General features: G+C 36.4%; 28 protein-coding genes (2 of these 28 only partly in view). 9 read left to right on the top strand and 19 right to left on the bottom strand.

What is annotated here, in order from left to right; genetic code table 11:
- The 9 genes in view from uxuA to ACE94K_RS05785 are tightly spaced (at most 19 nt apart) and all read left to right on the top strand, a layout consistent with a single transcriptional unit that may run on beyond the window.
- Positions 1-788 carry the 3' portion of a mannonate dehydratase gene (gene uxuA / locus ACE94K_RS05825; protein ID WP_378181269.1) on the top strand. The gene continues 397 nt to the left of window position 1, outside the view, so only the last 788 of its 1,185 coding nucleotides appear in the window; its start codon lies beyond the left edge, outside the window; its stop codon occupies positions 786-788.
- A 19-nt stretch (positions 789-807) separates the two neighbouring features.
- A complete protein-coding gene (gene kduI / locus ACE94K_RS05820; protein ID WP_378181266.1) occupies positions 808-1,647 on the top strand; it encodes a 5-dehydro-4-deoxy-D-glucuronate isomerase in 840 nt (279 codons plus the stop codon).
- A gap of 7 nt (positions 1,648-1,654) precedes the next feature.
- Positions 1,655-2,449, top strand: a complete 795-nt coding sequence (locus tag ACE94K_RS05815; RefSeq protein WP_378181263.1) for a gluconate 5-dehydrogenase — start codon at positions 1,655-1,657, stop codon at positions 2,447-2,449.
- The gene (locus ACE94K_RS05810; protein ID WP_378181261.1) at positions 2,449-3,693 is read left to right on the top strand and encodes a DUF4861 domain-containing protein; all 1,245 of its coding nucleotides are present in this window, start codon (positions 2,449-2,451) and stop codon (positions 3,691-3,693) included. The genes ACE94K_RS05815 and ACE94K_RS05810 overlap by 1 nt, the downstream gene beginning before the upstream one ends.
- A gap of 1 nt (position 3,694) precedes the next feature.
- Complete coding sequence (locus ACE94K_RS05805; RefSeq protein WP_378181258.1) at positions 3,695-4,690, top strand: PfkB family carbohydrate kinase; 996 nt, start codon at positions 3,695-3,697, stop codon at positions 4,688-4,690.
- Entirely contained in the window at positions 4,691-5,353 is a 663-nt protein-coding gene (gene eda / locus ACE94K_RS05800) for a bifunctional 4-hydroxy-2-oxoglutarate aldolase/2-dehydro-3-deoxy-phosphogluconate aldolase (RefSeq protein WP_378181255.1), read from the top strand.
- A 7-nt stretch (positions 5,354-5,360) separates the two neighbouring features.
- Entirely contained in the window at positions 5,361-6,341 is a 981-nt protein-coding gene (locus ACE94K_RS05795) for a TRAP transporter substrate-binding protein (RefSeq protein WP_378181252.1), read from the top strand.
- The gene (locus tag ACE94K_RS05790) at positions 6,338-6,799 is read left to right on the top strand and encodes a TRAP transporter small permease (RefSeq protein WP_378181249.1); all 462 of its coding nucleotides are present in this window, start codon (positions 6,338-6,340) and stop codon (positions 6,797-6,799) included. Before ACE94K_RS05795 ends, ACE94K_RS05790 begins: the two co-directional genes overlap by 4 nt.
- Before the next feature lie 11 nt (positions 6,800-6,810).
- Positions 6,811-8,106 (top strand): TRAP transporter large permease, encoded by a 1,296-nt coding sequence (locus ACE94K_RS05785; RefSeq protein WP_378181246.1) that lies wholly within the window; start codon positions 6,811-6,813, stop codon positions 8,104-8,106.
- A 91-nt stretch (positions 8,107-8,197) separates the two neighbouring features.
- On the opposite strand, the gene ACE94K_RS05780 is transcribed toward ACE94K_RS05785, so the two are convergent.
- The 19 genes from ACE94K_RS05780 to ACE94K_RS05690 form a co-directional block, all read right to left on the bottom strand.
- A complete protein-coding gene (locus ACE94K_RS05780; RefSeq protein WP_378181243.1) occupies positions 8,198-9,064 on the bottom strand; it encodes a polysaccharide lyase family 7 protein in 867 nt (288 codons plus the stop codon).
- A 231-nt stretch (positions 9,065-9,295) separates the two neighbouring features.
- Positions 9,296-11,989 carry a T9SS type A sorting domain-containing protein gene (locus ACE94K_RS05775; protein ID WP_378181239.1) on the bottom strand — a complete coding sequence of 898 codons (2,694 nt, stop codon included), beginning with the start codon at positions 11,987-11,989 and terminating at the stop codon, positions 9,296-9,298.
- A gap of 280 nt (positions 11,990-12,269) precedes the next feature.
- Positions 12,270-15,503, bottom strand: a complete 3,234-nt coding sequence (locus tag ACE94K_RS05770) for a G8 domain-containing protein (RefSeq protein WP_378181236.1) — start codon at positions 15,501-15,503, stop codon at positions 12,270-12,272.
- A 207-nt stretch (positions 15,504-15,710) separates the two neighbouring features.
- Entirely contained in the window at positions 15,711-20,591 is a 4,881-nt protein-coding gene (locus ACE94K_RS05765; RefSeq protein ID WP_378181233.1) for a carbohydrate-binding protein, read from the bottom strand.
- A 690-nt stretch (positions 20,592-21,281) separates the two neighbouring features.
- A complete protein-coding gene (locus tag ACE94K_RS05760; RefSeq protein WP_378181230.1) occupies positions 21,282-25,349 on the bottom strand; it encodes an Ig-like domain-containing protein in 4,068 nt (1,355 codons plus the stop codon).
- 30 nt (positions 25,350-25,379) lie between these two features.
- Entirely contained in the window at positions 25,380-28,397 is a 3,018-nt protein-coding gene (locus ACE94K_RS05755; protein ID WP_378181227.1) for an Ig-like domain-containing protein, read from the bottom strand.
- Positions 28,398-28,429: 32 nt separating this feature from the next.
- Entirely contained in the window at positions 28,430-31,390 is a 2,961-nt protein-coding gene (locus tag ACE94K_RS05750; protein WP_378181224.1) for an Ig-like domain-containing protein, read from the bottom strand.
- A gap of 35 nt (positions 31,391-31,425) precedes the next feature.
- Positions 31,426-33,720 (bottom strand): BNR-4 repeat-containing protein, encoded by a 2,295-nt coding sequence (locus tag ACE94K_RS05745; protein ID WP_378181221.1) that lies wholly within the window; start codon positions 33,718-33,720, stop codon positions 31,426-31,428.
- Between the two features lie 172 nt (positions 33,721-33,892).
- Positions 33,893-36,022 (bottom strand): Ig-like domain-containing protein, encoded by a 2,130-nt coding sequence (locus ACE94K_RS05740; protein WP_378181218.1) that lies wholly within the window; start codon positions 36,020-36,022, stop codon positions 33,893-33,895.
- Between the two features lie 85 nt (positions 36,023-36,107).
- Positions 36,108-38,324, bottom strand: coding sequence for a polysaccharide lyase (locus tag ACE94K_RS05735; RefSeq protein WP_378181215.1), 2,217 nt, complete (start codon positions 38,322-38,324; stop codon positions 36,108-36,110).
- Between the two features lie 43 nt (positions 38,325-38,367).
- Positions 38,368-40,236, bottom strand: coding sequence for a polysaccharide lyase (locus ACE94K_RS05730; RefSeq protein WP_378181212.1), 1,869 nt, complete (start codon positions 40,234-40,236; stop codon positions 38,368-38,370).
- A 77-nt stretch (positions 40,237-40,313) separates the two neighbouring features.
- On the bottom strand, positions 40,314-43,637 hold the full coding sequence (locus ACE94K_RS05725) for a cellulase family glycosylhydrolase (RefSeq protein ID WP_378181209.1): 3,324 nt from the start codon (positions 43,635-43,637) through the stop codon (positions 40,314-40,316).
- Positions 43,638-44,232: 595 nt separating this feature from the next.
- Positions 44,233-45,501 (bottom strand): IPT/TIG domain-containing protein, encoded by a 1,269-nt coding sequence (locus ACE94K_RS05720; protein ID WP_378181206.1) that lies wholly within the window; start codon positions 45,499-45,501, stop codon positions 44,233-44,235.
- A 292-nt stretch (positions 45,502-45,793) separates the two neighbouring features.
- The gene (locus ACE94K_RS05715; protein ID WP_378181203.1) at positions 45,794-46,708 is read right to left on the bottom strand and encodes a PorP/SprF family type IX secretion system membrane protein; all 915 of its coding nucleotides are present in this window, start codon (positions 46,706-46,708) and stop codon (positions 45,794-45,796) included.
- Between the two features lie 4 nt (positions 46,709-46,712).
- The gene (locus ACE94K_RS05710; RefSeq protein ID WP_378181200.1) at positions 46,713-53,597 is read right to left on the bottom strand and encodes a BspA family leucine-rich repeat surface protein; all 6,885 of its coding nucleotides are present in this window, start codon (positions 53,595-53,597) and stop codon (positions 46,713-46,715) included.
- Between the two features lie 237 nt (positions 53,598-53,834).
- Complete coding sequence (locus tag ACE94K_RS05705) at positions 53,835-55,457, bottom strand: tetratricopeptide repeat protein (RefSeq protein WP_378181197.1); 1,623 nt, start codon at positions 55,455-55,457, stop codon at positions 53,835-53,837.
- 594 nt (positions 55,458-56,051) lie between these two features.
- Complete coding sequence (locus ACE94K_RS05700) at positions 56,052-56,402, bottom strand: hypothetical protein (RefSeq protein WP_378181194.1); 351 nt, start codon at positions 56,400-56,402, stop codon at positions 56,052-56,054.
- Between the two features lie 75 nt (positions 56,403-56,477).
- Entirely contained in the window at positions 56,478-56,936 is a 459-nt protein-coding gene (locus ACE94K_RS05695) for a hypothetical protein (protein ID WP_378181192.1), read from the bottom strand.
- Between the two features lie 181 nt (positions 56,937-57,117).
- Positions 57,118-57,671: the 3' portion of a DUF4274 domain-containing protein gene (locus tag ACE94K_RS05690; protein WP_378181189.1), read on the bottom strand. The gene runs 4 nt beyond the window's last position; only the last 554 of its 558 coding nucleotides appear in the window; its start codon lies beyond the right edge, outside the window — the gene reads right to left on this strand; the stop codon is at positions 57,118-57,120.

Raw genomic sequence — 57,671 nt, 5'->3', positions numbered from 1 at the left:
CAGAATTTGCGGTATTTGATTTGTTTTTACTAAAAAGACCCGGAGCCAAAAAAGAGTACACCAATTCACAAATAGAAACAGCAGAAGCGTTGGAAAAACAAATGTCTGATGCTCAGAAAAATCTTTTAATCAATAATATCATTGCCGGTTTACCCGGCGCAGAAGCAGGATATTCATTAAAGGATTTCAATTCCATTTTAGATACTTATAAAGATATTGGTCACAAAGAATTAAAGGAAAATTTGTTTTCCTTCCTAAAAGAGATTATTCCAAGTGCTGAAGAAGCAGGAGTTTTGATGTGTATTCATCCTGATGACCCTCCTTATCCTATTCTGGGCCTACCAAGAGTTGTAAGTACCGAACAAGACATTTCAGAATTATATAATGCAGTAGATTCACTTAATAACGGACTTACCTTTTGTACCGGCTCTTTCGGTGTTCGTGCCGATAACGATTTACCGGAAATGATAGAACGTTTAGGAAACCGAATTCATTTTATCCATCTAAGAAGTACCAAAAGAGACGAACTAGGAAATTTTTATGAAGCAAATCACCTAGAAGGCGATGTAGATATGTACGAAGTGATGAAAGCTTTAATCCGAGAACAAAACAAACGGCAAAAATTGGGTCGCACAGACCTAAACATACCTATGCGACCAGATCACGGTCACAAAATGCTGGACGATCAACATAAAAAAACAAATCCCGGTTATTCTGGTATTGGAAGACTTAGAGGCCTAGCCGAATTAAGAGGCTTAGAACTCGGAATTAGAAAATCGCTACAATAAAAAATTAAAAAATACAATTATGGCTACTGTTTACGAATCAAGATATGCATCTCACCCTAAAGCTGTAAAAGCAATGGATACGACAGAATTAAGAGATGAGTTTTTGATAGAAAATCTTATGCAATTAGGGCAAATAAATCTTACATATTCTCATTATGATAGATATATTGCCGGATCTGCAGTACCTGAAGGCACCTTAAAACTAGAACCGATAGACCCTCTAAAAGCAACATACTTTTTAGAACGAAGGGAACTTGGAATTATCAATGTTGGCGGAAAAGGAGAAGTTATCGTAGACGGAACTTCTTATGATCTGGAATATAAAGAAGCTTTATATGTAGGAAAAGGAAACAAAGAGATTCTATTTAAAAGTTCAAGCCCATCAGATCCAGCAAAATTTTACCTTAATTCTGCGCCGGCGCATCATAGCTATCCAACCGTAAAAGTAACCAAAGAAAAAGCGAACAAAATAGAACTAGGTTCTTTAGAGACCTCTAATCATAGAACAGTATTACAATTAATCGTTGGTGGTATTGTAGAGACCTGCCAATTACAAATGGGAATGACCGAATTAAAAAAAGGAAGCGTATGGAATACAATGCCCGCCCATTCTCACGATCGAAGAATGGAAGTCTATTTCTATTTTGAAGTACCTAAAAATCAATCTGTATGCCATTTTATGGGACAAACTCACGAAACCAGACATATCTGGATGCAGAATGAGCAAGCCGTAATTTCTCCTCCCTGGTCCATTCATGCTGGGTCTGGAACATCTAACTATACCTTTATCTGGGGAATGGCAGGTGAGAATCTGGATTATGGTGATATGGACAAATGCGAAATAACCGATCTTAAATAATATTGCTATGTCATTATCGCTATTTGATTTGAAAGGTAAAAATGCATTGATCACCGGTGCTACCCACGGTTTAGGGATGGCAATGGCAAAAGGTCTTGGACTTGCCGGAGCTACTATCATAGTCAATGGTAATTCATCTCAGCAAAAAATTGATCTTGCCGTAGAAACTTATAAAAAGGTAGGCATACAAGCCAAAGGATATAAATTCGATGTGACTAAAGAAAAAGAAGTAATACAAGCTATTCGGCAAATTGAAGATGAAATTGGAACTATCGACATCCTGATCAACAATGCCGGAATCATAAAACGTATTCCTTTAGAAGAAATGGAAGTCGCCGATTTCAAGCAAGTCATTGATGTTGATCTGGTGAGTCCTTTCATTGTTTCGAAACACGTTGTACAAGGGATGATCAAAAGAAAATCAGGAAAGATCATCAATATTTGCTCCATGATGAGCGAATTAGGACGTAATACTGTGGGTGCCTATGCTGCTGCTAAAGGTGGATTAAAAATGCTTACTCAGAATATGGCTACCGAATGGGCTAAACATAATATCCAAGTCAATGGTATTGGCCCTGGATATTTTGCCACAGAACAAACCGCACCTATTCGTGTGGATGGACATCCGTTTAACGAGTTTATCGTGAATCGTACTCCTGCAGCAAAATGGGGAGATCCGGATGAACTGGCCGGTGCTGCTATCTTTTTAGCTTCTAAGGCGAGTGATTTTGTAAATGGTCATATCCTTTATGTAGATGGTGGTATCCTTGCTACCATAGGTAAACCGTCAAACGAAAAATAATGAAAAATTTATTAATTCTTATATCCACAATTTTCTTAATTATCTCAAGCTGTAAAAAGTCCGAAAGGGAAACTATAGCACCTAAATATATTAGTTTCAAGAACACTTTAGATATCAAAAGAACCGATGAAAGTATTGTGCTATCCAGAAATAAAATACTATCGAGATTAGATAGTATTCCTGAGAATAGTGTTCCTGTTTTGAAGGATTCTACCGGAAAAATAATGCCTTTTCAATTCGATGATATTGACAAAGATGGTAATTGGGATGAACTAAGCCTGGTACTGGACCTCAAACCAAATCAAAACTTACAATTAGAAATAACAACTATTGCTACAGAAAGTATTCCTACATTCACTGCAAGAACAAATATCAGATTTGGATTAGGTTCAAATAAAAAAAATGTCAAAGAAGTTCTCGAACTAAAACGTACAGGAGATCCAAGAACTAACGACAGTATTTTTTATCAGATGGAAGGACCTGCCTGGGAAAACGATAAAGTTGGTTTCCGGTTTTACTTTGATCCTCGTAATGGCATTGACATTTTTGGAAAAACTACTTCAGAACTTGTTTTAGATAAAGTAGGACTTGGTGAAGGAAATTATCACGAACTGGATGATTGGGGAATGGATATTCTGAAGGTCGGAAACTCTCTGGGTGCAGGAGCCTTAGCCATAAAAAATGGAGATTCTCTTGTTAGAGTTACCGGAAAAGATCAGGCAGCATTCAAAATTATCGCTGAAGGACCCGTACGATCCATTTTTGAAATGGTTTATAAAGACTCAAAAGTTGGAGAATATAACATTGACATTGTTCATAGGGTAACCATCTGGAAAGGGCAATGGGGATATCAAAGCGATGTCTTTTTTAAAGGTATTACAGATCAACTAAAGTTAGTTAGTGGTATCGTAAATCTAAAACCCAATGAGTCTCATTCAAAAACACTAAAAAACTTTTACTTTTTAGATTCTTATGGTTCGCAATCTGAAAATAATGATGCATTAGGGATGGCAATTATAATACCTAAGAAAGATTTTATCGCTGAGGCAGAAGCCCCAAAAGAAAATGCAGCTATCATACAAACCTATTATACGGTAATGAATGCTTCAGATACACAACCAACCACCTTTTATTTTCTTGCAGGATGGGAACAATCTGATCAGCAATTTAAAACGTACGAGGGTTTTGAAAATATAATTACCAAAAAGATCGAAAGATTATCTAATCCAATATTGATCGAGTAATATGAGTAAAAAAGTTGTCACTTTTGGTGAAGTATTGATGCGTCTTACCACCGCATCAAATGAGCGGTTCGAACAAACCAACAATTATACCGTACATTTTGGTGGAACCGAAGCAAACGTTGCCATCGCTTTGGCACAATGGGATGTTATAACTACTCATATTACTGCATTCCCGGATCACGCCATTGGTAAAGCAGCATACAACTATTTACGAAAACACAGAGTACATACTGAGTACACTAAATTTAATATTGGCAGAATGGGATTGTATTTTTTAGAAAACGGAGTGATGCAACGCTCTTCTAAGATTATTTATGATCGTTTTGACTCTGTTTTCTCTAAGTTAGATCCTGCTGCCTTCGACTGGGATGAAATTTTAAAAGATGTTGACTGGTTTCACTGGACAGGAATAACACCTGCGATTTCGGCATCTACCGCAAAAATATGCTTGGATGCGCTGACCATTGCGCAAGATTTAGGAATCACAGTAAGTGGCGATATCAATTACAGGAGAAACCTCTGGCAATATGGAAAATCACCGTTAGAAATCATGCCAGATCTTATCAATAAAACAAATGTAGTTATCGGTGGATTGACCGATTTCGAAAACTGCTTAGATATTTCTGCGGATAGTTATGAGGAAGGATGTAAAAAAGTACAACACAAATATACCACTGTGCATACCTTATCCAATACCCAAAGAGAAATCATTTCAGCATCACATAACAGACTATCCGCTGTACTTTACAAAAATAAATCTCTGTATACATCGAAAACCTACACCATGGAAAACATTATAGATCGTATTGGTGGTGGAGATGCTTTTATGGCAGGATTGATTTACGGTATGCTACATAAAAATGATCAGGATGCTTTGGAGTTTGCTGTGGCTTCCTCTGTTTTAAAACACGGAATTCCGGGAGATGCAAATTTAGTTTCTGTAGAAGAAGTAGAACAATTGCTTCAGGGCGATAATATAGGACGATTATTACGATAAATGAAACATACTAATCAACATATTATTAGTACTATGGAAGACACGGGATTAATCCCTGTCTTTAATCATCCCGATATTGGTATTGCTCAAGAAGTCGTAGAAGCATCTTATCAAGCAGGTATCAAGGTCTTTGAATTTACGAATAGGGATGAAAAGGCACTCGAAGTCTTCACCAAATTACGTCAATATGGATCTAAATACGATGATTTAATACTTGGTATCGGTACCATTTTTACAGAAACTGAAGTTAAAAAGTTTATGGATGCCGGAGCAGATTTTATTGTTTCTCCGGCCCTAATACCTGAAGTTGCCGATTATTGCACTACAAAAGAAACCTTATGGATTCCGGGATGTGCCACAATTACAGAAGTGTATAATGCCCATCAATTGGGCGCACAACTCATCAAAGCATTTCCCGGTAATGTTCTTGGATCCGATTTTATAAAGGCTGTAAAAACTGTGTTGCCCATGGTAAAAATAATGCCAACAGGTGGTGTAAAACCTACTTTCGAAAATCTAAAACTCTGGTTTGATTCAGGTGTGAGTTGCGTGGGAATGGGGTCACAGCTTTTTCATAAAGATGCTATCAAAAATGGAAACTTTGATAAGTTGACTAATGATATCAAAGAAGCGCTACAACATATTCAAAAAGTAAAAAACTAAATAATCTATGGGGATCAGGAAACTATTATTACTGTTGATAGGATTATTTGTATTAGGGTCTTGTTCTAAAGAAAAGGAAACCAAAATATTGAGACTTGCACATACGCTTGACACCAAACATCCGGTGCACAAAGCCATGGTTATTTTGGGTGAAAAGTTAGAAAAAAAATCGAACGGAACGCTAAAAGTGAAACTCTATCCAAGCGGTCAGTTAGGAGCAGAACGTGAATGTCTGGAATTGCTTCAAATAGGAAGTCTGGATATTACCAAAGTTTCTGCTGCTGTATTAGAAAATTTTATCACAGAGTACAAAGTTTTTAGTATCCCCTATTTATTTAGAGACAGGCAACACGCATTTGAGGTGTTTGACGGCTCTATTGGAGACGAAATGCTGACCAAAGGTGACAAGTATCGATTAAGAGGACTTACCTTTTATGACGCGGGAAGCCGAAGTTTTTACACGAAAGAAAAAGCCATTAAAACTCCGGAAGATTTGAATGGCCTTAAAATAAGAGTTCAAAAAAGTAATATGGCCGTGGCGATGGTAAACTCTTTAGGAGGTTCTCCAACTCCAATTTCCTGGGGAGAACTGTACACCGCTCTACAGCAAGGTGTTGTAGATGGCGCAGAAAATAATCTTCCTAGTTTTTATACTTCTAAGCATTACGAAATCTGTAAGTATTTCAGCCTGGATCAACATACTTCTGTTCCGGATGTACTGTTAATTGGTTTAGATACCTGGGAACGATTATCTAAACAAGAACAAACCTGGCTTAAAGAAGCAGCAAGAGAATCCACCATCGAACAACGTAAATTATGGGCAGACTCTGAAAAAGAATCTTTGGATGCCATAACCGCATCGGGCGTTGAAATCATAACACCAGACAAAACTTTATTCGAAAAACAAACAGAAAGTATTCAAACAATGTTTAAGGAGCAACCCGAGATGTTGGCTCTCATTAAGAATATTAAAGCCACGAATCAATGAGAAAAACAATCGATACATTTTTAGAAAAAGCATTGATCCTCATATTCTCTTTGATGCTACTAAGTGTCATATGGCAGGTATTTTCCAGGTTTTTGTTACAATCGCCCAGTACTATTACTGACGAAATTTCCAGTTTTTCTTTAATCTGGTTAGGACTTTTAGGAGCAGCGTATGCAACCGGTAAGCGCTTACATCTGGCTATAGACCTCATACCATCGCATATAGTAGCAAACAGACAACGATTGTATGATGGCATTGTACACGGTGCTGTATTGATCTTTGGGTTTTTAGTAATGGTGATTGGCGGCGCCAGGTTGTGTTGGCTAACCTTCGTTTTTCAACAAAAATCCGCAACACTGGAGATTCCTTTAGGGTTCATTTATTTGGTCATCCCCGTAAGTGGTTTATTGATTTGCTACTATTCTTTGGAAACCTTACTTCGAAAAAAGAGATTTTAAAAATATACTTTATGAACTACACTGAAGTTTTAATCCTGATCCTCAGCTTTTTGGTATTACTATCCATCCGTGTTCCTGTTGCTTATGCAATCGGACTTTCAGGATTGTTTACCTTAATGGTGGCTATGCCTTTTTTACCCTCGGTAACTACATTGGCTCAACGAATGGCTACTTCTTTAGATAGTTTTACGCTTTCAGCTATACCATTCTTTATATTAGCTGGTCAAATTATGAACAGAGGAGGTATAGCGGTGCGGCTTATCAATTTTGCAAAAGCGATTGTAGGACCTCTTCCTGGAGGTTTAGCTTTTGTAAATATATTTGCTTGTATGCTTTTTGGTGCTATATCTGGTTCTGCAGTTGCTGCGGCCTCAGCGATTGGAGGATTTATGAATCCGATGATGGAAAAAGAAGGGTACGACAAGTCTTTTAGTGCTGCGGTTAATATCACAAGTTCTACCACAGGATTATTGATTCCGCCAAGCAACGTTTTAATTATCTATTCTCTAGCCAGTGGTGGTGTTTCTATTGCCGCTTTGTTTGTCGCAGGGTATATGCCAGGTATCCTCATCGGACTCGCTTTAATGTTAGTCGCTGGGATTTACTCTGTTATTAAAAAGTATCCTACAGAAAAATTGGTCAGCTTCAAAGTGTTTTTCAAAAGGTTTTTAGATGCATTACCAAGCTTATTGTTGTTGGTCGTAGTTATTGGAGGTATCGTAGCAGGGATTTTCACCGCTACAGAAGCTTCTGCGATTGCTGTGATTTACACTTTTGTTTTGGCAATGGTATACAAAGAAATATCATTAAAAAGTATTGGCCCTATTCTTATTGAAACGGTAAAAACCTCATCAATTGTATTATTACTGATTGCTACCTCGATCGCCATGTCTTGGGTAATGTCTTATGAAAATATACCGCAAGAAATTAGCAATGCTTTACTTTCTGTCAGCGAAAATCCAATAGTAATCCTGATTCTTATCAATCTGATTTTACTATTCGTTGGTGTTTTCATGGATATGACTCCGGCGATACTGATCTTTACTCCTATATTTTTACCGATAGTTACGGATTTAGGTATGAATCCTATTCATTTTGGTATTGTGATGATTTTAAATCTTTGTATTGGATTATGCACTCCTCCGGTAGGTTCTGTGCTTTTTGTGGGATGTAGTGTAGCTGAATTAAGTATTCAAAAAGTGATCCGACCTTTAATGCCTTTGTTTTTAATTATGATTCTGGTGTTGGTTTTAATTACCTATATCCCGGAACTTAGTTTATGGTTGCCAAGGATGTTTGATTTATAATAATGATTAAGTAAGCCACAAAAAAGGCTTCCGAAATAGTATTCCGAAAACCTTGATGATATTTTTTTAATTAAAACTTTTAGATTAAATATTAGTTATCGTAATCGACGGTATAAAATCTAACCTTGGCCGTACCATCCTTTTGACCCGATCCACTAGTATTATTCAAAATATAAATTCCGGCCTTAAAATGAGCTGTAGAAGAATCTTCGAGTGTTGGATCATTGTATAAGGTATAAAAGTTACCACTACTATTTTTTGTCTGCACTTTTATCCTATTGTTTCCTGATTGAATTTTAAATTCATAAGCCGTATTCATATTGAACTTTAAACGACTTCCGCTGCTATTAGTTAGAAAACCATCACTATTTAATCTGTCTGCGCCTCTTTTTACGGCATCTCCTCTCATTTTTAAGTAGAATTGATTACTGGAGCTACTTACACGTTGTGCATACAATAACATTAAATCATCGCTTCCTGTATGGATTTGAGCAAAGCCTAATTGCCTGGAATCAGAGAACTGAGTAATGCGAAGTTTTATCTTTAAAGTTCTAGTATTGTTACCATTGGTGTTCCATTCGGTGTTTTGGCGCAACTCTGTACGTGGACCAGTTGTTCCGCAGGAAGTAGTGGGACCTTTTCCGGGAGTAACAAATTCTGCACTGTACTGATCATATACATCAAAATAAGTGCTATGACTATATCCGCTTTGCAAGCTGGAATTAGAAACATTTAGCACTCCATAATTATAGGTTTTTCCGCTACATGATTTGGCATTTTTTTCAATTGGAAGTTGGATTTTCCAGTCAGAATCAGACAATTCCAACTTATCATATGGACTGTCTAATGCTTTAGAGATAGATTCGGTGTGTGTTTCTGTATCTTCTGCAATGATGTGTTGATCATCATTTACACAAGAAATCATTAGGATCGTTGACAGAACTAAAAAAAATAGCATTTTAGTTCGATTACAAATAATTTGGTAAGAACGTTTCATAAGTAATGATTTATGTTGTTGTTCTTAAGTTATTATTAAATAATCAATATTAACACTCTATAGATGAGTAATGTACAATCAAAACCCTTAATTTGTACGATATGGTAATCTTGCTTTTCTATAGCATACTTTTTTACAATATAAAACAACCTCAAGATGACCTTATCTTGAGGTTGTTTACGAACTTAAACCTTAATTCGCTTTGATAATTTTATATATGGTTGGATCAACTTTGCTATTCTTCAGATCTTTAATTCTAACCATATACATTCCTTTTGATAACTGACTAACATCAATCTCATTTTGGGTTTCATCCAAGGATACACTTATTTTCTCGGCACCAAGTAAATCGTAGATTTTTACAACTTTAGTAGAAGTTTTTCCGTTTATAAACAAAGTTTCGTGTATAGGATTTGGATAGAGTACCATTGCCTTTTCTTCTTCGACTCCAGTAGTTCTTTCTGATGCTATAATCTCAAATATCCAATGCTGATTTTGATTGGTGCTTCGGCTTCTCCATAAATATGCTAATTGATTATTCTCACCTCCATTATTTCCGTCAATAGAATACATATTCGCGTTACGCTTTTCCAAACGGTATATATTATCCGTTACTTTTACTTTACGCCATTGCTGATTCTGATTATTGGCATCGCAATCCCAAAGTCTAAGATTTTGACCGTTTGCCCCACCATCTCCACCATCCATACAAAAAGAGGTATTCATTTTTTGATAAGAATAATAGCCATTACCACGATCTATTTCAATCCATTGTTGGTTTACGTTACCTGGATTTGCTTGCCAGAGTTTCACGTTCTGATTGCGTGCTCCTCCTACACCACCATCTAATGCATAACCGCTTGCATTTCGTTTGCGTAAATGAACAACCGGATTGCTCCCGGTGTTATCTTCTACAACTTCTATGGTCTTTGAAATACTCGTAGAAACTCCACCATTATCAGTTACTTCGGCCCTTAGCACATAGGTTCCGACTGTAAGATTTAACAATTTAGGGTCTTCTCTATTAACATTTGCAGTACCCCATTCATAGGGCGCGGCATTTTCCTGTCTTATAAAATCATCATTGATATAAAGTCTGACATTCGCAATATTAGAACCAGTATTTTCAACACTAATTACTACTCCTAAGTTTGCCTCTCCTACAAACTGATCCTCTATCGGACTTACAAAACTAATCGAGGTTATAGAGGATGGTCTTACAAAACAGTATTTCCTTACTCCTGGAAGAGGGTCACTTCCGAAGGCAGTATTTGTACAAGGAATATCCTCTGTTTGATTATCCAGGAAAACATAACTTCCGTTTTGACCGTAGGCAATATCCAAAGGACCATTAGAGATTGTCAATAATCCTGATTCGTCTACTGCATACGTATATCCGTCAGGACCAATGATATTAGGAGACGAAGTAGCATCAGGACCGTATAATGGCCATCTGTTTACATAATCAGGTTTATCTCTTAGGAACATAGATGAAGGTAACTCGGCTCCTGTGTTTAGGTCTTTCCATCTAAGATTTCCATTTCCTCCTTCACGGTCTATTCCGAAGATATTTGCCCCTACTACATTACCACTTCCTTTAGCTATAGCAGCAGTTTCTGAACTCTTTTTAAATTCATTTCCAATAATGTTATTATTATTAGAATCTCCGTGATCTGCCCCAATAATATCAGTCGCATGATTTCTATACCAGGTGGTGTAGCGCGTTCCCCAACCTTTATTGATGTTATTATCATCAAAAATTTGCCTTCCATAGTTTCCTTCAAATAGATTATTGTGACATCCTTTGGAGTTATGTTGACCAATGTCCTGATAAGAGTTGTATGGAGCTTCTGCGCGGTTATAGGCTATCACACTATGATCGGTTCCAAATTGTGTCATAATATGATGCCTCATATTTGCAGTCCTGTTATTGATCACGTAGATTTTTGAACTAAAATGCATGGTGATACCACCTTGTGTACCACCGCCACCGCCATAATTTCCGTGAACATAAGAATCGCGAACAATTACTTTTGTACAACGTGACATTGAAATATGTGTGCTGAATGCTTTATTGGATTCGATATTTGAGATTTCGACATTTCTGGCATTAATCAATTCTATATTGTCACTTCTCTTATCGCTATCCGATACAATAGGTTTTGAAGTTCTTTCGAAATAAAAATTACTTAGCCTCACATTTTTAGGGGCTCCAAATCTCTGAATTTTTGTTCTAGACTTGAAGAAAGGAAGCCCTAATTTAGTGTCTATAGTTAAGATATTCCCGCTTTTACCAATCACCTGAACGATTTGTGTTTCCGGATCACTCGGTCTAGGACCATTTTCGGTTTGAGTAAGAATGATGTAAGTTCCTACTGAAATGCCACTAGATCCGGTAAGCCTAATTTGGGTGTCTCCTCTAGAAGCATTATCGGCCATGTCATAATTACTGTTGGATCTAGAACCTCTAATGGTAATTGATGGAGAATTAACTCCTCCCGGACTCAAAAATCTGGTAGCATTTCCAGAACCCACAATCTGAATATTGTTTTCTGTGATTCTAATATCGGATCGAATGTAAAAGGTCCCCGCAGGAAATTTAAAAATCCTATTTCCATTTCCATTATTGATCAAATTATTGATCTTAGGTGCAATATCTGCAGAACTGTTGGGTACGATCCCCTCCTGTGTAACATCAATAACAGTCCAATTTCCGGGATCTTCCCATTTAAAATTTTCCCATCGTGATGCTGCTAAATTTCCCGTAGGAACATCTCCATAATCTGTTACCTCAACTTGTCCAAATGCCTGAAACATGCATAAGACAAGGGCAAAACTGAGTTTCATTATCACCGAGAATATATTTTTGTGTTTTAAATTTCTCATAATTTATTTGTTGGTTTTAAGAGTAATTAATCTTTAATAATCTATAGGAGTGATACGCCTCTTGCGGATTGTATAGAGAACTTTCATTGATAAAATTCTGCTTCTCGATACAAATTTTTCTCACTTTCAATCGAAAAATCCACTCGAAGTGACGAATTTTATCAAAATGTATAATGGGTTTCCTTTGATAATTCTTCGTTAGGAAAGAATTTAAAATTTACCCATAAAATGAGAGAAACAACCTCAAGACAAGGTCATCTTGAGGTTATTTATATTGTTATCAATTCGTTTTCACAACTTTGTAGATAAGAGGTTCTTTACGACGATTATTTATATCAATAATCTGAACGACATAAATTCCATTAGACATTCTGCTAAAATCGATTTCATTTTCATTTTCATTCAGTGATTTACTAATTCTAACAGCTCCCAAAAGATCATATATTTTGATCATTTTACCAGAAATATTATTTCCTGATACAAATAGAGAATTTCGAACTGGATTAGGATATATGGATACAGCATCCTGTTCTTCAATATCATCAATAGACAAGGTACTTTCTGTTACAGTAATCATCATAGTTCGTGTGGTTACGGCTCCCAGATTATCTGTAGCTTCGGCCTTTAATTCATAAGTTCCAACTGCAAGGTTTAATAATGCTGCATCATTTTGACCGGGATTTGCTACACCCCATTCGTATGGAGCTGCATTTTCTTGTCTTACCAACACATTATTGACGTAGAGTTTCACATTTACCACATTTCCATCACTATCGGATGCATCAATAACGACACCTACATCATCTCCTTCTTCAAATTCTGTATTACCCGGAACCTGAAAACTAACATCTGGAGGAATATTATTACTACCACCGATAGGATCTAAATCATTAGTAGTACAAGGCAAGGCAGCTGGTTGAAAGTTTCCATTATTGTCCCAATCAAAGAAAACATTAGTTCTATTATCTCCACCTCTGTTTCTCAACATTAAGTAAACATCACCATTTCCTGCAATGAAATATGCGTTGTCTGTTGCATTTTCCACCGCCGTTATAGAGTTTAGCCGGGTTGCTCCGTTAACTCTAAAATTTCCAAGTTTACCAAAGTCCTTAAAGCGAGTCAATGTCAAATCCCCAACTTCCCCTCTATTCCATATAAGATGGATACTTTTATTCTCTGGAGCCTTACCAAAATGAAAAGTATATAAAAAATCCTGGTTTACAATCAATGGGAATTTATAGGTACCCGAAGCCTTGTTTCCTGACTCATAAAAACAGGCATCCGCTGTTCCCGGTTTTGATCGAACCACTGATATCGGAGTTTGCGTATTGTTGATTCGATGCAACCATAATCCCGCAAAGAAATAATCCGATCGTGCTGCATTTCTCCAGGAAGGGTGTCTGTACTCATGTCCATCTCTTAGAAATGCAATATCCCGTATTATAGTCGTATTAGCTTTACCGGTTAACCCTCCGTCATAATCCTTAAAAAACTGCCCCACCTTTCTAGCTCGCGTATCGTCATTATTAGGTAACGGAAAAAACCTAAATGGGAATGGCTCCGAGAAACCTTTGGTAGTACCCGTAAAACTAGGATTAAAGTTTTCTGTAGCTCCTCCTCCTGTAATCTGTTTTATCATTTCTGTATTTGAGCGGTCCCATCCTTCAAAATGGCAATCTATGTGCCTACCTGGTCCGTCATAAAATCTAAAAAATTCACGTACTCCACTGAAAACCCCAAGATCCGTATGTGCATTAAAAAGACTATTCTCGATCGTAAGATCTCCTGCAAGCATGGAAACTGTTTTATTATCACTAAAAGTACAGTTATAAAAAACCGTATTCTCATTGGTGCCACCTACTCCCAATCCACAATATAACGCTTGGTCATTTCCGTACATCAGACCATCTTTAATCAATTGTCTCGTGTTTACATCCCATCCAAAATTCTTTTTTAAAGAATGATTCGGGTTTAATCTGTCAAAAACGTCCCAACCAGTCATACACGTATGCGCTACAAAACCATCAAATCTTCCTAAAGGCTCTTTTGATGGATTCAAACCTTGATAATACGCTAGATTGCCAGAATCAAACATCGGTCTTTCTGGAAAAGCAAACCAAAATCCTGTTCCTTCTGTACCTGCAGCTACATTATTCTCGAAGTAATTATTTGGATTGGTAATCCAGTAAGAAGCTGGAGTTCTATTTTGGGGTTCATTTGCCTCATTATCTGAAGGCGTTAATTCTTCACCGGGTTTTGGCCGTCTGGTTACAAATACCACATTATTTTTAATGGTGTTAAAACGCTCTGCACCATCTTCTAAAAAGATTCCGTGCCCTATCTGATCATAGGCGAATATTCCATCTACCGTTACATAATCAGTACCGTGAATAGTTACAGCTCTATTAAATGATTTATGAACACTACTATTTCTAAAATAGCTTCCTTGTGCTTTATCTTCGTTTAAATGCCAGTGAAATGGATATCTTCCCAAAACTCCTTTTTGACCCATTTTGTATAATTCTACATTTTCTGCGTGAGCGACAGAATTTTTCATCAACATAATATGTCCCCCAAATCCAGTTTGCTCATTATTAGCATCCATTTTACCCTGGATCTTAATATAATGTGTAAGCAAACCAACTTCAGCCTGAATATTAACATTCCAAGTCTTACCATCTCTCGCTCTGGTGTATGTCTTCGATCCCCCGATATGGTTAAATTGCAGTGGAGATGCTAATGTGAGTGTTCTTCTATCTCCGCTAATAGCTGTTATTTGAGCTTCATCCACATTGTTCCAAGCTTTTGATTGAGAACTGGCTAATCCTGTTGCAGTTAATGCAATCTGATCTCCTACTTCCCAGTCTACAGCTTCTTTCAATGTAATTTGCTGAGCCCCTTGATTGGCCGTAGTTGCAATATTGGTCCAACTCATTCTTTTCTTACCGTGCAGTTCTAGTCGACCTCCACCCATCACCATAATGGCTTTGTAAGATGCTGGTGCATCATTTATTTTACTACCAGTAAGTGTGATTTGACATCGAACACCACCAGGACCTTCATCTGCGTAGTACGGTTGGCTTTCAGTACCTATTTCCATATAACCACCATTGCCTACCACGATACTCTCGGTTTCCAGATCAATCCAAGCACCCTGAGGTTGATAATTCACCGCGCTAAGTTTTCCATTTACTGTGATACTTTTAGCTCTACAAGTACCTACCATAATCAGATCAATCCCTTGTGGGATTATAACATCGTCATTTGAAGTAGGAGCTATACCATTAGGCCACGTTGATGCTTGAGACCATAAACCCGATTGAATCGGCTGGATGGTTGCCAAACTGGTCGGCGGAATACAATCGTAGGAAGAAGTGATTTTTGGTGACGGGTTCACTTCTGTAGCAAAAAGTTTACTTCCTGAAGATAAAAGTAATACGATTAAAAAAAGACTTATCGAATATCTATAATCTTTGATGCCTCTATTATTACTATTGCTTATTCGTTTTTTCATAATTATAAGTTTGGGGTTAAAAGTTTTTGTATGAATACTTGCTTTTCAATATTTGAAATTTTACGAACTACACATAAGTGCATTCAAGTTTTACCTAAAGAACCAAATCTGAGTTTATCAAAGACATCTTTAGCCATTATAAAAATTCTTTGACAAACCCAGATCGGTCATTCAAACTACTTTTACAGCAGTTTATTTAAGATCTTACTAATTAGACTTTACTATTTTATAAATCATTGGATCTACTCGTCGGTTCTCGTGATTAATAATTCTAACCATATAGACTCCTTTCGATAATCTACTGAAATCAACCTCATTATTACCTTCATCCAAAAGCTCATTTATCTTTTCGGCTCCAAGGAGATCATAGACTTTGATCACTTTCTTGTAATTAGCATTAGAAATGTATAATACGTTTCTCACCGGATTTGGATATAAAACAGGAGTTTCAAACTCCTTATTAGGATCTTTGGTTCCTATATGATTTACAATCAATTTAGCAGCACCGGTTGTTTCATTTTCTTTAGAACCAAATGCAAAGTCGTTTCCGCCGGTCATTTCCAGAATAAGGCTCAGTCTATTGCCAGATGCCTTAGCTACATCTAAAGGTATTCGTACTTTGGAACCTATGGCAAACACTCCTGTTACAGAACCTATAGCCTGTGCTTTTCCAGCTGGTCTGTTTTGGATAGAGAGATTAGTCTCGGTCCAACCATTATGTGTTCCTTCTTGAACGAGTACTTCTCCATTTCCAGCATCTCCAAATACTTCAAACTCTAAGGTAGCATCTGTAATCTCTCCATTAATTTCAGATACATCAAACATTAAATATGCGGTACGTCTTCCGTTTTCTATGCGTATCATCGCATTATTAAAACGTGTATTATTATCTAAATAAGCATCATGAATTGCTGAAAGCGTTGTAGTACTTTCAACAAGTGCAGGTTTAGTCACCTCAACTCTATCTACATTGAATAAATAGCCGCCTCCACCTGTATAGACCAATCTTAATGTTTGATTTCCTTCTGATAAAGAAATTGTGCCAGTGTAAGGTTGATAAGAATGCCAATTGTTATTGCCAGCTATCTGTATAGAACCTTTTAATGCATTATTTGTATAAATCTCAACTGTTCCACCAGCAGTATTACTAGAAGCAAATACAGTCACTTCATAGGAACCTGAATCCGCAACATCAATCTCATATTCTGAATAATTTCCATTCTGAATAAAACCAAGGTTTTCTCCACCTCCGGGTGTGTTTTCAGTACTGACAGTTCCGGATATCGCAGTATAATCTTCTGCTTCAAAACTACCAGGAATAGCAATACTGTTTCCAATACTCTGAATATTCAAAGTAAATGTTTCCGAAGCTGTACATCCATTAGTATCGGTATTCGTTACGGTATAAACTCCTGCCTGATTCATTTGCACATCAGATAATAATAATCCTCTGTCACCGTGAGTGAAATTATTGGGACCTGTCCAAGACCATCCGTTTGTAGTAGGCCCGAATTCTTCAGATTGAGGCCCAAACCAAACCGTATCTCCTTCATTTACATTAGCCACATCTACAGATTGCCATCCTGCATTATTGATGTTTGTATACGGCACGACATTACAAGTAAGATCTCGTACAGTTACCGTCAATATTTCTGTAGTACTTGCTCCATTTGGAGCGGTCGCAACCGCTCTTAACGTATACGAACCTGCTGCCAGATTTAATAATGCGGCATCTTCTTGATTTACATTTTCTGTACCCCACTCATACGGAGCACCTCCTTCTTGTCTTATAAAAGTATCGTTTAGATATAACCTAATATTAGCAACACTTCCACTGGTTACACTTACTTCAACACCTAAATCATCACCTGCTTCGAGCTGTGTGTTTGTGGGACTGGTAAAAGCAATTTTTGGTGAATTATCACAAGGGGCATCTGATGCATTAGGACCGTGAATATAATCGATAAATGTATGCCTATTTGCATTAGGGTCCGGAGGAAAATCGAGACGAATTTGTGTAATCGTTTTACCCATCCAGGTATTGAGATTACTCATATCAAATACCATTTCTTCGAAAACATTTGTTGCAGCCGGTGTAACCGTAACTGACCTGTTTGCTGAGAAACCTGGTTGATCGGTAGTGCTCCAAAATAACTGAAATGCTCCAGCAGCTTCAGACCTTGCTCTTATTCTTAATTGAGGTACTTGGTTACCTTGAAATTTCAGGCTGTTTCTAACAATATATGGATCGTTAGAATTATCTGCTCTAATTAACCAATATTCTTCACTACTTGTGTTTGCTGCCGCAGTGTTGAAACGTTGAAAGTTTTCTGAACTTCGATTAAACCCAAAATTGAGATCTGAAGCATTGTTAGGATTTCCACAAGTTTCGGTTTCAACAATATCTGGTCTACCGTCACCATCACTGTCTGCAGCGGTTTCTCCTTCGAGATCATTTGTGGTACAAGGAAGTGAAGAAGGTTGAAAGCTTCCATTATTGTCCCAATTGAAGAATATATTTACCCTGTCATCACCGCCAATAGCTCTGAATTTTACATATACATCTCCGTTACCGGCAATAAAATATGCGTTATCTGTCGCATTTTCTACGGCTGCTATAGAGTTTACTCTTGGCAGGTTAAAATTATGTCCTCTTGCTCTGAAATTACCCAGTTTACCTAGACCTTTGAAGCGTGCATATCCCATATCTCCCGCATCTCCTCGATTCCAGATTAGATGTATGCTTTTGTTAGAAGGAGCTCTATCCATATAATATGTATACATAAAGCCTTCGTTTACAATCATTGGAAACTTATAGGTTCCGGATGAGCTGCTTCCGGATTCATAAAAACAAACGTCCTCGGTTCCGGGCTTAGAACGAACTATAGATAAACGAACCCCGCTAGAGTTAATCCCGGCAAACCACAATCCTGCAAAATAATAATCTGAACGAGCTGCATTTCTCCATGAAGAATGCCTGTACTCGTGACCATCTGTCAAAAACGGAATATCTCTGATTATTGTGGTATGTGCTTTACCGGTCAATCCTCCATCATAGTCCTTAAAGAACTGCCCGATTTTTCTTGCACGTGTAGCATCTGTATTAGGTAAAGGAAAAAATCTAAATGGAAAAGGTTCAGAAAAACCTTTGGTTGTACCACGGAATGTAGGATTAAAATTCTCTGTTGCACCACCACCGGTGATTTGTTTGATCATTTCCGAATTAGAACGGTTCCATCCTTCAAAATGACAATTTATGTGTCTACCTGGCCCGTCATAAAACCTAAAAAATTCGCGTACTCCATTAAAAACGCCTAAATCCGAGTCTGTGTTAAAAACACTATTCTCGATCGTAAGATCTCCCGCTAACATAGTCACTGTTTTATTATCACTAAATACACAGTCGTAGAATACAGTGTTCTCATTTTTTCCTCCTACTCCTAAACCACAATACAATGCCTGATCATTACCGTAAAACAAACCTCCTTTAATGAGTTGTCTACCATTAACATCCCAACCCCAATTTGCTTTAATAGAATGATCCGGGTTCAAACGGTCAAAAACATCCCATCCTGTCATACATGTATGCGCTACAAAACCTTCAAATCTTCCTAATGGTTCACGATGAGGATTGATACCTTGATAATAAGGTATATCGCCAGATACAAATAAAGGCGATTCTGGAAAAGCGAACCAAAAACCAGTTCCTTCAGTTCCTGCTGCTACATTATTTTCGAAATAATTATTTGGATTTGTGATCCAATAAGAGGCCGGTGTTCTATTTTGTGGAGCATTAAACTGATTGTCAGAAGGTGTTAATTCTTCTCCTGCTCTTGGTCGTCTTGTTACGGCCATTACGTTATTCTTTATCGTATTAAAACGTTCGCCACCATCTTCCAGAAATATACCGTGGCCAATATGATCATATGCAAAAACACCATCTACAGTAATATAATCAGTTCCATGAATGGTTACTGCACGATTAAAAGATTTATGAATACTTGTATTTCTTAAATAACTTCCTTGAGCTTTATCCTCATTTAAGTGCCAATGAAAAGGGTAACGCCCTTGAATAGATTTTTGTCCCATTTTGAACAATTCAATATTTTCTACGTGTGCTGTAGAATTTTTCATCATCATCATATGACCTCCATAACCACGGTTGTTGTCATTTTCATCTCCCTGAATTTTAATATAGTGAGATAATAAACCTACTTCTCCTTGTATATTAGCAGTCCAGGTCTTTCCGTCACGAGCTCTTGTAAAGGATTTAGAACCTCCGATATGGGTGTATTGCAAAGGGCTTGTCAAAGTAATAGTTCTTCTATCTCCACTGATAGACTGAATTTCTACTTGGTCTACTTGTTCCCATTGTTTTCCATTATTAGTCGCTAATCCGGTTGCGGTCAATGCTATAACATCACCCACTTCCCAATTCACCGCTTCTTTTAATGTAATTTGTCTACTTCCTGCATTGGCGGTCTGGGATAGATTTGTCCAGCTCATTTTTTTCTTTCCGTGCATCTCGAGACGGCCACCACTCATTACCATAATTCCTTTTCGAGAAGAAGGAGCATTGGCAACTTTGTTTCCCGTAAGTGTGATTTGGCATCTTACGCCACCAGGTCCTTTGTCAGCAACATAAGGCTGATTTTCTGTGCCGATTTCCATCAGACCTCCATTGGTGACTACAATGCTTCTTGCCCTCAGCTCGATCCAAGCGCCTCCCGGCTGCCAATTAACAGCACTAAGCTTTCCTTCTACACGAATATCACGCGCTCGACACGTACCGAGCATGATAAGATTAATACCTTGAGGAATGATCACATCATCATTTGCTGTAGGTAATGTACCATTTGGCCAAAGGGATGGACTATTCCATTGGCCTGATCTTATGGGGCTTATAGTAGCTAAACTTGTAGGAGGAACACAATCATAAGATGATGTTACAATAGGTTTTGGTTTCTTTCTGTCTAATGCAAAGAGATCATTAGCAGAAAATAAGAGAAATACAGTTAAAACCAGAGTGACTAAATACTTAAGTCGTTCCCGATAATTTAACTTGTTGAGTTTTGTTAGTTTTTTCATAATTGAGTTCGATTTGGTTTGAATACTAGGTTTGTAAAAGAGTATAAACTCAATAGCTGTCCTAAAGACTGTTTGTATCTTGAGATTATACCATACTGGAAAGCTTTACAGCTTATTTTAGTCCTTTTTTAAAATCATATTTTAATATTTAAATTCAGCATAAAACATTTTTATGACGATGAAAATCGCCAAAAAGCGCAAACACAATAGTTGCTTTTTAAATATTAAAGACTAAGGGAAGAAATATTTTTAATGTAGTAAACGAATATGATCGTTTACCTTTTTTCACAACATTTTTAAAACAAATACTATCATATGTTATATCATTAAGCTATACATATATCCCAATATTATTTGTTTAGTACATTGTAAAAAATCATATTAAAGAAATGTCTGGATCTTCTTAAAATACGACTAAGCAATATTAACGAAATTATTAATTTTGCACATATTGAATTAATGAATAATATATATAATTATATGATAATCAGTATTTTAAAATATAGTTTTTAAGATTTTTTATAGATTATTTTAAAAACTATTCTCACAAAATTTTGCAATTGGATAATATAGTATTATCAGAAACAATTAAAAACTTCTTTTATACCTACCATTGTTATTTATTGAAATTTTAAAACCAGGATACTTAATTAATTTATTAAGACATCCTGGTCTGTATTAATGTGAATTCTACTTCTTTACAAATAGTAAAGATTCCTTAAATCTTACTGATTTTATTAATAAAATATAAGATCCGGATGGTAGCTCTGAAACCTCTAAAGTTTCTGATTCATTTTTGGTACTTATCTCTTTTACTATACGACCGTCAATACCTACTATTTGCAATGTTTTCAATTCTGAAGACATTCCGGAGATTGTCAATGACGATTGTAAAACCGGATTTGGAAATGCTTTGATTTGTAGCAAATCGTTTTCCGGGCTTTGGCGATTACAATTAGGTGCTGTATCAGAATTACTGAAATAAATAGTGAAATCTTTTGTTTTAGAAACCAACACAAAATTATCACCATCTCTTGCTACCCAATACGATCCGTCTAACCCTTCAAATCCTGTATTGTTTAACGTAACTTCTGGTTGTGCATTCTGTAACTGGAAAGTCATTGTATCGCTAAAATCAACATACCAGGAAGGAGATCCGTTATTCGTATTGATTGCGAATTGATATAAGCCATTGTACTGTGGATCCCAGTTAATAGTAAACTTCCTTAAATTCCCTAATTTCGGTCCATCATTGCCTAAAACGTGTACATTATTGTACTCTACCTTATCCATCGCAACCAATCCTGCGTTTGCAGGTGTTCCGAAACCACAACTGTTAGGCCCTCCACCACTATCATCTTTTATAATTACAATTCTTGATACTTCTGTAGATAATCCTTCTGTATCAAAAGCTCTAGCTCCTACAGTATAAGTTCCCGCTACAGTTGGTGTCCAGGTTACGCTATACGGTGCTGTACGATCTTGTTTAAAGTAACCTCCATTGATCTTAAAGTTTACTTTTTCCAGATTTCCATCAGGATCTGAGGCATTTGCACTTAAATTAATAGTTTGTCCTAATTCAAATTCCTGATTCTCCTGAGAAGGGTTGGTCAAAGAAACCTGTGGTGCCTGATTACCGGAAGCTCCGTTTACCGTTAAAGTAAATGATTTACTGGTTTTAGCTCCGTCATTATCCGTTGCTTCAGCTCTAAATGTATGAGTTCCCACTGAAAGGTTTAAAAGTTCCGAAGCGTTTTCACCCATTCCCCATTCGTAGGGCGCAATACTTTCCTGACGAATTAAGTTTCCGTCTACAAATAACTTTACGTTGCTTACAGTACCATCACTGTCTGATGCATTCACTGTTACTTCAAAAGTAGTATATCCTTCTTGTACTGCAGTATTTCCTGTTGGGGAAGCGAAAGAGACGGTAGGAGGTTCATTTTCGGTTGGATTAGAATCGTTTTTAGTAATTACAATTACCCAATCCTGACCTCCATTACTAGGAGCGTTTCCTAGAGACCTGTTTCCTCCTCCATTTATACTGGTTACAGAACCATTCTTTAAGTTACCTCCATTACGAGGATCATACCACTTTACCGTATAAGCGCCACTTTGACCATTAAGATTCAGATTTGTGGATCCACCGTTTTTAAGATATATTACGTAAGCTTCACCTTGTTTTGCATAACAATAATCATTACTATTCGATGATAGCGAGTTGTTATTTTGCATTTGTGTCAACGGAAGATCTGTAATATCAAAAAAACGAATCGCGTGTCGAGCATAATCCCACCATTTATCGCGACTTCTAAAATCTTGTAGTGATAAATCCGAATGTGCATTCTGATATCCAAAATACCATTCGTTACCCCATCCACCTGCAAGCAATGTTCCCCACAGTGCATTTTTTCTTCCGTCTGTGTGAGAATTTGCAGCATTGTTATCGGGTCGTATCGCGTGTTGTGCATCTCCCGGCTCATCGCAAGCTACTGCCCATTTTTTACCGGAACTTCTAGATTTATCGATTCCTTCTTTTACTCTACTGAAAACATTGGTAAAATCAGATTTATTGGTCTGAAGTGAAAATCCGGTAAGCCTTGATTGATTACCGGTAAGATAGTCAGGAAAATTATTTGGATATTTATGAATCACTACGTGGTGGCGATACGGATCATTTTTGTAAAAATATTCTGCCATGGCTCTTTCCTGAGTGGCTGATTGATTAGAAGATTGCGGTCCGCCTCCATTTTCTTCTCCTAGGTTCCAGTTCAATGCCAAATTATGCCCAAATCTTGCTATCAGTTCGCGATAATATAATTTACGTTGTGTTCCTGTATTTCCATTATCTAATAATGTCTCATTTTCTGTCTCTTGTGTTTTAAAATGTGCAAAAATTCCATTATTCTGCATATGCTCAATCACGATTGCCCATTGTGCCATTTTAGAAACATCCATTCGTGTTCTTTGATTGTCTGAGATATACGGATAAACGTTTTTATCATCTCCATTAATATTCATCGTTAAAAAAGACATAGAATTTAACCCTTCGCTAGCAATATAATTTACTGCTCCAATCAACCCTTTACCTTTACCACTTTTCCAAGTTGGGTCTCCACTGTTCCAATCATTTTTGTGAGGATTAAAGTTTTTTCTTCTATTACCTGCATTGGGTGTATTATCAAAATCATCATATGCAAATAAATTCTCTGGAGAATCAGGTCCTTGTTTGATCATATACTCCCCAGTTTCTGCAAATCGCAAATAATGTTCTCCAACATACTGCAGGCGACCTTTTGCTCTAAAATCTCTACCTGATTTATTCGATGTACTTACATTGAATGAACCCGTTTCACCATTCATAAACCCGGCATTGGTTCCTGCATTCGTTCCATCATTAACGGCTACGTTACTACCTTTTCTGAAAGAAACACTATAATTCCAGGTACCGGTTTTATCAGGAGCAAAATGAGCCCTCCATTTGTTTCCACTAGATGCAGAGGTTTGCGCTGCATTTCCATCTGCTGCATAATAACCAGGAACCACGTAAGACGGGGAACCACTTTGATGGGTAAAGGTCACATTCAACCTATAATTTAAAAAAGGATTATCTCCAGCAGTTTCCGAAGTATTAGGTCCATCAAATGTTAATGTGATATTATGCCATTTTCTCAGTTCGCCTGTGATCGAAGCACTGCCGTTATTACCTCCACCACCATCTCCATCACAGGTGGTTTCGTTTAGAGATAAGTTTGTGGCATTCGCACTTGTTCTATTTAGTGTAACCCGATCTAATATGTGATGTTTTGATCGACCCGATATTAACATTGTATAGACACCCGGTGTATCAAACTCTACAAAGATATCGTGAGGATCGTTATCACTTGTTTTTGTGGCCCAGGTCCAATTTGTAGTTCCTGTAGAATACACTTTAAGATATCCTTCTCCGCTTGCTCCTTCAGGGTTAGGAGTTTGACCAGATCCTTTAGGATATACTCGTTCATTCCCTTTTTGACCATAAAATTCGTCGGCATCAGGAAATTTTAACCAAGTGTCATTTGCTTCAGTTGGACTATCTCCTTCACCAACTTTTGATCTCCAAAGAAACTCATATCGTCCTGCGGTATTGATCTTAATCTTTGTGTTAATCACTCCATTACCAGGGTCATTAAAATGATCGGGGCCTGTCCACTCTATGTAACCACTTCCTGTAAAACCTGAAATGGCACTCTTTTTTTTCCAATTTCCCGGTACGGATAGATTTTCTGCTTCAATGATAACCAATCCGTTTTTCTCTTCATAGGCAACATCGCAATTATCTCCGCCACCCCCAGAACCGTTTACTGTAAAACTTTTAGTATCTTCATCTGTTGCGCCATCATTATCGGTTACAACTACTTTAACCGTATAATTTCCTGCTTGCACGTTTGATATTTGATGAGGTGTGTAATTTGCCCCATCAGTATCTACTAAGGTTCCGTTAACAAAAACCTGGTGTTGGGTAATAGTTCCATCAGAATCATTAGCATTAATATTGACACCAATATTAGCTCCTACAGAATAGGAATTATTAATTCCTGTTATGGATACAGAAGGACTATTGTTAACGAAGTTATTAAAATACAATTCCGTTTTAACAATATTGGTTTCATCAATAAATTTTTCTCCTGCAATACTGGTAAAACTAGTCCAGAAGAGTAATAGATTAGACACAAGGAATGCTTTTATTCCATTTGTGCATTTAAAGCGATTTTTCATAATTGTGTGTGTTATATTTATGGTTAATAATTATTGTTTAGTAAATAATATCGCCTTTCTGGATTTTAAGCTTTTCACAATAAGGATATAGGATCCTGTGGATAAATGAGTCACATTTAATTGTGCTTTGTTCGAGGTTTCTGTTTGACTATAGATTGTTTTTCCAAACATATCAGTGATCTCGATTGTTGAAAGTCCCTCTTTCATTCCTGAAATATTTAGAATATTGTTATTAACAGGATTTGGGAAAGCTATTATTGCAGTTTCTTTTGACACCTCTGCATCATTGCTTCTGTCTCTACAAGAGACTTGTTCTGATGAATTACTGAAATACAGTGCAAAATCTTTTGTTTTAGATACCATTATAAAATCATCTCCGTTTCTGGTAACCCAGTAAGAGCCATCTAGTCCTGCAAAACCGGTATTATTTAGAGTTACTTCAGGGTTTGCATTTTTTAGCTGAAAAGTCATGGTGTTTTTAAAATCGACATACCAGTCTGGAGATCCGTCTGTAGTATTTATTGCAAATTGATATAAACCATTATGTTGTGGGTTCCAGTTGATCGAAAGCTCCTTGAAGTTATCCAGATTTGGGCCACCATTCCCCAAAATGTATACCTTAGAGTAAGAGATATTATTCATCGCACTAAGACCCGTATTTATTGGAGTACCAAACGAACAATTATTTACACTGTTCATATTTGTACCATTAACTGTTAAGGTAAATGTGGCTTGACCTTGTTTTCCTTCATTATCCGTAGCTATTGCCTTAAACGTATGTACCCCGGCAGAACGATTATTTACTTCTTGTGGATTGGGTGAACGATCGTGTCCCCACTCGTAAGGAGCAAAACTCTCTTGTCGGATCAACTCATTATTGATATACAATTTTACATTCGAAATACTACCATCTGGATCTGAAGCATTAACTCTTACCACAAGATCATATCCTTCTTGAGCGGTAATATTTCCGGAAGGAGTAGCAAATGAGATTTGTGGAGCTTGATTACTTGTTTCCTCATTAATAATTACCGTCCTGGATACTTCGGTAGAAAGTCCTTCTTGACCCTCTTCAAAAGCTCTTGCCCCTATGGTGTAAGTTCCTGCCACTGTAGGTGTCCAGGTTACACTATAAGGAGCTGTACGATCTAGTCTGAAGAAACTTCCATTGATTTTAAAGTTTACTCTGTCTACGTTGCCTTCTTGATCAGAAGCAGTTGCTCTTAGCGTAATAGTTTCGCCTAAAGTAAATTCTTGATTATTTTCAGATGGATTCGTCAAAGAAACAACAGGTGACTGATTATTTATTTCTTCCTTAATAATTACTGTTCTGGATACCTCTGTAGAAAGTCCTTCCTGACCCTCTTCAAAAGCTCTTGCCCCTATGATATAAGTTCCTGCCGCTGTAGGTGTCCAGGTTATACTATAAGGAGCTGTACGGTCTTGTCTGAAGAAACTACCATTGATTTTAAAGTTTACTCTATCTACACTACCTTCTTGATCAGAAGCATTTGCACGAAGTGTAATAGTTTCACCTAAAGTATACTCTTGATTGTTTTCTGACGGGTTTGTCAAAGAAACCGTTGGAGGATTATTTTCAGAATTAATACCCAGATCGTATATCTGAAGATAAATAGGCTGTGCGCTTCCTGTTTTGTTCTCCATTAAATAATAGTACAATCTACCGTCTTTTATATGAACTACTCCATGTTTAAAAGTTCTCCCGGAATTCGTAGTATATAAGGTTTCCCAATTATTGGTTCCGGCGTCAGCCCTATAAATAACCGGCCGCCCTGATCTTAGTCCTACCATGTAAACATCGTTTTCTATACTATGAAAATCTCCTCCTGGAAAGTTGGTAGTAGTTCTAAAATTAGCTTCTCCAGCCTTCTTGTAGGTATGGACATTTCTGGACCCGTTGCTTCCTGTAACGGTTGTTCTAAAATGGATACTTCCGTCTTTGGTCACTGTCCAATCGGCTCCGCTTGTTATTCTAACAGAATTCGCTCCGGAAGAATTGACTTCATTACCTGGTTCAGAAATAAATATCTCTTCCGGATCAATTAATGGAGTAGCCACCCTTCTATTCTTATGATCTCTCCAATCGGATATATCCGTTGAATTATTTGCGTATGCATAATAAAATCCGCTATTTAGAGAAAATTTATCGTTGTTAATACTTTTTCTTGTATGAAAACCAACGTGCATTTTACCATTGATAAACTTAAAATCTCCATAAAGTCCCCAATTATAATTTATGCCTTTGCTTCTGGCATCCAATACATTAAAATCTTTAAAACTACTCCAGGATGTACCATTATATTTGGCGGTCATATATTTTCCATTGGTATGTCCTCCTTCGCGCATGGATACGAAAAGATCCCCTGCTTCATTATTGAAAAATTTTGGATACGTTAATCCTTCATAGTTATCTCCACTTTTTAGATATAACCGTTTTGGGAAGAATTTATCTAACGTAAATTCACTATCCGGTAAGGTCGCCACGTTTTTCTTTGAGTAACTATATCTGAAATAATCATTACTTAAACTCCCATTAGATGGTCGATTTCTTGAATATGCGTGCATATCATACAATAAATGTACGGTTCCGTCTACTGGAGCAACACCAACGGCTATCGTATTATGTGATTCTCCTATATGAGGTCGATTCTGAAAGCCTGTATGCCTATGTGGAAACTGAATAGTTACTGTTTTTTTGGTTATTGTATTGTATCTTGAAAGCATCACATGTCTATCGCTTTCTCCTCCTTTATACCAAGTCATAAACACATATTCGTTATGTTTATAAATACAATCGCCGTGCGGAGTAATTTTTCTTCCAAATGCATAATCATATTTTGCTCTATTAGGAAATGTTAGTCTTTCACTTTCCGGAACTTTTGACCCGTCAAAATATAGGCCACTATCCGAAATTTTTACCTCTTCAATTAATTCTACCTGCGCCGTCCCTGAGAGGCCAAAAAAGAATAATGACATACATAAAAGGAGCCTTGAGATCTTTATGTTTTCTATAATATAATTTTTCATTAGTTTGTTGAGTTTGTTAGTTAGATATGTGATTATTGTTTCGTAAACAACATTGCCTTTCTGGATTTTAAACTTTTTACAATAAGTATGTAAGATCCTGTAGATAGGTTAGATAGGTTTATTTGAGCACTATTAGATGTTTCTGTTTGATGATAAATCACTTTTCCAAACATATCTGCGATCTCGATAGTTGTAAGCCCATTTTTCAGACCTGAAACATTTAAAATATTATCATTTACCGGATTAGGAAAAGCAATTATATTAAGTTCTTTTGTGACCTCTGCTTCATTGCTTCTGTCGCTACAAGATGCCTGTTGTGATGAATTACTGAAATACAAGGTGAAATCTTTTGTTTTGGAAACCATTATAAAATCATCTCCATTTCTGGTAACCCAATAGGATCCATCCAGTCCTGCAAAACCAGTATTATTTAAAGTTACTTCAGGGTTTGCATTTCTTAGCTGAAAAGTCATCGTGTTTTTAAAATCAACATACCAATTAGGGGATCCGTTAGACGTATTAAAAGCAAATTGGTATAAACCGTTGTATTGCGGATCCCAATTAATCGTCAATTTCCTAAAATTGCTTAGGCTTGGACCGCCGTTACCTAAAATGTAAACATTAGAATATGTTACTTTATCCATTGCAGATATACCACTATTTGCCGGAGTGCCAAATGAGCAATCATTTCCTCCTCCTGTATCCAAACTTTGCACTGTTAGGGTAAATCTCGCTTCGCTCTGTAATCCTTTATCATCTGTAGCTACCGCTTTAAAAGTATATACTCCGGCGCTACGGCCATTGACTTCTTGTGGATTAGGAGATCCATCGTGACCCCATTCATAAGGCGCTAAAATTTCTTGTCGGATTAATTCGTTATTGATATATAGTTTTACATTAGAAATACTTCCGTCAGGATCACTGGCATTTGCTCTCACTATAAGATCATATCCTTCTTGTACGGTAATATTACCTGATGGGTTGGCAAATGAGATTTGCGGAGCTTGATTGTTATTTTCTCCAGTAACAGATAGTGTAAAGGTTTTGCTTGTTTTTGCTCCTTCATTATCTGTTGCTTCGGCTTTAATTTTGTGTTGTCCTACAGAAAGACCTAAAAGTTCTGCACTATTATTACCGATTCCCCATTCATAAGGGGCAAGATTTTCCTGGCGAATTAAATTCCCATCAACATATAGCTTTACATTAGTTATAGAACCATCATTATCTGAAGCATTTACAGTTACTTCAAAATTTGTATATCCTTCTGGTATTGAAGTATTTCCTGTTGGTGAGGCAAAAGATACTAAAGGTGGTTGATTACCTGGATTATTCTCGCGAACTGTTAACGTAAAGGACTTTTCTGCTGTTTTTCCTTTATTATCGGTTGCGACTGCCTTTACGATATAAGTCCCTTGTGTTCTACCATTAAGTTCATTCGGATTGGGTGAGCTATCCTGTCCCCATTCGTAAGGAGCTCCATTTTCTTGTCTTATAAACTCATTGTTTATATATAATTTTACGTTAGAGACACTACCATCAGGATCGCTGGCATCTACCTCAACGCTCAAATCATAACCTTCATCAACCGTAAGATCACCTACTGGGTTTTTAAAAGAAACCAACGGTCCTTGATTCGATACAGGAGTAAACCCAAGGTCTATTACAATATGATGTAATGGTCTTTTATCGGTCTCCTTTTTTTCATTAGCCACGATATATATTTTTCCTTCGTAATATGCATGTTCCATAATATCAAAGGTTTCTTGCGCATCGTAAACATAATCTGTGCGCCAATTACTTGCGTTCTCTGGGGTACTTCTTACTCTTATATTACCGCCAGACATCTCTACGCCATATACTCTACCACCTGCTGCAAAACTTACCCTTGTGCCGTTATTTCCTTTTTTAAAGGTATTTGATCCGGCTGATTTGTAGTAATGTACCGTACCTTGTCCTGGAACCCTGTTTGCAAAATGCACAGCGCCACTTTCCGTTACTGCAAAACTTGGTGCAGATGTCATACCATTAGAATTGTTAGGTAAAGGTTCTGCTATCTTATAATCATTCATAGATGTAAGTGGTATAGGATTGCTTTTATTATCTATAGCCATCCAGTTTTCATTTCCTCTTTGCCCTCCTTCAGCAAAATAAAAGCCTTGATTAAATTCTATTGGGTTATTCTGTATTCGTAAAGAACCTCCTAGGTACATTTTACCATATTGGTATTTAAGACCTCCGTAAAGATTGAATGTTGGATTCGGATCTCTGCCGTTTATAATTTTATAACTTTTAGACCAGGTATTACCATCGTAATAAGCCATCATCAAATTTCCTCTTCTAGTTCCACCAATCCTATAATTAAGCATCAGTTCTCCGGCATCATTCATACTAAAATTAGGGTAGGTAAAACTGTTGATTACCTCATCCGATCTTAAGTAATTTGTTCGTTGATTAAAGTTGCTAAGCTTAAATTCTGAGTCTGGTGCAAATGCAATATTTTTCTTAGACATTCTGAAATTTAACTCTCCAGCATGTGTATCATAAGCTAAGTGTACGGTTCCATCTTTTTCCGAAACTCCAACAGAGGTAGTTCTATGTGAATTCCCACCGGGGCTATTGGCATAATTAATTCCGTTATATGTACTCGTATACAATGTATTTTTGTCAGGAAACTGAATGGTCACCCAATTATTTGATCCAATTTTCCTTCTGGAGAGCATTAGATTTCGGTCTTGCATTCCTCCTTTGTACCAGGTAAAGAAAACATATCCATTTACAACTTTTATACAATCGCCTTTTGGTGTTATATTTCGATTAAAAAGAGCAACGGGCCTACTGGGATCACTATACCAGAAATGAAGCCCGTTCATATTCATTTTTTGATGTGATTCTAGCTTTACCTGTTGAGCAAAACTGAAGTTCAGAGTCAAGAATAATAGAATCAATAATGATTTGAGTATTCTTTTTGTTTGTAGTGTTTTTGTTGTTTTCATCTTTCGAACATTAATAAGCCTATGGCTTTATTGTTTTAGTGCTTCAAAAACTTTAGAGTGGTAGTCTGTTTGTTAGAGGTTCTGATTTTCAGGAAGTATATCCCTGTAGGAATATGGTTAAGAGATAACACCATACTTGTATTTTTAGAATCATTGTTTTTCTCCATTATCTTTTTCCCTTGAAAATCGTAAATACCAATACTATAAGTTCCTTTGGGAAGCTGAGATAAATTTAGATCGCCTATCACTGGGTTTGGAAAAGCAACTATATAAGCTTCTTTTAGCTCCTCTGTATCATTGCTTCTGTTGCTACAAGATGCTTGTTGTGGTGAATTACTGAAATACAAAGTGAAATCTTTTGTTTTAGATACCATTATAAAATTTGCACCGTCTCTGGCAACCCAGTAAGATCCATCTAATCCCCCAAAACCTGTATTGTTCAGTGTTACTTCAGGATTTGCATTTTTAAGCTGATATGTCATATTATTTTTGAAATCAACATACCAATTCGGAGATCCATTAGAAGTATTAAAAGCAAACTGATACAAACCGTTATATTGAGGACTCCAATTGATCGTAAATTTTCTAAAATTGCTTAGGCTTGGACCTCCGCTACCTAAAACGTGGACGTTAGAATACGTCACTTTATCCATTGCAGGGATTCCGCTATTTACCGGAGTTCCATAAGAACAATTATTTCCGTTACCTCCACCGCCTGTATCTGTACTCTGTACTGTTAGTGTGAAAGTTGCCTGACCGGTCTTCCCTTCATTATCTGTCGCCACTGCTTTTACGATATATGTTCCTGCCGAACGTCCGTTCACTTCCTGTGGGTTTGGCGAACCCTCATGCCCCCACTCATAAGGTGCATAACTTTCTTGTCGAATCAGCTCGTTATTGATATATAATTTTACGTTTTCAACACTGCCGTCTGGATCATTAGCATTAACTTCAACGTTTAAATCATAGCCTTCATCTACCGTAATATTTCCTGTAGGAGTTTTAAAAGATACTAGAGGTTTACTATTTTCATTGTTTGATGGTCTGGTCGTAAATGTAATTAGTTGTAAACCACTATTATTATTTACTGCTAGTGTATATATTTTATTATCTATTAAAACACTATTTGTAACATTGATATATCCGCCTGAAATATTTGCTACTTCTTTCCACGAAGTCCACTGATTATCATTTAAGCTTGAAGAAATTACTACAATATTTCCTCCTTTTCTTCGGAAAAGGTATAAGGTGTTGGTGGTACGATCACAGTACAGTTTTGGTCTGGATCCATTGTTAGCAATAATTTCGGTAGTCCAATTAGAAGCTCCTTTTGTATTATGCAACCAATAGTAATTTTTGTTATTCCTATTATAATAAACAATATGAGAGTTACCTTTTCCATCAATAGCCATGGCGTTTTGATTAATCAATCCCTGGCCCGTATTGATCGTCTTTATCTTCACGGGCCTGTTCAGATTTATTTTTGAGCTATTAGCACCTGAGGTTCCAACCACATTATTCTTATCGTTTTTCCAGGTTAAACCATTATCATCAGAATATGCAAACATGATATCATGATTGGATTGCACTGTTGTGTTTTCTCTCCAGTTCCAACTAATGAATAATCTTCCATTATGAGATTGAATATCATTGAAATAAGCATTTCTATTCTGGTCTCCTTCATAAACACCAGTTTTTCCGTCAATAACTTTTATTTGATCACTCCATGTTTGATTTGAGGCATTATATTGATGCACAAAGCTGTCTCCATTGCCGCTTCCTCCGGTTCTGTAAAAAAATAGTAATTGATCATTTTTACCCAGTATTAGCCTTGGGTATGTTACTCGTGGAATACTTTTATTCGTTTTGAGGTAATTTCTATTGGTACTAAAGAGATCCTTGGACCATTGAGCATTAGAAACGGTTGCAGCATTGGGGACAGAGATTCTATACTGCAATTTGTCGGCGTGCATATCAAAAGCTAAGTGCACCGTTTTATCTATAGGAGACACTTGTACATTCGGAGTATTGTGGGTATCCCAAGTGCCCTGCCAAGTGCTATCCAGAATATCATTAAACGTGATAATTTTCCATCCATCGATACCGTAATTATTACTTCTTGCCAGTCTTAGTTTTCTAGTATTTTTATCATAAAATGCCATAAAAACGAAGTTTTCGTAAATAGCGATAGCATTTTGTTGTGTAGCTTCCCCAACCACTGCAACTTCAGCGAGACAGCTATTGGTAACATTTTTGATAGTATGAGTAAGCGTCTGACCGGTAGAAAAAAAACTGATCAAATACAGTAATGGTATAATGATTTTTTTCATTATGTGGTGAGTTTGTTAGTTAGTTAGTTTAGAATAGTAAAAAGTGTTCGTAATCCTAAATATAGAACTACGTTCAATGAGATTTCTATTTTACACATAGATCGATAGTCGTTTGTTATCGATCTATGTGTAATGGTTCGGTTCTCTTTTTTTGACCTACAATCCTTACTTTCTATTTAATAAATAGTAAGGATTGTTTCGAGTTCTTACTTCTGCTAATCAATAGATATGGACCAGAGGGAAGTTCGGAGATGTCCATAGTTTCTGTAGCATTATTAGTATTTAGTTCTTTTATAACTCTTCCTTGAAGATCTACTACTTGTAACACTTTTTGTTTTGCAGATAATCCAACAATATTAAGAACATTTCCTTGTACCGGATTTGGATATACCAACATAGTGTCATCACCTTTTTCAATCTCTGGTGCCCGATTACATCCAGGAGCAGAAGATGAATTGCTAAAGTATAATGTGAAATCTTTGGTTTTAGACACCATTATAAAATTTGCACCGTCTCTGGCAACCCAGTAAGATCCATCTAATCCCCCAAAACCTGTATTGTTCAGTGTTACTTCAGGATTTGCATTTTTAAGCTGATATGTCATATTATTTTTGAAATCAACATACCAATTCGGAGATCCATTAGAAGTATTAAAAGCAAACTGATACAAACCGTTATATTGAGGACTCCAATTGATCGTAAATTTTCTAAAATTGCTTAGGCTTGGACCTCCGCTACCTAAAACGTGGACGTTAGAATACGTCACTTTATCCATTGCAGGGATTCCGCTATTTACCGGAGTTCCATAAGAACAATTATTTCCGTTACCTCCACCGCCTGTATCTGTACTCTGTACTGTTAGTGTGAAAGTTGCCTGACCGGTCTTCCCTTCATTATCTGTCGCCACTGCTTTTACGATATATGTTCCTGCCGAACGTCCGTTCACTTCCTGTGGGTTTGGCGAACCCTCATGCCCCCACTCATAAGGTGCATAACTTTCTTGTCGAATCAGCTCGTTATTGATATATAATTTTACGTTAGAAATACTACCATCAGAATCCGAAGCATTTGCTCGTACCACAAGGTCATACCCTTCTTGAACTGTTATATTGCCAGACGGAGTCGCAAAAGAGACGTTTGGAGCTTGATTACTTGTTTGTGAACTTACTGTAAAATTCCTGGTGGCTGATGCTGTAGCATTATCATTATCGGTTACTGTAACTTTAACCTGATAGTTTCCAGGTTGAGCATTTTGGATGATGTGTGCAGAATAGTTACTACCATCAGTATCTACCAGAGTACCGTTAACAAAAACCTCATGTTTCGTAATACTACCATCCGAATCACTGGCATTGATGTTTACAGGGATATTATCTCCTTGTGTATAATTACTATTAGCATTGGGACTGGTAATAGAAACAGAAGGAGGTGTATTATTTCCTCCACCTGTCGAAACACCAGATGGTGTAGCAGAAGCCAAATCCTTGGCAATTCTCATTTCGTCATAATACGTACTCACATCAAAGTTGCACGCATTAGAGTTATAAGCCCCCCATTTTGGATACACTACACTACCATCAAAAGTCTTATGATATGCTCTTTTTTTATCTGAAGATAAATTTACCTGATAATCCTGAAATCCTGAATTGGACAAGGTTTGTTTTGTTCCGTTATACCACAATTCTACATATCCTACATCTTTATTCCTGGACATTTTGATTTTAAGCACAAAGCTTACCCAAGTGTTTTCAGGTATAGATTTCGTCCATAAAGTAGTTTTGCGCTTGCTAATAGATCCGCTACAAGAATTCCAGCTTGGATAACAAGGTCCCCATGCACTTAAGGTTAGTTTTCCATTGCCATACCCCATATTAAGAGGATAATTTTGCGTATTGTTTTGGTTACCTGCATCTGTTTTCCACTGCCATACAGCAATCCCACCTGTAATATTAGGAGTTGATTCAATTTTCCACCGCCATCCGTAGTATACGATATCGCCATCCTTTGGAATGTAATTATTTACTGTACCGGTTGTCCTTGCAAATTCTCCTCGTTTTTGTCCCTTAGGCTTACGAATCTTCCATACTTTTCCGTATTGCGAATCGTTTGTAGTTGTGGCTGTAGATGCATTATTTGATTGATTACTACAGTTATCTCCGGCGTTGCCAGAATCAAATCTTCTAAAACTGCTGTTAACACTTTTATTAGGGTCCCCGTACCAAAGAATTTGGCTCTGGGCATAAACTCCAACTAATAAGAATACTACCAGAAAAGTAATATTTCTAATTTTATATCTTTTCATAATTCACGGTAATGTAGTTATATATAGGTTAATTTATCAATCAACCTATATATAACAGATTAGATTATTGTGGCATACACAATCCCTATTTCACGAATAATAAGGATTGTTTCGAGTTCTTACTTCTGCTAATCAATAGATATGGACCAGAGGGAAGTTCGGAGATGTCCATAGTTTCTGTAGCATTATTAGTATTTAGTTCTTTTATAACTCTTCCTTGAAGATCTACTACTTGTAACACTTTTTGTTTTGCAGATAATCCAACAATATTAAGAACATTTCCTTGTACCGGATTTGGATATACCAACATAGTGTCATCACCTTTTTCAATCTCTGGTGCCCGATTACATCCAGGAGCAGAAGATGAATTGCTAAAGTATAATGTGAAATCTTTGGTTTTAGATACCATTACAAAATTTGCACCGTCTCTGGCAACCCAGTAAGATCCATCTAATCCCCCAAAACCTGTATTGTTCAGTGTTACTTCTGGTCTGGCATTTTTAAGTTGATATGTCATATTATTTTTGAAATCAACATACCAATTTGGAGATCCATTTGAAGTATTAAAAGCGAACTGATACAAACCGTTATATTGAGGACTCCAATTGATCGTAAATTTTCTAAAATTACTTAAGCTTGGACCACCGCTACCTAAAACGTGAACGTTAGAATACGTCACTTTATCCATTGCAGGGATTCCGCTATTTACCGGAGTTCCATAAGAACAATTATTTCCGTTACCTCCGCCGCCTGTATCTGTACTCTGTACTGTTAGTGTGAAAGTTGCCTGACCGGTCTTCCCTTCATTATCAGTGGCCACTGCTTTTACGGTATATGTTCCTGCCGAACGTCCGTTCACTTCCTGTGGATTCGGAGAACCCTCATGTCCCCACTCATAAGGTGCATAACTTTCTTGTCGAATCAGCTCGTTATTGATATATAATTTTACGTTAGAAATACTACCATCAGAATCCGAAGCATTTGCTCGTACCACAAGGTCATACCCCTCTTGAACTGTTATATTGCCAGACGGAGTCGCAAAGGAAACGTTTGGAGCTTGATTACTTGTTTCTTCTTTGATGATTACAGTTCTCGAAACTTCTGTAGAAAGCCCTTCTTGTCCTGCTTCAAAAGCTCTAGCACCAATGGTATATGTACCTGCAGAAGTCGGAGTCCAAGTCACACTATACGGAGCTGTTTTATCCTGATCATAATATCCACCGTTTACTTTAAAATTAACTCGGTCTACAGCTCCATCAGGGTCTGATGCGTTTGCCTTTAAAGTAATAGTTTCTCCTAAAGTAAACTCTTGATTATTAGATGATGGATTGGTCAATGCAACTTGGGGTGGTTTGTTCTCATCTCCTCCTCCAGGAGGGTTACCACAGCCTGTCCATACCTTAAAATCATCGAAAAACGTATATTCTGTTCTGGGCGAATGCCAAACCGGATCTGTTCTACTTCCACCACGATAGGTATTCATAATTAAAGCGTTGATTTTTAAGTTACTTTTCCCAGAGTTACGAATCTTGGCGTTATTATCACGATATGTTTCTACTCCGTCAATCCACATGATCACCGTCCCGTTTTTTTGACCCGGAGTGTTCATTTTGATATATTGACGGATGGTATACCACTTGTTATCTTTAAGGTCAGACAAAATTCTTTTTGCATCTCCGCAATCTCCGTCAGCTCTTGCTGATCCATCTTGTTTATCAGCAAAGTAGCTATACAAAATAAGATAAGGCTTTACTGTTTGGGCTCTATTTCTTCTCCACATCAAACGAGCAGACCATCCATCTGAATTGTATTTGCATCCAGATGGTATAGCACCTCTTCCGGTGGTTTCACTATTTACTCCTCTGGTAGATCCCCCTAACCCTGGTAATTTACCACCTGTAGCCCAAAAGAAATTATCATCGAATTTTACTTTGTACTCTAAATAGGCTTCATCTACAGCATCAAAATAAGGATCAAAGAGAAAACCTCCAGATCGACCTGAAGCATCATTTTTTAAATACTGTGCTCGCAAAGTCCCATCGACAATTCTAGTTTCTTGTGGAGTATTTTCTATCAAATTGCTTGCCGCACCAGGTCCTTCTACTCCTCTGTAGGTAGATGCAGTCCATGGCTTTACCTTGTTATTAAAATCGCTCTTTATATCTGCTATAGAGTATCGTCTGTTATTCCAATTATTAAAATCAACATCAATTATAGTATTGCAGTTTTGCGCTGTTACATTTCCAAGTACGAATAAAACGCATAGTAGGAAAAATCCGTTAGTAGTTTTAAGTGTTCTCATTTTGTGTGTGAGTTTTGTTAGTTTCGTTCTTTGTGCTGGTTTTTTAATTTTTGATGAATTTATATCGCTTATTGGTTTTCTTTAGGGATTGTAATTCAACAAAATAGAGTCCTTTAGGCAAAGAAAGAACATCTATAATCATATCCTCCTGTTCGTTGACATTTACGGATTTTATAAGCTGACCATTCACATTATAAACCATAACTTTTTTTACTGATTTATTAATACCTTGGATAAAAATAGCCTCGTGTACAGGATTTGGATAGATTAAAATAGTATCCGTCTCTTTATAAGTAGTATTCGTTCTGTTAAAGCAAGAAGGAGCCTGAACATCATTACTGAAGTATAATGTGAATCCTTCTGTTTTTGATACCATGACAAAACTATCTCCATCTTTGGTTACCCAATAAGAACCATCTAACCCGGATATTCCTGAATTATTGATGGTTATAGAAGGATTTGATTGCCCAAGTGTATGAGTTAGTTTATTTTTTAGATCTACGTAATAAGAAGGAACTCCATTATTAGTATTTATTGCGAATTGATACAATCCATTGTTTCCAGCGCTCCAGTTAATAGTGAATTTTCTGAAATTATTCAGTGAAGGACCATTATCTCCCAGTACGTAAACTTCTGTGAAAGAAATTTTATCAATACTGGAAATACTATTAGCACTCGGTGTATTGAAAGAACAATTGTTACCACCTCCTGAATCTGTATCTTCTTCATTCACGGTAAGCGTAAAGGTAGTTTCAGAAGTTGCACCTTGATTATCTGTAGCTACTGCTTTAAAACTATGTGTGCCGACTGATAAATTATTTAATTCATCCGGATTTGGAGAATTGGCGTGACCCCACTCAAAAGGAGCTGCACTTTCTTGCCTAATTAGATTATTATCTACAAACAGTTTTACATTACTGATACTTCCGTCATTATCTGATGCATTTACTTTTACATAAAGACTATATCCCTCATCTACTGTAATATTATTTGATGGTGTTGCAAACGATACTGTTGGAGTTTGGTTAGTATCACCTCCGTTTCCTCCATCACCGCCATTGTTTCCTGAATCACCAATTCTGTTCTTAGACACTTTGAAATCATCAAAGTATGCATAAACATCTTTAGTAGGCTGAAAAGTCTCATCACTACCTCCAAAAAAAGTGGATAAATAGATAGAGTTAAGATGAATATCACCTTCTCCTGCTTGTCTATAGTCACCATTATTGGTAATATTAAGAGCTAATTGACCATCCAACCAGCCTTTCATAATACCATTATTCTGTCCCGGAGTATTTAATTTATGATACATCTCTACCTGATGCCATTTACCCTTGGTAAACTTTACCTGATCTGGCATAGGTTGCCCATTTGGTTCTGAGTATGGATCGGTAAGGCTCCAGTTTATGGATGATTTATAATCGGGTCGACTGGGTTTTGTGTTGTAATGTACATAAGTCTCTATAAGCCCATCATATCTCCACATTAATCGCAATGACATATTTCGATCTGAAGTCTGATAGGATAAGCCGGGTAATTTTCCGCCAGCTCTGAACTCAAAATCCTCTGGAAAATAAACAAAGTAACTGATATAAAGTTCGTCGTGGTTTTCTCCTGTTTCTTCCCAGAAAACCTTGGTGTGCATTCCACTATCATTCGTTTTTACTTTGCCCTTTGGATATTTAACTTTAAGGACTTTTCCTTTATTCTCGAAAGCCTCGATAAAAACCCTTCCTTCATCTGCTCCTTTACAAAAAGAGACATTTAAGGCATCTCTAATCATATCTCTATCATATTGCCCGGATGGTAAATGATCAAAATCATATTGATATATTAAATCCTGTTGAGCTATTGCTACAGCATTTAATAATAATATCAATACTATACTGAGTAAGTTGTATTTTGTCTTCATAGGATTATTTTTTAACCGTTAGTGTAACCATCAGAAGTTTTGATTTTAAACTTCTGATGGTTTTTGGCTAAGACTAATTACTGTTTTGTAAACAGTATAGATTTTCTAAATTTCAATCCTTTGATAATCAAGACATACATTCCGGATTTAAGATTGGAAACATCCAAGCCTGCTTCTGAGTTTTCAATCGTTTTCTGAAGCACCACTTTTCCTTGCATATCTGCAACTTCTAAAGTTGATTTTTCCTGATTTATACCTGTTACATTTAATATATTATCAGTTACAGGATTTGGATACAGCTTTATGCTAGCTAACTTATCCTCCTCTACAGGATCTTTATTATCGTCACAATTAGGTGGTGTAGTAGAATTGCTAAAATATATTGTAAAACCTCCATTTTTGGATACCATCACAAAATTAGGTCCATCCTTCGCTACCCAATAAGAGCCATCCAATCCAGCAAATCCCGTATTGTTTAAGGTTACTTCTGGTCGCGCGCTATTAAGCTGATAGCTCATCGTATTTTTAAAATCTACATACCAATTCGGAGCACCATTGTTTGTATTAATTGCAAACTGATATAGTCCATTATATTGAGGAGCCCAATTAATTGTGAATTTTCTAAAATTGCTTAAAGCTGGCCCTCCGTTCCCTAAAACATGTACTTCTGAAAAAGATACTTTATCAAATGCAGGTAAAGCATTATTTGTTGGTGTACCAAAGGAACAATCGTTTCCTCCACCGGTGTTTCCACTATTTACTGTAAGTGTAAAAGTAGTTTCTGCTGTAGCTCCCTCGTTGTCTGTGACTACCGCTCTAAATACGTGGTTACCAACTGCTAAACCAGTTGTCTCTGCCGGGTTAGGTGAGGTATTGTGCCCCCATTCATAAGGATCAAAATTTTCTTGTCGTATAAAATTCCCATCAATATATAGTTTTACATTGCTTACAGATCCATCACTATCAGATGCATTTGCTTTGACATAAAGACTACTATACCCCTCATCTACAGTTAGGTTACCAGACGGTGTTTGAAAAGAAATAGCGGGAGGTGTATTGCTTCCTCCGGTATCGCTAGATACAGATATACTTACATTACTTGAGGTTTTGGTTGCTCCATCATTATCTATTGCTCGAGCTGTTAAATTATAATTCCCAGCTTGTGCATTATTAATTGTGTAAGAATAGGGAGCACTATTGTCTTCACCTATTTTTGTACTTCCTCTATAGAATTCTACCTTGGTTACAGATCCATCCGGATCACTTGCATTGGCTTTGATCTGAATGTTAGCTCCTACGTTAAAACTTGCTCCATTAGAAGGTGATGTAATACTTACGTTAGGACTTTGATTTCCGCCTCCTGAACACGGAACAATATTCCAGCTTGGGCAAGACTCTGTAACAAAATTTGTTGTTCCATCGCTTATTGGAAAATCTGGTGAATTCGGATTACGGGTATTATTCCATACGTGAATCTCAGACGGATCTCCTTGTTTTTTTCTAGCAGTCGGAATTTCACCTGCTCTACTACCTAAATTAAAAGTGTTGTTAAAAATAGCATTTCTATAACCGGTATTAAACCCAGTTCCTCGATCTAAGAAATCAACACCGGCATTAAGAATGTTAGATCCATCTCGATTAAAAGTATTATTGTATACGAACCCATAAGCTCCTTTTAAATCAATAAAGGCATCGGCACTATTTTCTCCAGATAATCCTTGTGCAGAGAAAGTACAATTACGAATAATCGTATTCTTAGTACCTTCTTTTACATCTACTCCTTCTGCAGTAACATTAGGGCCAACAATACAACCATCAATGGTATTATTATTACATTCTCTTTCGTATTGATCGTGTTGACCCTTATCCGATCCTACGTATAAACCTTCACCAATTCCTGGCTTTTTAATACCTACATTATATACCTTACAGTCTTTGACCAAATTAAAACTAGATCCATCTCTTAGATGAATTCCCTCTTCTCCCAGTTCACGAACGGTAACATTATCTAAGATTCCATTATTAGCATTATCAAATACAATTCCTTTAGAACCTTCTTCAAAAATTATGTCTTTTATTTCCCAATAATCTCCTGTTATGTGTAACACATATCCATCATATTTACCGTTCTCTCCTTTTAATATTGGAGGATTTGATGGATTTTTTGCTCTCATCACGATAGGTTTAGCCGCAGTTCCATTCTTAGTTGAAGCAAATCTTGAAGCTCTTCCTGTTATGTTAATTTTATTCGCGGCCAGATAGGTTCCGGGAGCAATTATAATTTCATCACCAGGCTGTGCGTTTTGCATAGCATCTCTAATACAGCTTACAGAATTACACTCAATAGTTCCGCTTGGTCCATCAGGTCCTCCATCATCTTCAGACCAATTCTTGATAATGTCTTTTATAAAAATCCCTGTTTCAGTTAATTGATTATTTTTTAATCCATTAATTCCTTTTCCTAATTGAACTACTGAAGACGACTCTGCTCTGCTTGGATCATTGTTACTTGGTTTATCACTTACAGACCAGTTAACATGGCTGATACCGTTTTCTTTAAAAAACTGCATCCATTTCTCGGTTTCTTGTGTATCCATAGCACCATCTCCACTTGCATCTACTGCTCCCCATTCTGTAGCAAATAATGCAATACCATTATTCATTGCTGTTCTTGCCTTGTTTCGTAGACCTTCTCTATGTGTTCCTGCATAGAAATGTAAGGTATATGCAGTATTATTATCGTTAATAGGATCATTTGACGCTATATCTACATCTTGAGACCAGGTTGGAGACCCCACAATGACCAAATTATCAGGATCTTCTGATCGAATAGCAGCGATTACAGTATTGGCATAACTTTTTACTTGAGACCAAGACTGATTGATAGGCTCATTATAAATCTCATAGATTACATTTGGTTGGTTACCATAAAGCGATGCCATTTCCTTAAAAAAGTCAGCCGCTTGAGAGGTATAAGCTTCTGCTTCGTGCGTATGCCAATCAATGATTACATAAATACCTGTTGCAATTGCCTGATCAATTACCTTTCGGATTTTTTGCTTTTGAGCAGTTGGACTATCTATATAACCGTTTCCACTATCCCAGCTCTCTTTTACACCCATAGCCACACGAATGATTGAACTATTCCAATCGCTTGCAAGATGTGATACAGTTTCTCCATCATAAAAATCCGAGGTATCCCCTGCGTTACTCCAAAAAAGACTGTTACCAGCTAGGCTAACTTCCTGATTATTTTTATCAACGATTCTGTTGCCCTGAACTTTTAATCTTCCGTGCTTCTGGACAATGGTTTGAGCCGTTCCCCCGACCCAAATAAATAAAAGCAATACTAACCAGAACAACCGATTAGTGGAAAAATGTTTTGTGTGTGTGTAGTACATTTCCATAATTAAGTTTAATTGTGTGTGTTAATCCATTATTTTCAAAATGATATGACATATAAAAACCTATGGTTATAAAGTTTTTATACCTCTTGTTACGCAAAGAAGATGCAGGCCAATTAGTTGGTACTGGAAATGGCTAGCCTCATTCTGACAACTTATAGTCGTTTTTATAAAAAAACGTTTAAAGCAGACGAGTAACTCTCAGCTGGTCCATAACCATTACTAACGAGCCAGAAATTCTTCTGGTACGATCCAATATTTAAAAATGATATATCTTAATTCCGGAAGGGTGGGAGATAGAATTTAGATATCGATACTTACTTGCTATTCTCTTTAATACAGATTCTTAGTGTTAAGAATAATTCATAAAATAGGTTCTTTTAAATTTTACTTAATAAACAATTCCCAATTTCTGTATAAAGCCTTTTATTCAAATCTTCCATTTTAAAGGAAGACAAATTCAAATCTAATTATTTAACGTCTAAAAAGGGTAGAGATTTAGACGACCTTTTATTAACTCTAATTATTTACTTTTAGTATACCATCTACTAAAAAAGTTTAAAATAAATGATATATATCCTAAGATTTTTTACTATTCAGCTACATTCAAAGGACCTCCTTTAGTGATGTAAACGTTATCAATACTTAGTGAATACTCACCATCGTGTTCTCTTCTGGAGGCTATAGCATATCTCGTCAATGTTTCTACGGCATATACATCCCAAGATCCTGCACCTCCTCTTGGTCCTGAATTTACAAACTGATCAAAAGTGATAGAAAGTGTATACCAACCATCTGCATTAGCTACGTATCCCATATCTTCAAGGTTTTGTAGCGTTGGTCTGAATTCAAGGTATTCATCACTTGTAGATCCATCAGTATCCGCATCATATCCTTCATCAAATCGTAATCTGAATCCTGCAAGAGCTCCTGTATAATCATCAGGGATTCCCTGAAAATTAATTTGAATATTAAAATATAACTGTGTCAAATCTCTATTGTCCTCATTAAAAAAATCTGCAAAGAAACCAGCCGACTCTTGAGAATGTCCAATTTGACCTGTATATGAACCTGAATCGCCTGTATTACTAATACCTCCAATATAATAGAAATTATTATCCACGGGATTTGGTACCAATGCAGCCTCTGTAGGTAATGTATTATTAACACCGAAATAATCTATCTCGGCATCTCCGCCAGAGCTAAATAATATGGTGTCACCATCAAAAGTTTCAGAATACGGAGTAAGCAATTCAATCACATAAAATACGTTCGTATCAGGAGCAGTAGAGGATGTACCACCTTCGCTTGTCAGTTCGATAGCACTTAATCCTACTGGCGAAGCTCCTAGGGTAAATACAACTTCTGTATCCGAAGTACTTATAATTGTTCCTTCTACACCACCTATACTCACCACATTTGTGGTTGCCATATTAGTTCCTGTAAGAGTAATTTCTTCTCCTGCTTGTGCTGATCTTGGTGAAATATTGTCTACTTCGGGAGCTCCAATCACTCTCACTCGAAAATTATCAATACTAATTGTTAAACCACCTGCTGTAGTTGCCGATATTTTTCCTGTAGTAGCACCTTCAGGCACAGTGGTTGTGATCGATCTACCGGTATTTTCTATAATTGTGGATGCAATTCCATTAAAAGAAACTGAAGTTGCATTAGCAAGATCGGCACCTACAATCACTACTTCATCTCCAGGCTCACCTATTTCTGGAGAAAAAGATACTATGGCAGGAATTCTTATCCCTCCGGAATCATCATCTCCGCTACAACCTATACTAATTAAAAGTATTCCTAAAACGATTGAGTAAGAAAGAGTATAAACCTTATTAAGATATTTGTGAGTCATAGTAAAAGTGTTAATATTTAGCCAACGTAATATTAGTACTAAATAAGATTTCTATAATACACTTTTAGGGGTAAATAAATACAGGTAATTGATTTTCAGTAAATTACAATACAAATAGAAAATAAAAAGTACGGTAAAAATCTATAAATTTTACTTGTATCAAATATGAAATAAATGATATTTAGGAAAACTATAACCGTCAAAATTGAATAAAATTACAACGATGTAGTGGCTCAGATCAGATTTACAATCACTAAAAAACCCGTGTCGTTTATTTTAAAGTTACTAATTTTTAAAAACCTTCTCCCCCTTTATAAGTAAGAATAAAACCGTTAGTATTACTAAAAGGAGTACCGCTACCAAATACGGTGTAGCTATATGCAAAACGCCAGTTCTTTAAAAAATAAAGCCCAATAAGTCCATTAAAAGATGAGCTACTTCTATATCCTCCTCCAATTTCTATCCTGTTTTTATAATTAGCAGAAACATTAAAATCAAATTGTGCAGGTGCATCCTCCTCAAACTTAACCAACATACTTGGTTGTATTCGAATTTCTTCAAATCTACTTAAATACAATCTATAACCTCCGTACAAATAATAGGGTGTTTGAATATTAACATTTTGGTCAGCAGCAATACTATTTGAAAATAAATTTTGCACAGAAAATCCGATGTAGAGTTTATTGTGATTATACAAAACTCCAAAACCAAACGTTGGTACCGTTACATTGACATCATTTTCAAAATTTGGATCTCCTTGTATGTTTAAACTGGTTAGATCTTCATTAAAAAACAACACTCCCGTGGTTAAGCCAAAGGATAATACGTTAGGATTATAGTTCCACCATCGTGCTCTATTATAATTCTCATCCAACAATATTTTATAAGCATAGGATCCAAAAATGGTTGTGGCCGAAGTGACACCAATCTTATCACTTATAAATCCTCCACTAATCCCAACATTGTCGTCAAAAACGCTGGTGTTGAGAATTCCGGAAAATGTTCTCGGGTTTCCTTCGAAATCATTAAGAAATCCAAAATTGCTCAAACTTATTTCTGTTTCTGGATTGTATCCTGAATGGGCAGGATTAATTAAAACCGGATTGTAATAATAGTCAGAAAACACTGGTGTTTGCTGGGCTTGCACAGAAATTTTACATAATGACAAAATAAGGATTGCCATGATCTGATATATATATTTTATCATATGATTATCGTTTTAAAACTAAAAACCCTTTTAGTTTCTTCAGGGAATTACTTCCGGGTACATTAATAGTGAAGAAATAAGTACCCTCTGGTAATTCGCCTCCTCCCAGATTGGTTAAACGGTTGGCATCTCCTCTAAAAACTCTCGACGTATTATTATAGCCAGAGATTTCAAACACCATATCTCCCCAGCGATTGTAAATTGAAACCGTATTTTGAGGATGATCTTCTATACCATCAATTTCCCAAAATTCATTGATTCCATCACCATCGGGAGAAAATCCATATTTAGTATCATCATCTATAACAATAATCGGTTCTTGAGTCCTAAAACTCTCTTCCATACATCCGATAGCATCCCCAACCGCATTGTATGGAATAACGGTTACAAAAATCTCAGTATTCTCAGGTAAATCAGTCGGCAAATCAAAAGTAGTTACATTGTTTACATCCTGATCATTAATAATATCTGTACCTCCAGAACTTGCACCAATCGTTAATCTATATCCTGTAGCATCAGAAATGCCATTCCAACTAATATCTGTATCTATAACTACATCGGTAGCACCGTCTAAAGGAACTGATAAGGTAGTACATCCAGGAATAGTGGCTAAGGTTTCTGTGGTAAAACTTTCTTCTACACAACCTGTGGCATCCCCAACCGCATTGTATGGAATAACGATTACAAAAATCTCGGTATTCTCAGGTAAATCAGTCGGCAAATTAAAAGTAGTAACATTGTTTACATCCTGATTATTGATAATATCTGTACCTCCAGAACTTGTACCAACTGTTAATCGATATCCCGTAGCATCAGAAACAGAATTCCAAGCTACATCTGTACCAACAGAAATATCCGTAGCACCATCCAAAGGAATCGATAAAGTAGTACAACTGGGAATTATGGCTATAGTTTCGGTAGTAAAGCTCTCTTCTGTACAGCCTGTGGCATCCCCAACCGCATTATAAGGAATGACGGTTACAAAAATCTCAGTATTCTCAGGTAAGTCAGTCGGTAAATTAAAAGTAGTAACATTGTTTACATCCTGATTATTGATAATATCTGTACCTCCAGAACTTGTACCAACTGTTAATCGATATCCCGTAGCATCAGAAACAGAATTCCAAGTTATATCGGTATCAACAGAAATATCCGTAGCGCCATCCAAAGGAATCGATAAGGTAGTACAATTAGGAATAGTGGCTAATGTTTCTGTAGTAAAGCTCTCTTCTGTACAGCCTGTCGCATCTCCAACCGCATTATAAGGAATAACGGTTACAAAAATCTCAGTATTCTCAGGTAAATCAGTCGGTAAATTAAAAGTAATAACATTGTTTACATCTTGATTATTGATAATATCTGCACCTCCAGAACTTGTACCAACTGTTAATCGATATCCTGTCGCATCAGAAACAGAATTCCAAGTTATATCGGTATCAACAGAAATATCCGTAGCGCCATCCAAAGGAATCGATAAAATGGTACAACTTGGAATTGTGGCTATGGTTTCGGTAGTAAAACTTTCTTCTCTACAGCCTGTTGCATCTCCAAAACTATTATAAGGAATTATGGTAACAAAAATCTCAGTATTCTCAGGTAAATCAGTCGGTAAATCAAAAGTAGTTACATTGTTTACATCCTGATTATTTATAATATCTGTAGCACCAGAACTCGTGCCAACTGTGAACCTATATCCATCAGCATTAAAACTACTATTCCAAGTTAAATTAGTTCCTATAGCTACATTTAAATCTCCATTTAAAGGAGTTAAAAGTGTTGTACAAGCTGGTGGATCGTTTAAAGTAGAATCGCCGGTTCTAAAACTTTCTTCTGTACATCCAATAGCATCCCCAACATCATTATAAGGTATAATTGTTACATAGAATGTTCTGTTCTCAATAAGATCGGTGGGAAAATCATAGGTAGTTACATTTTCCACATCAATACTATTGGCTATTTCAATACCTCCTTGGGTAGTTCCAACAGAAACTAAATAACCAGTTGCCCCATCAACACTATTCCAGCTTAAATTTGTATCTATCGCTACATTAATTGCTCCGTTCAAAGGATCCGAAATCGTAGTACAAGAAGGCACTACAGGAATAAGCTCTGTAGTAAAACTTTCTTCTGAACATCCAGTAGCATTTCCCTCTTCGTTGTAAGGAGTTATAGTAACAAAGATTTCGGTGTCTTCCGGTAAATCATTTGTGAAATCATATGTAGTGACATTACTAACATCTTCATTATTCAAAATATCGCTTCCTCCAGAAGAGGTGCCAACTGTTAACCGATAACCATCTGCATCAGCAATGGCTTCCCAAGATAGATCAATATCTATGGCAACCTCAGTTGCACTGTTAAGAGGGTTGGTTAACACAGTGCACTCCGGTACCGTTGCCGTATCAGTCGATAAGCTAAAAGTTTCTGATGTACATCCAGTAGCGATACCTTCAGCATTTCTTGGTTCAATAAGTACTGTTACACCTGTAGAACCAACTAAGGCATTGGCAGCAAATTCGTATGTTTCTGTAGTCACCGTTTCATTAATTACTGTTCCGCTAGGTTGCAATGTGATGGTAAGCACATATTCGGTTGCGTATAAAACTGGTTCCCAAACAAGGTTTGTATTTATCGGCACGTCTACTTCACCATTTTCAGGAGATGTTAGCTGAGTACATACCGGAATTGGACAGTCTCTAATATCGCCTGTAAATGTCCATCCGTATGTATCAATCATAGATTGTCTTTCGTCTATACTTTCGCAATATAGAAGGGTTTCAGCTCCAAGGTTAATACCGGGTGTAAGTGATTGTTCTGACCAAGAAATAAGCGTATTGTCATAATTTTCGCGGGTAAGTGCAGTATTATCCAGCATATCACGCATATCACTAACATTACTTATGTTCCAATCTCCTAAAAATTGATCAAAAACTGTTGCGCTTTGAAACATGGATCGCATACTCACACTTCCAATATTCCACAGGTCTAACGTTTGATTAAAACTAGTTGCATTTCTAAACATATAATTCATGTTTTGAACACCATTGACTCTCCAATTATTAATATTTTGGTTAAATGCGCTAGCGTCATCAAACATGGATTCCATTGTTCTCACACCTCTTACATTCCAACTACTTATATTTTGATTGAAAGAAGTAGCACTTCGAAACATTCCTTCCATCGTAGTAACCGAAGCAACATTCCACGAATCCATTGATTGATTATATACAGTAGCATTTCTGAACATTTCTTCCATGGTAGTAACAAAAGAAACATTCCACGAATTGATATTTTGATTAAATACGGTAGCTCCACTAAACATCTCCTTTGTATTCTGTAGTTCTAAAGTATTCCAAGTATCAAGAGGTTGATCAAAAACAATTGCTTCTTTAAACATAGCCTCCATGTTGGTGACTACTCCGACATCCCAAGGATTTAAATTTTGGTTAAAAACAGACGCCCCTTCAAACATGGAAGGCATTAGAGTAACTGAACTTACATCCCAATTATCTAAAGGCTGATTAAATACTACGGCCTCTTCAAACATAGATGTCATATTAGCAACCGCACTTACATTCCAGGAATTTAATGGTTGATTAAAACTGTCTGCACTTTGAAACATGCTTGACATATTTACCACCGAATCAACGTTCCAATTATCCAATGGCTCATTAAACACATCTGCATTGTTGAACATACTTTGCATCGTTGTCACATTGGTAACATTCCAGCTGTTAATATTCTGATTAAATGCTGTAGCAGATGAAAACATACTGCTCATAATAATTACTTTAGAAACATCCCAGGTATCTAAAGGTTGATTAAATGAAGTTGCGCCAGAGAACATTCTATCCATTGTAGTAACATTGGAAACATTCCACGAGTTTAATGGTTGGTTAAATACAGTGGCGCCATCGAACATGTCGTTCATTACAGTTACACTACTCACGTCCCAGCTATCAATATTTTGATTAAATGCAACAGCACGATCGAACATTTCCTCCATCGTAGTTACATTACTTACATCCCAATTATCCAAAGGTTGGTTAAACGCCCCTGTACTTTGAAACATTTCGGCCATATTAGTCACATTGCTAACATTCCAATCATTTAAAGGTTGATTAAAGACCTCTGCATCTTCAAACATTCTCGACATGCTTGTTACATTTCCAGTATCCCAATTGTTAATATTTTGGTTGAATGTATCTGTTCTAAAAAACATTAAAGCCATATTTGTAACATTGCTCACATCCCAATTATCCAAAGGTTGATCAAAAATTGTCGCCACACCAAACATAGCAGACATATTGGTTACATTACTTACATCCCAATTATTTATATTTCCATTAAAATTTCGGCACACAATAAACATACTACCCATATCAGTAACACCCCTTAAATCAGGAATGTCCGTAGCATTATACTCCATATTCTCGCAACCAGAGAATCCATTACGCATACTTTCCCAGGGTTGAGTCCCCCATTGATCTATAGAAAGAAGCTTAAAAGAATCACTATTAAACTCATTATGCCTTGGTGCTGGAAAAGCACCAATAATACTAACCGTGTATATTTCGGGCACTAAATAGGTATGTGTAATTTCTCCAGTTACATTATTATCATATTGTCCATCTCCCCAATCAATAGAATAATTATACATTAAACCAGAAGTAGTTTGAATTTTCAACTGGTTGACCGGTGTCGTTTGATTTGTTCTCTGAAGTCTGGTATCATAGGTGAGTTTAAAAGCTTCAGGACTATTCACCCAACTCTCTATTACTGTAAAACTGATCTCCGGACAACCTGTAGCAGGGCCCTCGTCATTATATGGAACCACTGTTACATAAACTGTGTCTCCAGGAGTAAATTCATTGGTAAAATCTAATCCAACAACATTGCCAAAATCCTGATTATCATATATTATTTGAGTAGTTCCTCCATTTTCTCTTCGGATACTTACTCTATACCCAGTAGCATTTGGTGCCGGATTCCATCTAATATCCGAATTAGCTGGCACATTCGTATCTCCATCAACAGGTGAGGTTATCTGAGTACAGAAAACAAAGGAGCAATTAACGATATCACCTGTTATATTCCAATTGTAATTTTCGATTAAATCTTGCCTAGCATCCCTCCCGTCACAATAGTTTAGGTTTGTAGCACCTAAGTTTACATTATCCGTTACGGTTTGAGCAGCCCAACCGATTAATATGATATCATAATTTTCTTGAGAAATTCCACTATTAGATAACATATTTGTCATATTAGTAACATTGGCAATATTCCAAATTCCTAGGTTTTGATCAAATACAGAAGCATTAGAGAACATCAGACTCATGTTGGAGACAGCTCTCACATCCCAAGCGTTCAATGATTGATTAAAAGCAATCGCCTGCTGAAACATTGCGCTCATATTAGAAACAGCAGAGACATTCCAACTATTTAGTGGTTGATTAAATTCAGCAAATCGGAACATACCACTTGTATTTGTTACACTTGAAACATCCCAATTATCGATGGGTTGATTAAAAGGATTTAATACATCTAATCTAGCACCACTAAACATTCCAGACATATTGGTAACATTACTTACATCCCAATTATTTAAAGGTTGATTATAGTTTGAGAACCTGAACATATCAGCCATATTGATAACATTGCTTACATTCCAATTATTAAGCTGCCCGCTAAACGCAGTCGCGCTTTCAAACATGCTACTCATATCTGTAACTTGGCTTACATCCCAATTATCTATAGGTTGGTCAAATGACCTAGCTTGTTCAAACATTCCGCTCATGTTAGTAACAGCAGATACATTCCAATTATTAATTAATTGATTAAAAGAACTACAGCTTCGAAACATTTCTCTCATATTCGTTACGTTGCTTACGTCCCAATTGGATAAAGGTTGATTAAATGGTCTACCTATAAAACCATAAAACATCCGCGACATATCCGTTACGTTACTAACATTCCAATTATCAATAGGTTGGTTAAATGCTCTTGCATCATCAAACATACTAGCCATATTGGTAACATTAGATACATTCCAGTTATTTAGTGGTTGGTTAAAACTTCCTGCATCTCTAAATGTGCGCTCCATGGTAATAACCTGGCTTACATCCCAGTTATTGATGTTTTGATTAAATCTATTGGCATTGCTGAAAGTTCCAAGTAAAGTAGTAACAGAAGCCGTATTCCAATTATCTAAAGGTTCATTAAAACTTGATGCCCTACTAAAAGTCTCTGACAGATCCGTGACCGAGATGGTATTCCAACTATCCAATGGTCTGTTGAAAACCCGTGTACCTGCAAAAAGCCCTGACATATCTGTTATGGTACTTACGTCCCAATTATTTACGATTCCATTAAATGCAGTACAATCACGAAACATGTTTCTAAGACTCGTAACCCTAGATAAATCTGGAGAGTCGATTGCGTCAAAATTTAAATTCTCACATCCGTGAAATGCATCTTCCATAGTTTGCCACTCGATAACTCCCCATTCCAGAATCTCTATAATCTTGCGTCTATCTCCAGAATCATTAAAATAAATAGCAGGAAAATCACCGCTTATTTTTACCGTATAAGTACCCGGAGTGGCGTAAGTGTGCGTTATATCTCCTGTGACAGCTGTATCTGTAGATCCATCTCCCCAATCTACTATATAATTATATGCAAACGTTGGATTGGTAGGAATAGTAATTTGGTTATCTGCAGAAGTTCCTGGCTGTGCAGTATCCCATATTGTTGTAAATTCTCCTACGTAACTGGGATATTCTGATTTTACCACCGCATTATCATCTGAAAAGCCATAGCCTACAGAAATACTTAAAAAGCTATATATCGCCAGAAGGGAAATAGTAGCAAAGCGTATCTTTTTTTTCATATATGATTGCTAGAGTTCAATTTTTTCGATTCATTTGACAACTACAACCATATACGATTGTAATTTAATTCTTACAAAAACAAAACTAGGGAGCATAAATATCCTAGACAACCTTGAAAACCACTGTTTTTAGATTTTTTTAACAAAATAACTTACTATGTAAATCTTTATTTCAAAACTAGATATAAATGTTCGTGAAGACGTTTCAAATTATAATTTGAAACATATAAATAGATCTTAAGCGCTCTTTTTCCTATATTCTGAAGGTGTTACTCCCACCAGGTTTTTAAATGCCCTGTTAAAAGAAGTCTTACTTTTAAAACCTGCTTCATATCCAATGGCCACTATTTTGTATTCCTCGTAACTTGGATTTTTCATCAATTTTTTAACTTCATTTATCCGATATAAGTTTAAAAAATTATTAAAATTCTTTCGAAAGCAAGCATTTAAAACTTCAGAAACTTGCGGCACACTCATATCCAATGCCTCGGCGAAATCGGATTGTTTTAGATCTTCATTTAAGTATGGCTTTTCATCTTCCATATATTTCAAAATTCTCTCTGCATATTCGTCTCTATCCTGATCACTTAGTGATGAATTTTGATATTTGTTAGAAGAATTAGATACACTTATTGTAGGCTCTTGCACTGGTTCTCTTCTCATGATTTCATTCAACTTATCCCTAAGGCTCCTGTTTTCATTTTCTAGGAGTTCCTTGTCTAGAGCTAAACTATCAGATTGCTTTCGTAATGTTTTTCTACGATTGAAAAAATAAACCAATAACCCAAACACCACAAAAGTGATAAGAAGAGAACCGAACAGAATTATTTTTTTATTCCTACTTTCTAATAGATCCTTTTCTTCCGCAAAAAATTTTTCCTGTTCTTTTAACTCTCTTTCTGCAATTATTCGTTTTCCTTCAGAAAGACTATTTAGATAGGTATCTTTTACCTCTACATACCGTTTGTGTTCATTTAAACTCTCTTTCAGGTTTCCATTTTGTTCATAGGCCTTCGCAAGATATTTGTGACTTTGCATTTTTAATTTCAAAAAACTACGAGATGCAGAAATATCTTTCACAATTAATAGATTTTCAATTGCTTTTATGGGTTCGTTAAGTCCCAAGTATGCCACACCAAGATGTAAATGTGAATTTGCCTTACTCTCTACAGACTCTTTTTTGGTTATCAATTCTAAGGCCTGTTCAGCTCTTTGCAGTGCCTTTTGATATTTTTCCAGTTTTATATAAGAGTCCGCAATATTATTGAGTGCTACAATTTTTATATCATTTCTATCCAAAGCTGTTGCAAAACTGTCGACTTTTTTAGCATACAATAAAGACTCTTCGTGTTTATTTTGATGCCCTGCTGTAATTCCTAAAGCATTGTACGAGGCGATCAATACACGTTCTGGATTTTCGTGTTGTTTTGCTAATCGTATTACCTTTTTGAAAGTTTCAGAGGCTTTGTTATACTGTGAAAGGTTATTGTACAAATTACCCAAATTTGCCAAAACAATAATTTTCGTTTTTGAATTCTCTGACAACTGTTCTGTTTTATCTAAAGCATTAAGATATCTTTTCAGAGATTCATCATAAATATCCAGATTACTGTAATAAATTCCTTGTCCTACTATAGCTAATATCTCATCTTCCAGAAAACCATAATCTTTTGCTATTACCTGTAATGAATCGACATACTTTTTATACAATTCGAAATCACCTTTTCGATATGTTTCTTCAGAAATCTGTTGAAGTGCTCTTATTTCCTTAACTCCAGAAGAGTCATTTTTAGCAGATTGTCCCCAAAGACCGGTTTGAAAAATGATTAATAAAAAAAAGAATACTTTATTATTGAACATAGCTAATACTTGAGATCTTTAGCTTAAAGAAACAAAAACTTTTTGAAAAGTAAATTCGTTGTGTGTAAAACATCTACTCGATTGAATAAATATCAGGTATATTCTATAATTTATAAACAAAGGAATTAAATTCTTGAGACAGTCTTGAAATCAAACTCAATTTGCTTATGATTATTGAAAACATTATATCTATCAATTCTGTGAATATAGAAGACTCAATTTTAAAATTAAGATCTATGGCATTTTTTGAATTGAATTACATCTAAATTAAAAAACCTTTAGACTCATTAAATCTAAAGGCTCTGTACTGAAGGCAGGACAGATATCGAACTTTTTATCAGAAGATTGTGAGTTAGTATTACAACATTCCACCACATTACAAAATGTGCCTTGACCTTATTTTTTTAAATTCATTTTTTACCAATTTTTAGTTTAAAATAGTCTTTGCCTAAGTGTCATTGTTCATGAGCTATCTTATCTATCAATTCTGTCAAGTCTTTTATAAATTCATTATGTTTATCTTACTACTTAACTGTAATTGTTGCCTTATTTTAATTATAACAGTACTACTTATATTAAAGCACCTCATAGTAATCACCTGTTTTTTCCATATTTTTCCTTTAATGTCTCATATGTTGCTTCGTTTTTTTTAAATAACTCAGCCAAAAAATCGTCTAAGGTGATATCATAAAGCGTAAGCCCTCCATACTCAAAACAGTCTTCCAGAAAACCATCTGCCGTAGCTTTTTCTGGTGGGATTTGATACACATCTTCAGTTTTGCCTTCTATCCAATCCACCATAGCACCTGATACTTCGTGGTCGAGCATTGCTAGCTTACCTCTGTATTTTCCTTGGGCGATTTGCATGATGCAATTACCGCCAAGGTCTTTCCCGATAGGATAAGCATACTTTACTAAGTCATTATGGTAAAATAGACTTTGCATGTAGAAATCGTTCATGTCCAGATGTGGATTTTTATTGCCCAGGCCAAACAAATGATTCAAGTCGTAGAGCCAATCCTAATCCTTTTTCAACTGAGACAAATCATCATGAAACGGATATCTGGTATAGATATGGCCATAAGATTCGGCTTGATAAGCTCCTTTTTCTATATAAAATTTATCAGTGTAGTGCCACCAGTTCGAAGTAACTCCATTATAGGACTTTAGAAATTGTTTGTAGTCATCGCAAAGGGTAACTTGGTAATTATTTTCAAAAACAAGGATATCATTATCACCAGCTGGGGCAAAAGGTTTGTTTTGAAATAACACACCTATATTTTTTTCAAAGAGATAAAAGGTTTGTTCCGGGGTTTTGAGTTCTGGATGGTCTGGAAAGGATACCTTAAACACCATTTTACCCAATACATCTTTGCCGATAGTATGTAGTGTAAGGATACTGCCAAAAAGCGCATTGGTTTCGATGGTGTATTGACTGGTCTTTATCTTTCCATTAGTATATATATATTCGCTAAGCACCTTAATTTATTCTGATTTTTCCCTTTTTACTTCGTAAGTAAAACCAATAATCGAATTAGGTGTTATGCCGATAAGGTCGTTGTGCTCTTTAAGCTGTATACTAACATCTGCGCTTTTCTCGTAGCGACCGTGTTTGTATTTTATTGCTTGTAATGTGACTTCAAAAACGTTTTAATAATGTTCAATATTCAATCTCATATTCTTCAAAAATAGCATCGATTTTATCGTAATAAATATTGGGTAAGCCTTCGGTATACGCATAGTAATCTACGGGTGGTACAGGCTTACCTTTTAACTTCTCAAACATTTGATTTGGGATATTGCGTATAGGTTTCATATTTGTTGGGTTTAACTGCGTCCAATCGGTTTCTTGGTCAATTTCTACATTTCCAGGGTCGCATTGTAGATTGCTTATTTCGTAAAATCCGTTACAATAATTGTGCTCTAGCGCTTCGATATAATCGAAGGCTTCAACGTGCCAGGATTCTTTATTTAAGCAATCTTGCCTATCTAAAAATTGTTTCGAATAATAGGGTTCAGACATCCAATAGGCAGTAAGCGCGATGGCTTTATCTACTTTTGGGTTAGTGAGAATCCAATTCAGTAAATAGTCATTGTCATCAAAATTTGAAGTGATAAGCGAATGATAGACCTCAATAGGACTAGCATTAGACAAAAAGGCTTCCCAGACTTCATCTTCAAGCTTTTGGTATTGTTCTTCTGTTATTTTTTTCT

It is taken from the genome of Aquimarina besae, assembly GCF_042434905.1.
Classification (GTDB): domain Bacteria; phylum Bacteroidota; class Bacteroidia; order Flavobacteriales; family Flavobacteriaceae; genus Aquimarina.
Note: the sequence above shows the minus strand (reverse complement) of the source record. Positions and strands in the feature narration are given on the sequence as shown.

What these genes read in the sequence shown, in the direction of transcription:
- ACE94K_RS05760 (WP_378181230.1), bottom strand. Translation starts at nt 25,349, where the DNA reads ATGAAAAATCGCTTTAAATGCACAAATGGAATAAAAGCATTCCTTGTG.
- ACE94K_RS05790 (WP_378181249.1), top strand. Translation starts at nt 6,338, where the DNA reads ATGAGAAAAACAATCGATACATTTTTAGAAAAAGCATTGATCCTCATA.
- ACE94K_RS05735 (WP_378181215.1), bottom strand. Translation starts at nt 38,324, where the DNA reads ATGAGAACACTTAAAACTACTAACGGATTTTTCCTACTATGCGTTTTA.
- ACE94K_RS05750 (WP_378181224.1), bottom strand. Translation starts at nt 31,390, where the DNA reads ATGAAAACAACAAAAACACTACAAACAAAAAGAATACTCAAATCATTA.
- ACE94K_RS05805 (WP_378181258.1), top strand. Translation starts at nt 3,695, where the DNA reads ATGAGTAAAAAAGTTGTCACTTTTGGTGAAGTATTGATGCGTCTTACC.
- ACE94K_RS05700 (WP_378181194.1), bottom strand. Translation starts at nt 56,402, where the DNA reads ATGCAAAGTCTATTTTACCATAATGACTTAGTAAAGTATGCTTATCCT.
- ACE94K_RS05705 (WP_378181197.1), bottom strand. Translation starts at nt 55,457, where the DNA reads ATGTTCAATAATAAAGTATTCTTTTTTTTATTAATCATTTTTCAAACC.
- kduI (WP_378181266.1), top strand. Translation starts at nt 808, where the DNA reads ATGGCTACTGTTTACGAATCAAGATATGCATCTCACCCTAAAGCTGTA.
- ACE94K_RS05785 (WP_378181246.1), top strand. Translation starts at nt 6,811, where the DNA reads ATGAACTACACTGAAGTTTTAATCCTGATCCTCAGCTTTTTGGTATTA.
- ACE94K_RS05775 (WP_378181239.1), bottom strand. Translation starts at nt 11,989, where the DNA reads ATGAGAAATTTAAAACACAAAAATATATTCTCGGTGATAATGAAACTC.
- ACE94K_RS05815 (WP_378181263.1), top strand. Translation starts at nt 1,655, where the DNA reads ATGTCATTATCGCTATTTGATTTGAAAGGTAAAAATGCATTGATCACC.
- ACE94K_RS05740 (WP_378181218.1), bottom strand. Translation starts at nt 36,022, where the DNA reads ATGAAAAGATATAAAATTAGAAATATTACTTTTCTGGTAGTATTCTTA.
- ACE94K_RS05810 (WP_378181261.1), top strand. Translation starts at nt 2,449, where the DNA reads ATGAAAAATTTATTAATTCTTATATCCACAATTTTCTTAATTATCTCA.
- ACE94K_RS05745 (WP_378181221.1), bottom strand. Translation starts at nt 33,720, where the DNA reads ATGAAAAAAATCATTATACCATTACTGTATTTGATCAGTTTTTTTTCT.
- ACE94K_RS05755 (WP_378181227.1), bottom strand. Translation starts at nt 28,397, where the DNA reads ATGAAAAATTATATTATAGAAAACATAAAGATCTCAAGGCTCCTTTTA.
- ACE94K_RS05780 (WP_378181243.1), bottom strand. Translation starts at nt 9,064, where the DNA reads ATGCTATTTTTTTTAGTTCTGTCAACGATCCTAATGATTTCTTGTGTA.
- ACE94K_RS05725 (WP_378181209.1), bottom strand. Translation starts at nt 43,637, where the DNA reads ATGTACTACACACACACAAAACATTTTTCCACTAATCGGTTGTTCTGG.
- ACE94K_RS05765 (WP_378181233.1), bottom strand. Translation starts at nt 20,591, where the DNA reads ATGAAAAAACTAACAAAACTCAACAAGTTAAATTATCGGGAACGACTT.
- ACE94K_RS05720 (WP_378181206.1), bottom strand. Translation starts at nt 45,501, where the DNA reads ATGACTCACAAATATCTTAATAAGGTTTATACTCTTTCTTACTCAATC.
- ACE94K_RS05795 (WP_378181252.1), top strand. Translation starts at nt 5,361, where the DNA reads ATGGGGATCAGGAAACTATTATTACTGTTGATAGGATTATTTGTATTA.
- eda (WP_378181255.1), top strand. Translation starts at nt 4,691, where the DNA reads ATGAAACATACTAATCAACATATTATTAGTACTATGGAAGACACGGGA.
- ACE94K_RS05730 (WP_378181212.1), bottom strand. Translation starts at nt 40,236, where the DNA reads ATGAAGACAAAATACAACTTACTCAGTATAGTATTGATATTATTATTA.
- ACE94K_RS05770 (WP_378181236.1), bottom strand. Translation starts at nt 15,503, where the DNA reads ATGAAAAAACGAATAAGCAATAGTAATAATAGAGGCATCAAAGATTAT.
- ACE94K_RS05710 (WP_378181200.1), bottom strand. Translation starts at nt 53,597, where the DNA reads ATGAAAAAAAAGATACGCTTTGCTACTATTTCCCTTCTGGCGATATAT.
- ACE94K_RS05715 (WP_378181203.1), bottom strand. Translation starts at nt 46,708, where the DNA reads ATGATAAAATATATATATCAGATCATGGCAATCCTTATTTTGTCATTA.